39 protein-coding genes are annotated in these 42,105 nt (G+C 70.6%); 27 read left to right on the top strand and 12 right to left on the bottom strand.

The window, feature by feature from the left end; genetic code table 11:
• The 15 genes from AYO52_RS09465 to secG form a co-directional block, all read left to right on the top strand.
• Positions 1–642: alpha/beta fold hydrolase (locus AYO52_RS09465; RefSeq protein WP_067716380.1), on the top strand; the 642-nt coding region annotated here is incomplete at its 5' end.
• A gap of 66 nt (positions 643–708) precedes the next feature.
• On the top strand, positions 709–1,377 hold the full coding sequence (gene rpe, locus AYO52_RS09460; RefSeq protein ID WP_067716379.1) for a ribulose-phosphate 3-epimerase: 669 nt from the start codon (positions 709–711) through the stop codon (positions 1,375–1,377).
• A 119-nt stretch (positions 1,378–1,496) separates the two neighbouring features.
• Complete coding sequence (ribD, locus tag AYO52_RS09455; RefSeq protein ID WP_082923913.1) at positions 1,497–2,543, top strand: bifunctional diaminohydroxyphosphoribosylaminopyrimidine deaminase/5-amino-6-(5-phosphoribosylamino)uracil reductase RibD; 1,047 nt, start codon at positions 1,497–1,499, stop codon at positions 2,541–2,543.
• The gene (locus tag AYO52_RS09450; protein ID WP_067716372.1) at positions 2,543–3,166 is read left to right on the top strand and encodes a riboflavin synthase; all 624 of its coding nucleotides are present in this window, start codon (positions 2,543–2,545) and stop codon (positions 3,164–3,166) included. Before ribD ends, AYO52_RS09450 begins: the two co-directional genes overlap by 1 nt.
• Before the next feature lie 73 nt (positions 3,167–3,239).
• On the top strand, positions 3,240–4,526 hold the full coding sequence (locus AYO52_RS09445; RefSeq protein ID WP_067716370.1) for a bifunctional 3,4-dihydroxy-2-butanone-4-phosphate synthase/GTP cyclohydrolase II: 1,287 nt from the start codon (positions 3,240–3,242) through the stop codon (positions 4,524–4,526).
• Positions 4,523–4,999 carry a 6,7-dimethyl-8-ribityllumazine synthase gene (gene ribH / locus AYO52_RS09440; protein WP_067716367.1) on the top strand — a complete coding sequence of 159 codons (477 nt, stop codon included), beginning with the start codon at positions 4,523–4,525 and terminating at the stop codon, positions 4,997–4,999. Before AYO52_RS09445 ends, ribH begins: the two co-directional genes overlap by 4 nt.
• A complete protein-coding gene (locus AYO52_RS09435; protein WP_067716366.1) occupies positions 4,996–5,469 on the top strand; it encodes a PH domain-containing protein in 474 nt (157 codons plus the stop codon). Before ribH ends, AYO52_RS09435 begins: the two co-directional genes overlap by 4 nt.
• Positions 5,470–5,475: 6 nt before the next feature.
• Positions 5,476–7,557: an excinuclease ABC subunit UvrC gene (gene uvrC / locus AYO52_RS09430; protein WP_067716363.1), complete on the top strand. Its 2,082-nt coding sequence runs from the start codon at positions 5,476–5,478 to the stop codon at positions 7,555–7,557.
• A gap of 4 nt (positions 7,558–7,561) precedes the next feature.
• Complete coding sequence (rapZ, locus tag AYO52_RS09425; protein ID WP_067716361.1) at positions 7,562–8,452, top strand: RNase adapter RapZ; 891 nt, start codon at positions 7,562–7,564, stop codon at positions 8,450–8,452.
• An 8-nt stretch (positions 8,453–8,460) separates the two neighbouring features.
• Positions 8,461–9,429 (top strand): uridine diphosphate-N-acetylglucosamine-binding protein YvcK, encoded by a 969-nt coding sequence (gene yvcK / locus AYO52_RS09420; protein ID WP_067716358.1) that lies wholly within the window; start codon positions 8,461–8,463, stop codon positions 9,427–9,429.
• Positions 9,430–9,466: 37 nt separating this feature from the next.
• Complete coding sequence (gene whiA, locus AYO52_RS09415; protein ID WP_067716356.1) at positions 9,467–10,450, top strand: DNA-binding protein WhiA; 984 nt, start codon at positions 9,467–9,469, stop codon at positions 10,448–10,450.
• A gap of 120 nt (positions 10,451–10,570) precedes the next feature.
• Positions 10,571–11,587 (top strand): type I glyceraldehyde-3-phosphate dehydrogenase, encoded by a 1,017-nt coding sequence (gene gap, locus AYO52_RS09410; RefSeq protein ID WP_067716354.1) that lies wholly within the window; start codon positions 10,571–10,573, stop codon positions 11,585–11,587.
• A 141-nt stretch (positions 11,588–11,728) separates the two neighbouring features.
• The gene (gene pgk / locus AYO52_RS09405) at positions 11,729–12,946 is read left to right on the top strand and encodes a phosphoglycerate kinase (RefSeq protein WP_067716350.1); all 1,218 of its coding nucleotides are present in this window, start codon (positions 11,729–11,731) and stop codon (positions 12,944–12,946) included.
• 26 nt (positions 12,947–12,972) lie between these two features.
• On the top strand, positions 12,973–13,758 hold the full coding sequence (gene tpiA / locus AYO52_RS09400; protein WP_067716347.1) for a triose-phosphate isomerase: 786 nt from the start codon (positions 12,973–12,975) through the stop codon (positions 13,756–13,758).
• Positions 13,759–13,885: 127 nt separating this feature from the next.
• Complete coding sequence (secG, locus tag AYO52_RS09395; RefSeq protein WP_067716343.1) at positions 13,886–14,119, top strand: preprotein translocase subunit SecG; 234 nt, start codon at positions 13,886–13,888, stop codon at positions 14,117–14,119.
• 91 nt (positions 14,120–14,210) lie between these two features.
• On the opposite strand, the gene pgl is transcribed toward secG, so the two are convergent.
• Genes pgl through tkt form a run of 5 tightly spaced genes read right to left on the bottom strand, consistent with a single transcriptional unit; the run spans position 14,211 to position 20,699 of the window.
• A complete protein-coding gene (gene pgl / locus AYO52_RS09390; protein WP_067716341.1) occupies positions 14,211–14,933 on the bottom strand; it encodes a 6-phosphogluconolactonase in 723 nt (240 codons plus the stop codon).
• Between the two features lie 57 nt (positions 14,934–14,990).
• A complete protein-coding gene (locus AYO52_RS09385) occupies positions 14,991–15,923 on the bottom strand; it encodes a glucose-6-phosphate dehydrogenase assembly protein OpcA (RefSeq protein WP_067716337.1) in 933 nt (310 codons plus the stop codon).
• Positions 15,908–17,485 (bottom strand): glucose-6-phosphate dehydrogenase, encoded by a 1,578-nt coding sequence (gene zwf, locus AYO52_RS09380; protein WP_067716385.1) that lies wholly within the window; start codon positions 17,483–17,485, stop codon positions 15,908–15,910. Before zwf ends, AYO52_RS09385 begins: the two co-directional genes overlap by 16 nt.
• A complete protein-coding gene (gene tal, locus AYO52_RS09375; RefSeq protein WP_067716335.1) occupies positions 17,485–18,591 on the bottom strand; it encodes a transaldolase in 1,107 nt (368 codons plus the stop codon). Before tal ends, zwf begins: the two co-directional genes overlap by 1 nt.
• Entirely contained in the window at positions 18,588–20,699 is a 2,112-nt protein-coding gene (gene tkt, locus AYO52_RS09370) for a transketolase (protein ID WP_067716333.1), read from the bottom strand. Before tkt ends, tal begins: the two co-directional genes overlap by 4 nt.
• A 284-nt stretch (positions 20,700–20,983) precedes the next feature.
• Here tkt and AYO52_RS09365 point away from each other — a divergent pair, with 284 nt between their 5' ends.
• Positions 20,984–21,892 (top strand): heme o synthase, encoded by a 909-nt coding sequence (locus AYO52_RS09365; protein ID WP_067716330.1) that lies wholly within the window; start codon positions 20,984–20,986, stop codon positions 21,890–21,892.
• A gap of 65 nt (positions 21,893–21,957) precedes the next feature.
• Here the strand turns inward: AYO52_RS09365 and AYO52_RS09360 are convergent, their stop codons facing one another.
• Positions 21,958–22,926, bottom strand: coding sequence for a quinone oxidoreductase (locus AYO52_RS09360; RefSeq protein WP_067716328.1), 969 nt, complete (start codon positions 22,924–22,926; stop codon positions 21,958–21,960).
• A 113-nt stretch (positions 22,927–23,039) separates the two neighbouring features.
• On the opposite strand from AYO52_RS09360, the gene AYO52_RS19270 reads away from it, so the two are divergent.
• The gene (locus AYO52_RS19270; RefSeq protein ID WP_067716326.1) at positions 23,040–24,599 is read left to right on the top strand and encodes a hypothetical protein; all 1,560 of its coding nucleotides are present in this window, start codon (positions 23,040–23,042) and stop codon (positions 24,597–24,599) included.
• Between the two features lie 162 nt (positions 24,600–24,761).
• Here AYO52_RS19270 and AYO52_RS09350 read toward each other — a convergent pair whose 3' ends face one another.
• The 4 genes from AYO52_RS09350 to mptB are packed head-to-tail and all read right to left on the bottom strand — an operon-like array spanning position 24,762 to position 29,119.
• Positions 24,762–25,745, bottom strand: coding sequence for a heme A synthase (locus AYO52_RS09350; protein ID WP_082923909.1), 984 nt, complete (start codon positions 25,743–25,745; stop codon positions 24,762–24,764).
• 38 nt (positions 25,746–25,783) lie between these two features.
• Entirely contained in the window at positions 25,784–26,575 is a 792-nt protein-coding gene (locus AYO52_RS09345; protein ID WP_067716321.1) for an ABC transporter permease, read from the bottom strand.
• Positions 26,572–27,507, bottom strand: a complete 936-nt coding sequence (locus AYO52_RS09340) for an ABC transporter ATP-binding protein (RefSeq protein ID WP_067716318.1) — start codon at positions 27,505–27,507, stop codon at positions 26,572–26,574. The genes AYO52_RS09345 and AYO52_RS09340 overlap by 4 nt, the downstream gene beginning before the upstream one ends.
• Before the next feature lie 25 nt (positions 27,508–27,532).
• Positions 27,533–29,119 (bottom strand): polyprenol phosphomannose-dependent alpha 1,6 mannosyltransferase MptB, encoded by a 1,587-nt coding sequence (gene mptB, locus AYO52_RS09335; protein ID WP_067716315.1) that lies wholly within the window; start codon positions 29,117–29,119, stop codon positions 27,533–27,535.
• 156 nt (positions 29,120–29,275) lie between these two features.
• Here mptB and AYO52_RS09330 point away from each other — a divergent pair, with 156 nt between their 5' ends.
• The 8 genes from AYO52_RS09330 (at position 29,276) to AYO52_RS09295 (ending at position 36,696) form a co-directional block, all read left to right on the top strand.
• A complete protein-coding gene (locus AYO52_RS09330) occupies positions 29,276–30,013 on the top strand; it encodes a metalloregulator ArsR/SmtB family transcription factor (protein ID WP_067716313.1) in 738 nt (245 codons plus the stop codon).
• Positions 30,010–31,461, top strand: coding sequence for a Fe-S cluster assembly protein SufB (sufB, locus tag AYO52_RS09325; RefSeq protein WP_067716310.1), 1,452 nt, complete (start codon positions 30,010–30,012; stop codon positions 31,459–31,461). Before AYO52_RS09330 ends, sufB begins: the two co-directional genes overlap by 4 nt.
• 5 nt (positions 31,462–31,466) lie before the next feature.
• On the top strand, positions 31,467–32,675 hold the full coding sequence (gene sufD / locus AYO52_RS09320; protein ID WP_067716307.1) for a Fe-S cluster assembly protein SufD: 1,209 nt from the start codon (positions 31,467–31,469) through the stop codon (positions 32,673–32,675).
• 55 nt (positions 32,676–32,730) lie between these two features.
• Positions 32,731–33,501 (top strand): Fe-S cluster assembly ATPase SufC, encoded by a 771-nt coding sequence (gene sufC / locus AYO52_RS09315; protein ID WP_067716304.1) that lies wholly within the window; start codon positions 32,731–32,733, stop codon positions 33,499–33,501.
• Positions 33,502–33,519: 18 nt separating this feature from the next.
• Positions 33,520–34,779: a cysteine desulfurase gene (locus tag AYO52_RS09310; RefSeq protein ID WP_067716302.1), complete on the top strand. Its 1,260-nt coding sequence runs from the start codon at positions 33,520–33,522 to the stop codon at positions 34,777–34,779.
• On the top strand, positions 34,776–35,228 hold the full coding sequence (gene sufU, locus AYO52_RS09305; protein ID WP_067716299.1) for a Fe-S cluster assembly sulfur transfer protein SufU: 453 nt from the start codon (positions 34,776–34,778) through the stop codon (positions 35,226–35,228). The genes AYO52_RS09310 and sufU overlap by 4 nt, the downstream gene beginning before the upstream one ends.
• A gap of 17 nt (positions 35,229–35,245) precedes the next feature.
• Positions 35,246–35,704, top strand: a complete 459-nt coding sequence (locus AYO52_RS09300; protein WP_371517556.1) for a metal-sulfur cluster assembly factor — start codon at positions 35,246–35,248, stop codon at positions 35,702–35,704.
• Positions 35,705–35,841: 137 nt separating this feature from the next.
• Positions 35,842–36,696, top strand: a complete 855-nt coding sequence (locus tag AYO52_RS09295; protein ID WP_241261157.1) for a hypothetical protein — start codon at positions 35,842–35,844, stop codon at positions 36,694–36,696.
• On the opposite strand, the gene AYO52_RS09290 is transcribed toward AYO52_RS09295, so the two are convergent.
• Complete coding sequence (locus AYO52_RS09290) at positions 36,658–37,920, bottom strand: lycopene cyclase family protein (protein WP_082923911.1); 1,263 nt, start codon at positions 37,918–37,920, stop codon at positions 36,658–36,660. The genes AYO52_RS09295 and AYO52_RS09290 overlap by 39 nt on opposite strands.
• Before the next feature lie 36 nt (positions 37,921–37,956).
• Between AYO52_RS09290 and AYO52_RS09285 the strand changes: the two genes are divergently transcribed.
• Together AYO52_RS09285 and AYO52_RS09280 are read left to right on the top strand one after the other, a co-directional pair.
• A complete protein-coding gene (locus AYO52_RS09285) occupies positions 37,957–38,751 on the top strand; it encodes a thioesterase family protein (RefSeq protein WP_067716293.1) in 795 nt (264 codons plus the stop codon).
• Between the two features lie 432 nt (positions 38,752–39,183).
• Positions 39,184–40,815 (top strand): ABC-F family ATP-binding cassette domain-containing protein, encoded by a 1,632-nt coding sequence (locus AYO52_RS09280; protein ID WP_067716291.1) that lies wholly within the window; start codon positions 39,184–39,186, stop codon positions 40,813–40,815.
• Positions 40,816–40,879: 64 nt separating this feature from the next.
• Here AYO52_RS09280 and AYO52_RS09275 read toward each other — a convergent pair whose 3' ends face one another.
• Positions 40,880–41,968: a DUF1524 domain-containing protein gene (locus AYO52_RS09275; protein WP_067716288.1), complete on the bottom strand. Its 1,089-nt coding sequence runs from the start codon at positions 41,966–41,968 to the stop codon at positions 40,880–40,882.
• Between the last annotated feature and the right edge of the window lie 137 nt (positions 41,969–42,105).

The raw sequence follows: 42,105 nt of genomic DNA, 5'->3' as shown, positions 1-42,105 counted from the left end.
CTGTCAGCCCTGGCCTTCACCCGGTCGCTGCCCGGCGTCGATCCGGACCGCGTCATCGCGTGGGGCACGTCGTTCTCGGGAGGTCACGTCCTCACCCTCGCCGGCACGGGGGAGCGGCTGGCGGGAGTCATCGCCCAGGTCCCGCATGTGAGCGGTCCGGCCGCGGTCAGGGCGACGGGGCTCGCGGCGGCGCTCCGACTCGGCCCGGCCATCGTCGACGACCTGTGGCGCTCGCTCCGGCGTCGCGAGCCCCGGTACGTGCGTCTCGTCGGACGACCGGGGGACACGGCGGTCATGACGAGTCCGGACGCCGATCCCGCGGTGAATCGGCTCGCGGCCGACTCGGGACTGCGCCGCAGTGAATTCCGCGACGACGTCGCAGCACGGATCCTGGCACGGATCGGCTTCTACTCGCCGATGCGGCACACGCGGCGGATCACCTGCCCGACGCTGGTGCAGATCGCGACGGAGGACGCCATCACCCCCGCGGCGACCGCGCGTCGGGCGGCGCAGCGGATCCCGCGCGGCCGCTACCTGGAGTACCCGTGCGAGCACTTCGACCCCTACGTCGACCCGCACTTCGAGCGCATCATCGCCGACCAGCTCGAGTTCCTGACCTCGGTCACCGGCTCCGTCGACTGACCGGTCCGCGGGCCGCCGTCCCATGTCGGCGGAGCAGCCCGGACGGGCCCGCCTAGACTGGTCGTCATGTCGTACCAGCCGCTCATCGCGCCGTCGATCCTGTCCGCCGACTTCGCCCGTCTGGACCGCGAGATCGAGCGCATCCCGTCCGCCGACTGGATCCACGTGGACGTCATGGACGGTCACTTCGTGCCCAACCTGTCCTTCGGTGCGCCGGTCGCGAAGGCGGTCGGGAGGGTCACGGACAAGCCGATGGACTGCCATCTCATGATCACCGACCCGGCGCGCTGGGTCGGTGACTACGTGGACGCCGGCGCGTTCAACGTCACCTTCCACGTGGAGGCCACCGACGACCCGAAGGCCGTCGCCGACCTGCTGCACGCCAGGGGGTGCAAGGCGGGTATCTCCATCAAGCCCGGGACCGCCGTCGAGCCGTACCTCGACCTGCTCGACCACGTGGACCTGGTCCTGGTGATGAGCGTCGAGCCCGGCTTCGGCGGCCAGAAGTTCATGCCCGGGGTGTTGGACAAGGTCCGCACGCTGCGCGCCGAGATCGACCGCCGTGGCCTCGACGTGCACATCCAGATCGACGGTGGCATCGACGCGGGGACGATCGCCGAGTGCGCGGCGGCGGGGTGCGACGTGTTCGTGGCCGGTTCGGCCGTCTACGGTGCCCCGGATCCCGACGCGATGATCGGGACCCTGCGCTCCGGGGCCCTCGCCGCGCGGGCGTGACGGTGCCGGACGTGCCGGAAGTGCCACAGGGCCCGAACGGGCCCGGGGTGCCGAGCGGGCCCGGGGTATCAGCGACGGGCGGGGCCGACCCCGCCGACCGTCGTCGCGAGCGGGACGCCCTGGCCCGGGCTATCGCCGTGTCCGCCTCCGCGTTGGGGGTGTGCACCCCCAACCCGCCGGTCGGTGCGGTGGTGCTCGACGCCGCCGGAGAGGTCGTGGGCATCGGCGCGACCGAGGCCCCGGGCGGACGGCACGCCGAGGTGGTGGCGCTGGACTCCGCCGGGGACCGCGCGCGCGGTGGGACGATCGTGGTCACCCTCGAGCCGTGTGACCACCACGGGCGCACCGGTCCGTGCACCTCCCGCATCGTCGCCGCCGGGCTCGCCCGCGTGGTCTACGCGGTGTCCGACCCCAATCCGGTGGCGTCCGGCGGAGCCGGGACCCTGCGGCGCGAGGGGGTCGAGGTGGCACGAGCCGACGACGACGAGGTGGGCGCCGCCCGCAGCGGCCCGCTGAGGGCGTGGCTCCACCGTCAGGACCACGGCCGCCCCCTCGTCACCTGGAAGTACGCGGCGAGTCTGGACGGCAGGGTCGCGGCTGCGGACGGGTCGAGCAAGTGGATCACCGGGCCGGTTTCGCGCCGCCACGCCCACGCCAGACGACAGGAGATCGACGCCCTCGTCGTCGGTACCGGAACGCTGCGCGCCGACGACCCCGCGCTGACCGCCCGCACCGACGACGGCCGGCCCGCCCCCCGCCAGCCCCTCCGGGCGGTGATGGGGCTGAGCCCCGTGCCCGCGGACGCGACGGTGCGCGGCACCGACGGCCGGTTCCGACACCTGGCCACCCGCGATCCCGCCGAGGCGCTGGGACTTCTCGGCGAGGTCTCCCACGTCCTCGTCGAGGGCGGCCCCAGGCTGGCGGGGGCGTTCCTCGCCGCCGGACTCGTCGACGAGATCGACGCGTACCTCGCGCCCCTGGTGCTCGGCGCCGGGCGGTCGGCGGTCTCCGGAGCCGGGGTGGACACGCTCGCGGCCGCCCACGGTTTCCGGATCCGCGGGACCACCGTCCTGGGCGACGACGTCCACCTGCGCTTGACACGACCCGGCCTGACACGACCCGCCACCGCGACCACGCCGACCGCACCGACGAGAGGACCCCGCTGATGTTCACCGGAATCGTGGAGGAGCTCGGAACCCTCGACTCGGTCGAGACGACCGGCGACTCCGCGCGCCTGCGCATACGGGGGCCCCTGGTCACCTCGGACGCCCACCACGGTGACTCGATCGCCGTCAACGGGGTGTGCCTGACCGTCACCGGCTGGGAGCCGGGGGAGTACTTCGAGGTGGACGTGATGGCCGAGTCGCTCGACCGGACCGCACTCGGTGCACTGTCACCGGGCGACCCCGTCAACCTGGAACGCGCCATGCGCGCGGACGCCCGGTTCGGCGGTCACATCGTCCAGGGCCACGTCGACGGCACAGGCCACGTGATCAGCCGCGACGAGCACGAGCACTGGCACGTCGTGCGCATCTCGCTGCCGGGTGACCTCGCCCGGTACGTGGTCGAGAAGGGGTCGATCACCGTCTCCGGGACCTCGCTGACGGTCTCGGCGGTCAGTGCCGCGGACGAGCCGGAGCCGTGGTTCGAGGTGTCCCTCATCCCCACGACGCTCGCCGACACGATCCTCGGGGGACTGGGCGCGGGCGACCCCGTCAACCTGGAGGTCGACGTGCTGGCCAAGTACGTCGAGCGGCTGCTGGGCGGACGCGGTGGGGGGTCCCACTGACCCGATGCGCCATACTTGAACCCGCGCCCGCGGCCTCCGCCCGGGCCCGCCAGACCTAGGAGAGCCCGCAGCAGTGACCACCTTTGACGGCATCGAGCGAGCCATCGCCGACATCGCGGCGGGACGGGCCGTCGTGGTGGTGGACAGTGAGGACCGCGAGAACGAGGGCGACCTGATCTTCGCCGCCGAACTCGCGACGCCCGAGCTGATGGGCTTCCTCGTGCGGTACTCCTCCGGTTACGTGTGCGTCGCGCTCGAGGCGGAGGACTGCCTTCGGCTGGACCTGCCGCCCATGCGCGCCATCAACGAGGACCGCCACGACACCGCGTACACCGTGACGGTCGACGCGCGCACGGGGGTCTCCACCGGCATCTCGGCCGCCGACCGCGCCCGCACCGCGAGGCTGCTCGCCGCCGACGACACCGTGCCCGGCGACTTCACCCGGCCCGGCCACGTGGTGCCCCTGCGCGCCCGGCCCGGCGGCGTGCTCACCCGGCCCGGCCACACCGAGTCCGCCGTCGACCTCGCCCGGTTGGCCGGTCTGCGCCCGGCGGGCGTCATCTGCGAGATCGTCTCCGAGGACGACCCCGCGACCATGGCGCGCACCCCCGAGCTCCGGCGGTTCGCCGACGAGCACGGGCTGGCGATGATCACCATCGAGGCGCTCCAGGCGTGGCGCCGCGCGAACGAGGTCCAGGTGGTGCACGAGGTCGCCGCCCGGATCCCCACGCCGGCCGGGACCATGACCGCCCACGGGTACCGCGACATCCTCCAGGGAGTCGAACACGTCGCCATGGTGGCCGGCGACATAGCGGGGGACGATCCGGTCTCCGTCCGCATCCACTCCGAGTGCCTGACCGGCGACGTGTTCCACTCGCTGCGCTGTGACTGCGGCCCGCAACTCGACGCTGCCGTCGCCGCGGTGTGCGAGGAGGGGCGCGGGGTCGTGCTGTACATGCGTGGGCACGAGGGCCGGGGGATCGGCCTGGTGCAGAAACTGCGCGCCTACCAACTGCAGGACTCCGGACGCGACACCGTCGACGCCAATCTCGACCTGGGCCTGCCCGCCGACGCCCGCGACTTCAGCCTGGCCGCACAGATGCTGCGCGACCTCGGAGTGACCCGGGTACGACTGATGACCAACAACCCCGCCAAGGCCGACGCCCTGCGCGCCGGTGGCGTGGAGGTGGTGGCCCGGGTGCCCATGCCGACGGCGGTCACGCCCGAGAACCTGCGGTACCTGCGCACCAAGCGCGACCGGATGGGCCACCTGCTCGAGGGGCTCGACGAGGGACCCGCCGGCCCGGCCGGCGCCGACGTGGACGTGGACGTGGACGTGGACGGAGAGGATCAGCCATGAGCGGCAGCGGTAGACCGGAACTGGTGATCCCCGACGCCCGCGGGCTGCGGCTCGGGGTGGTGGCCTCCACCTGGCACCAGGAGATCTGCGCCCAACTGCTGGACCGGGCCCTGGCCGTCGCCGACGCCTCCGGCGCGGTGGTGACCCTGGCCCGCGTGACCGGAGCCGTGGAGCTACCGGTGGTGGCCCAGGAGCTCGCACGGACCCATGACGCCGTCGTGGCGCTCGGCGTGGTGATCCGGGGTGCGACCCCGCACTTCGACTACGTCTGTCGCTCGGTGACCGACGGGCTCACCCGGATCGCCCTCGACGAGGCCACCCCTGTCGCCCACGGGGTGCTCACCACCGAGAACGAGGGCCAGGCCCGAGACCGCGACGGCCACGAGGGTGCCTCCGAGGACAAGGGGGGAGAGGCCGTCGCCGCCGTGCTCGGCGCCGCCATCGCCCTGCGCGACCTGAGGACCGGTCGATGAACGAGAACTGGGAGTTCGAGCACCGGCCCCGTCGGATGCGCACCACCGCGATCGCCGTGGCGGTGCTCATCGTCATCGTCCACGTGGTGTGGGCGGTGATCCTCGTCCGCGGTGACACCGGGGTGACGATCGGGATCGCCGATCAGTTCGCCTTCGTAGTGATCGGGTTCATCTTCGCCGGGGTGCTGCTGACCCTCCTGCGGATCCGCGTCCGGGTCGGGCAGCAGGGCGTCGAGCTCCGCGGGCCGCTGCGCGTCCGGACCTGGGGCTGGGACGACGTCGTCGGGCTGACGTTCCCGCGCTCCAGCTACTGGCCCCGGCTCGAACTCCCGGCCTACGAGCACGCGGGGATCTGGGCTATCCAGTCCATCGACGGCCAGCACGGGATCGACGGAATGGCGCGCCTGCGCGAGGCCGTCCGCACCCACAAGCCCTCGGCCGCCGATCCCGAGACCGTCGCCGACCGCTGACCCGCCGTGGCCGATCCGCGAACCTACCGCCCGGCCCCCGGCTCGATCCCGACGGAGCCGGGGGTCTACCGCTTCCGTGACGAGCACGGGCGCGTCATCTACGTCGGCAAGGCGAAGAACCTGCGGAGCCGGCTGAGCTCGTACTTCGCGGACCTGTCCCTCCTCCACCCCCGTACCCGGCGAATGGTTCTCGCCGCGGCCGGCGTGCAGTGGACGGTCGTGTCCACCGAGGTCGAGGCGCTCCAGCTCGAGTACACGTGGATCAAGAAGTACGACCCCCGGTTCAACGTCCGGTACCGCGACGACAAGACGTATCCGATGCTGGCGGTCACCGTGGGGGAGGAGTTCCCCCGTGCCTTCGTCTACCGGGGACCCCGGCGCCCGGGGACCCGCTACTTCGGGCCCTACTCACACGCGTGGGCCATCCGCGACACCCTCGACACTCTGCAGCGGGTGTTCCCCGTCCGCTCGTGCTCCGCCGGGGTGTTCAAGCGGCAGGCGCAGCTCGGCAGGCCCTGTCTGCTGGGATACATCGACAAGTGCGCCGCCCCCTGCATCGGACGGGTGACCCCGGACGAGCACCGCGCGATTGTCAACGAGCTCATCGACTTCCTGGCCGGACGTACCGATGCGATCATGCGCCGCATCGAGAAGCGGATGCTCGAGGCCTCCGCGGACCTCGACTTCGAACGGGCCGCGCGGCTGCGTGACGACCTCGGCTCCATGCGGCGTGCGATGGAGAAGCAGGCCGTCGTGCTGGGTGACGGCACCGACGCCGACGTGGTGGGCGTCGAGGTCGACGAACTGCAGGTCTCCGTCCAGGTGTTCCACGTGCGCGGGGGCCGCATCCGCGGTCAGCGCGGCTGGGTGGTCGAACACGCCCACGGCGTCGACGCCGACGGCGAGTTCGACGCGGCCCGTGCCGTGCCCGGGGTCGTCTCCGACTATCTCGCGCAGTTCTACGGGGGAGAGGCCGACCTCGCCGAGGCGGCCGAATCCGGCGACATCTCGGCTGCCGTACCCCGCGAGGTGCTGGTGCCCGCCCTGCCCGAGGACTCGGACGAGCTCGCGGAGTGGCTCTCGGCACTGCGCGGCTCCCGTGTGTCGCTCCGGGTACCCCAGCGGGGTGACAAGCGGGCCCTGGCGGAGACGGTCCACCGCAACGCCGTCGAGGCCCTGACGCAGCACAAACTCCGGCGCAGCGGCGACCTCACCGCCCGCTCCGCGGCGCTCCAGGAGATCCAGGAGACCCTCGAGCTGGACTCAGCGCCCCTGCGCATCGAGTGCGTGGACATCTCCCACACCCAGGGCACCGACGTCATGGCCTCCCTCGTCGTCTTCGAGGACGGCATCCCGCGCAAGAGCGACTACCGGCTCTACCGCATCCGCGACGCCGCGGGTGGCGGCCACTCCGACGACGTCGGCAGCATCGCCGAGGTCACGCGTCGTCGCTTCCGGCGTCACCACGAGGACCCCTCCGTCACCCCGGACGAGGTCGACGGGCCGGTCGACGACGACGCGGGAACGGGGGACGCCGCCCCCGCGTCCCGCCGGTTCGCCTACCCGCCACAGCTCTTCGTCGTCGACGGTGGTCGGCCCCAGGTCGAGGCGGCCGCCGAGGTCCTCTCCGAGCTGGGGGTCACCGACGTACCGGTGGTCGGGATCGCCAAGCGACTCGAGGAGATCTGGCTCCCGGGAGAGGAGTACCCCGTGATCTTCCCGCGCCACGGGGAGGGGCTGTTCCTGCTCCAGCGGCTCCGCGACGAGGCCCACCGGTTCGCCATCCGTGCCCACCGGAGCGCGCGGTCCAGGCGGATGACGGCCTCCGTGCTCGACGACGTCCCCGGCCTCGGGCCCACCCGTCGGGCGGCGTTGGTGGAGACGTTCCCGACCGTGTCCGCACTGCGCGCCGCGAGCGCGGACGAGCTGTGCGCCGTGCCGGGGATCGGTCCGGGGGTCGCCGCCGCGATCCGGGCGACTCTCGGTGGTGCCGAGCCCGCGGACGCGGCCGCCGCCGACGTGGGAGACTCGGGCGGGCAGCCCGACCGGGGACAGACCGACCCGGGACTGACCGATGACACGAGGTGAGACGATGGACGCAGGTGACGACGACGGCCACGCCGCGCGGGGGCGCGAGCTCCTCCTGATCAGCGGCATGTCCGGGGCGGGCAAGGGGACCGCGTCCAAGGTCCTCGAGGAATTCGGCTGGTATGTCGTCGACAACCTCCCGTTGACCTTCGTTGGCGACCTGCTCGCCCGGTTCGAGGAGTCCGACGACGAGCCCCTCCGCCTGGCGATCGTCGCCGACACCCGCAGCCTCGGGTTCGACGAACACCTCGGCGACCTCCTCGACCTGTTCGACCGGCGCCCGCAGGCACGGATCCTGTTCCTCGAGGCCTCGGACGAGGCGCTGGTCAGCAGGTTCAACAACGTCCGTCGCTCCCATCCGCTGCAGTCGGGTGGCGGCCTGATCGACGGCATCACCCGGGAGCGCAGGATCCTCGAGGGGCTGCGGGGGCGTGCCGACGTCGTCGTGGACACCTCGGCGCTCAGTGTCCACGACCTCCGCCACCGGCTGGAGACCCCCTTCGGTGACCTCGGGTTCGACTTCCACCTCACCGTCGAGTCGTTCGGGTTCAAGTACGGCGTCCCCGTGGACGTCGACATGCTGATGGACATGCGGTTCCTGCCCAACCCGCACTGGATCCCCGAGCTCCAGCCGCACACGGGGCGCGACAAGCCCGTCCAGGACTACGTCCTCGCCGACGAATCCATCGAGGAGTACCTGCGCGCGGCGGTGTCCATGATCCGCCTGGCCATGACCGGCTACCGGCGCGAGGGCAAGCGCTACATGACGATCGCGGTCGGCTGCACCGGGGGCAAGCACCGGAGCGTGGCCATCTCCGAGTCGCTCGCCGGCAGACTGTCCGGCCTCGACTCGGTCGAGGTCCACGTACGCCACCGCGACCTCGGGCGGGAATGAGGCCGGCCATGACACACGACAGCGGTATCCCGTCCCTCGTCGCCCTCGGCGGCGGCCACGGCCTGTCGGCGACCCTCCGGGCCGCACGCCTCGTCGCCGACCACGTCACCGCGGTGGTGACGGTCGCCGACGACGGCGGCTCCTCGGGGCGACTGCGGCGCGAGCTGGGCATCCTCCCACCGGGCGACCTACGGATGGCCCTGTGCGCCCTCGCCGCCGAAGACGACGAGAAGGCGCTGCTCACCCGACTCTTCCAGCACCGCTACGGCGGCACCGGGGCGCTGGCCGGACACGCGGTGGGCAACCTCGTCTTCGCCGGCCTGTGGGAGCTGCTCGGAGACCCGGTCGACGCACTCGACGCGGTCGGGTCGATCCTCGGTGTCACCGGCCGTGTCCTGCCGATGTCCCCGGTCGCCCTCGACATCGCCGCAGAGGTCGTCGGTCTGGAAGCGGACCCCCGCGTCGTGCGGACCATCATCGGACAGGTCGCCGTCGCGACCACACCGGGCAGCGTTCGCCGGGTCACCCTCATCCCGGCCGCTCCGCCCGCCGCGGAGGGCGTGGTGGAGGCGATCACCGGAGCCGACCTCGTGGTCCTCGGACCCGGATCGTGGTTCACCAGCGTGATCCCCAACGTGCTCGTGCCCGAGATCGCGACCGCGCTCAAGAGGACGGCCGCGACCAAGGCCCTCGTGCTCAACCTCGCACCCCAGCCGGGGGAGACCGCCGGGTTCTCCGCCGAGCAACACCTCCACGTGTTGCGTCAACACGCTCCCGAGGTCGACATCGACGTCCTGCTCGTGGACCCGAGGATGCCGCTGAGCGCCACCGAACGCGAGCATCTCGAACGGGCCGCGGCGGGACTGGGGGCACGCGTGATGACCGCGGAGATAGCGAAGACCGCCGAAGATGGGACGATGAGGCCTGTCCACGACCCCGCACTGCTGGCCTCGGCGCTCGCCGACTCGGTGCGATGAGGGCCGGGTCGATGAGCCGAGAACGAAGGAGCAGGGCGTGTCGCTGACCGCACAGGTCAAGTCCGAACTGGTGAGGGTCCCCGTGGGGAACTCCGAGACCAGGAGGGCCGAGGTGTCCGCCCTGCTGAGGTTCGCCGGCACCCTCCAGGTCCTGTCCAACCGACTCGTGATCGAAGCGGAGGTGGACTCCGGCGAGATCGCGGACCGTCTCGCCGGCGAACTCGACGCCCTGTTCTCCGTCCCCTGTGAGATCCACCCGATCGGGGGTTCGGGCGGACGTCCCGCCCGCAAGTTCGTCCTGCGGGTCATCGACCGGGGTGCGGACCTGGCCCGTCAGCTCGGGCTGGTCGACAACGCCGGCCGGACGGTCCGAGGACTGCCGGCCGCGGTCGTCGGCGGCTCGGTCGCCGCCTCCGAGGCGGCGTGGCGGGGCGCGTTCCTCGCCCACGGTTCGCTCACCAAGCCCGGCCGCTCCTCGGCGTTGGAGGTCACCGCCCCGGGGGCGGAGGCGGCGATGGCGCTCGTGGGTGCGGCCCGCAGGTTGGGAGTGACGGCCAAGGCCCGCGAGGTCCGGGGAGGGGACCGCGTGGTGATCCGCGACGCCGAGGCGATCGGGGTCCTCCTCGCTCGACTGGGCGCGTCCTCCACCAGGGACATCTGGGAGGAGCGCCGCTCCCGCGGCGAGGTCCGCGCCACCGCCAACCGGCTGGCCAACTTCGACGACGCCAACCTGCGGCGCTCGGCCCGGGCCGCCGTGGCCGCGGCCGCCCGTGTCCAGCGCGCCCTCGAGATCCTCGCCGAGGACGTGCCGGACCATCTGCTCGCCGCCGGCGAACTGCGCGTCCAGCACCGCCAGTCGTCGCTGGAGGAGCTCGGGCAGCTCGCGGACCCGCCCATGACCAAGGACGCGGTCGCGGGGCGCATCCGGAGACTGCTGTCCATGGCGGACCGCAAAGCCGCCGAGCTCGGGATCCCCGACACCGAGTCCGTGGTGACCGAGGACATGCTCGACGAAGGCTGATCCACCCCGGCAGCACCCTGCGCGGGAGCGGTCCACGCCGGGTAGTCTGGGTCACGTCCCGGGCTCCACCCGGCCCCGGTGACATCAAGCGTTCTCGCACCACCAATAAGGAGACAACACGTGACCGTGCGCGTAGGCATCAACGGATTCGGACGTATCGGCCGCAACTTCTACCGCGCGGTGGAGGCTCTCAAGGCCGAGGGCAAGACGGACATCGAGATCGTGGCCGTCAACGACCTGACCACGAACGACATGCTCGCTCACCTGCTCAAGTACGACTCCATCCTGGGTCGCCTGGGCAAGGAGGTCACGTTCGACGACTCGTCAATCACGGTCGGTGGGACCAAGATCGGCGCCCTCGCGGTCAAGGAGGGCCCCGCGTCCGTGCCGTGGGGAGACTACGGTGTCGACGTCGTCGTCGAGTCCACCGGCATCTTCACCGACGCCGAGAAGGCCAAGGGCCACCTCGAGGGTGGTGCCAAGAAGGTCATCATCTCGGCGCCGGCCAAGAACGAGGACATCACCATCGTCATGGGGGTCAACGACCACGAGTACGACGGCTCGCAGACGATCATCTCCAACGCCTCCTGCACCACCAACTGCCTCGCGCCGGTCGCCAAGGTCCTCTCCGACGAGTTCGGGATCGTCAAGGGCCTCATGACCACGATCCACGCCTACACGCAGGACCAGAACCTCCAGGACGCGCCCCACAGCGACATGCGCCGCGCCCGCGCCGCCGGCATCAACATGGTGCCCACCTCCACCGGTGCGGCCAAGGCCGTCGCGCTGGTCCTGCCCGAGCTCAAGGGTAAGTTCGACGGCTACGCCGTGCGCGTCCCGCTGCCCACCGGCTCGCTCACCGACCTCACGGTCGAGCTCGAGAAGAAGGCCTCGGTCGACGAGGTCAACGCCGCGGTCAAGGCCGCCGCCGAGGGCGCGATGAAGGGCATCCTCAAGTACACCGAGGATCCCATCGTCTCCTCCGACATCGTCGGTGACCCGCACTCGTCCATCTTCGACGCGCCGCTGACCAAGGCGATCGACGGCCAGATCAAGATCGCCTCCTGGTACGACAACGAGTGGGGCTACTCCAACCGCCTCGCCGACATCATCGGCTTGGTCGGCAAGTCGCTCTAAGACCCCTCGGGACTGACATCCCCAGTACGACGATCCGGGCCCGGTCCGGGAACGCCCACAGCGTCCCGGCCGGGCCCGGAGCACATGGACCGGCAGCACCACCCACCATCACCACCGTTCTTCCGACAGGAGTCCCACCACATGGCCGTGAGCACGCTCAACGACCTGCTCGATGCCGGCGTAGAGGGTCGCAAGATCCTCGTCCGCTGCGACCTCAACGTCCCGCTCGACGGCTCGACCATCACCGATGCGGGCCGGATCACCGCCTCGCTGCCCACGCTCAACGCTCTTCTCGACGCCGGTGCAGCGCTGGTGATCACCGCGCATCTCGGCCGCCCGAAGGGTGAGCCCGGCCCCGAGTTCTCCCTCGCCCCCGTGGCGGAGAAGCTGGGTGACGAGCTCGGGCGCTACGTCCAGCTCGCCGGTGACGTGGTGGGGTCGGACGCCCGCGAGCGAGCCAACGGCCTGACCGACGGGGACGTGCTCCTGGTGGAGAACGTGCGGTTCGACCCGCGCGAGACGAGCAAGGACGAGGCGCAGCGGGCCGAGTTCGCGGCCGAGCTGGCGAGCCTGGTGGGCGAGGACGGGGCGTTCGTCTCCAACGGTTTCGGGGTGGTCCACCGCGCGCAGGCGTCGGTGTACGACGTCGCCAAGGTCCTCCCGGCCTACGCCGGCGACCTCGTCCAGAGCGAGGTCGAGGTCCTCGCGAACCTCAGCGGCGACCCGGAGCACCCCTACGCGGTCGTCTTGGGCGGCTCCAAGGTGTCCGACAAGCTCGCCGTGATCGAGGCCCTGGCGCCCAAGGTCGACACCCTGATCATCGGCGGCGGCATGTGCTTCACCTTCCTCGCCGCTCAGGGCCATGAGGTCGGCTCCTCACTGCTGCAGGAGGAGATGATCGACACCTGCAAGGACCTGCTCGCCAAGTTCGGCGACGTGATCAGCCTGCCCGTGGACGTGGTCGCCGCCGACGGCTTCGCCGCCGACGCCGCGCACTCCACGGTCTCCGCCGAGGCCATCCCGGAGGGGAAGATGGGCCTGGACATCGGCCCCGAGTCGGTGAAGGCGTTCAGCGAGAAGCTCTCCGCCGCCAAGACCGTCTTCTGGAACGGCCCCATGGGCGTGTTCGAGTTCGAGGCGTTCTCCGCCGGGACGCGCGGTGTCGCCGAGGCCATCATCACCGCGACGAAGAACGGCGCGTTCTCGGTGGTCGGCGGCGGCGACTCCGCCGCCGCCGTCCGCACCCTGGGTCTCGGGGAGGAGAACTTCTCCCACATCTCCACCGGGGGTGGCGCCTCGCTGGAGTACCTGGAGGGCAAGGAGCTGCCCGGCGTCACCGCCCTCGAGCGCAGCAACTGAAGACCGACGAGACCACAGGAGAGAACATGGCACGCACCCCGCTCATCGCCGGCAACTGGAAGATGAACCTCAACCACCTCGAGGCCATCGCACTCGTCCAGAAGGTCGCCTTCGCACTCCCGGACAAGTACCTGGAGAAGGTGGACGTGGCGTTCATCCCCCCGTTCACGGACATCCGTGGCGTCCAGATCGTCATCGAGGGCGACAAGCTGGGCTTCGCCTACGGCGCGCAGGACGTCTCGGTCCACGAGTCCGGTGCCTACACCGGCGAGATCTCGGCGGGGATGCTCGCCAAGCTCGGCTGCACCTATGTCGTCGTGGGCCATTCCGAGCGCCGTGACTACCACGCGGAGTCCGACGAACTCGTCGCGGCCAAGGCCGCCGCCTGCCACCGGCACGGGTTGACGCCGATCGTGTGTGTCGGCGAGAAGCTCGAGGTGCGGGAGGCAGGGGACCACGTCGACTTCGTCGTGAACCAGCTCTCCGAATCGCTCGCGGGACTGTCCACGGACCAGCTGGCCTCCACCGTGATCGCCTACGAGCCCGTGTGGGCGATCGGGACCGGCAAGACCGCGTCCGCCGCCGATGCCCAGGAGGTCTGCGCCGCCATCCGTTCCACGTTGGCCGATCTGGCCGATGACGCGACGGCCGAGCAGATGCGGGTCCTGTACGGCGGCAGCGTCAACGCCTCGACGATCGGCGAGCTGCTCGACCAGCCCGATGTCGACGGTGGTCTGGTCGGAGGCGCGTCGCTCAAGCCGGACGAGTTCGCCCAGCTGTCGGCGATCGCCGCCGGTGGCCCGTTGCCCTGACACCGCCCACACCGGCGCGCCCGGCCCCGCGGGGTCGGGCGTGCCGGGATTCGCCGCGGACACCCGACCGGGTAGTCTGTAGCGGTCGCACCCGACCGCCCGACCCGACGTGAGGCACGATCCCTACATGAAGCTCGCCCTGGACATCTTCCTCATCACCACCAGCCTGCTGCTGATGCTGTTCATCCTGCTGCACCGCGGCAAGGGAGGCGGCCTGTCGTCGCTCTTCGGTGGCGGTGTCCAGTCCAGTCTCTCCGGGTCCAGCGTGGTCGAGCGGAACCTCGACCGGGTCACCGTGGTCGTCGCGATCCTCTGGGTCATCGCCATCGTGGCGGTCGGCCTCATGGTCCGGTTCGGCTGACCGACCGGTCCCCGGCGCGGCCCCACCGCCCGGGCGGACGACGGGGCGCGTCTCTTCCACCGAGTGGAAGGGACGCGCCCCGTTCCTGTTCTCAGAGCACCATCGAGGCGGCCGGTCCGTCCAGGTGATACGTGGTCGACTCGGTGCCCACGGCACCGGCGACGGGCCAGTCCGCGGGGTCCGCCCCGCCCAGGCCCCTGGCCACCGCCTCCGCCTTCCCGTCCCCGGCGGCCACGACGAGCACGTGCCTCGACCTGCGCACCGCCGGGAGGGTGAAGGTCAGTCGCTCCGGTGGCGGCTTGGGGCAGTCACGCACGCCCACCGCGAGCCGCTCGGTCTCGGCGACCGCCGGAGTGTGCGGGAAGATCGAGTTCATGTGCCCCTCGGGTCCCATGCCCAGGAGGGTGACGTCGAACAGCGGCTCGTCGCCCTGGGGCAGGTCCACCGCGGCGAGGAACGCCTCGGCCGCGGCGTCGACGTCCTCGAACTCCGGTCCGCGGGCCGGCCAGCGGTGGACGGTGGCGCGGTCGCCCACGGTGCGGAGCAGGACGTCGTCGAGCTGCCCGTCGTTGCGCTCGGGGTCGTCTGCCGGGACGAAGCGTTCGTCCCCCAGGTAGAAGGTCACGCGTGACCAGTCGACATCGGCCCCGGCGAGTGCGGCGGCGGTCTTCACCCCCACCGAGCCGCCCGTCAGGGACAGCGTCGCGGTCCCGGCGGTGGCGATCCGTTCGTTGAGGTGCCCGACGACGGCGAGGGCTGCCGCTTCGGCGAGGGTGTCCGCATCCGGGTGTACGAGATGGCGTGTGACTGACATCGGCGCTCCTGTGGTGGTGGTCCGGTGGGGAAGTGACGTCGACCTCGGGCCCCCGGCTCAGCGAACCGAGGCAGAGGTGTAGATGACACGGTCATGATTGGCCAACGCATCGGCGTACACGCCGTCGGTGTCCATCCGCCGTAGCTCCTCTGAGAGACAGTCGGCGACGCTGCGGCCGACGAGCGCCACCCGTGTGGGCGCCTGACCCGTGATGCGGAGCTCGGCGGAGGTCGCGCTGATCTGCTCGAGGACGATGGAGCCCGAGGCCCGCTCCAGGACGACCATCCTCGGGCCGACGGCCCGCAGGACGTCGATCCCGAGCCGGGACGCCAGCCATCCACCGGCCAGGTCCACCGACGCCGCCCGCTCCGGGCCGCACACCGTCGCCCCGGTGATGCGCTCGAAGGGCGGACGGTCCAGGGTCGCCGCGAGCAGGGAACGCCAGTGGGTGATGCGCGCCCACGCCAGATCGGTGTCGCCCGGGGAGTAGCCGGCCGCCCGTTTCGCCAGCGCATCGGTGGGATGGCCCTCCGCGTCGGAGTCGACGATCCGGCGCTTCGCGAGCCTGCCCACCCTGTCCTCGGACAACAACGTGGGGGAGTGGCGGGGCCACCACACGGCGAGCGGGGTGTCCGGCAGCAGCAACGGCGTGACGAGGGAGGCCGACTGGGAGGCCATCGCACCGGAGGTGCGCAGCACGACGACCTCCGCCGCCCCGGCGTCACCGCCGACGCGGATCTGACCGTCGAGCCTGTCGGCGTCCGCTCGAGGTCCGCGGATCACCACGATGACCCGGCACGGATGCTCCCGGCTGGCCTCGTTGGCCGCCCCGATCGCGGACTCGCTGCCGCGGACGTGATCGGTGATCACGATCAGCGTGAGCACCCGTCCGATCGTGCTCAGCCCGGCCTCCTCGCGGATCTGCACGAGCTTCTTGGCGATCCCGCGGGTGGAGGTGTCGGGTAGGTCGATGATCACGGTCGCCTCCATGCGCGGCCACTCCGGGCCAGAATCTCGTCGGCGCCCTTCGGCCCCCAGGTCCCGGCCTGGTACTGCTCCGGCGTCCCGGCCGACTCCCATTCCTGCAGGACCGGGTCGAGGAGCTGCCAGCTCAGCTCGACCTCGCGGGAGACCGGGAAGAGCGAGGGCTCGCCCAGCAGGACGTCGAGGATGAGACGTTCGTAGGCCTCGGGGGAGGATTCCGTGAACGCCTCACCGTAGGCGAAGTCCATGTTGACGTCGCGGACCTCCATGGCGGTGCCCGGGACCTTGGAGCCGAAGCGCAACGTGACACCCTCGTCGGGCTGGACCCGGATGACCAGCGCGTTCTGCCCCAGCTCCTGGGTCATGGTCGCGTCGAACGGCAGGTGCGGAGCGCGCCGGAAGACCACCGCGATCTCGGTGACCCGTCGTCCCAACCGCTTGCCGGTGCGGAGATAGAAGGGGACCCCCGCCCATCGGCGGTTGTGGACCTCGAGGGTGATCGCAGCGTAGGTCTCGGTGGCCGAGGAGGGGTCGTACCCCTCCTCATCCTTCAGCCCCACGACCTGCTCGGACCCCTGCCAGCCACCCGCGTACTGACCACGCGCGGCCGTCTCGGCAATCGGCAGTGCCAACGAGGTCGACTCGAGGACCTTGGTTTTCTCCGCCCGCAACGCGGCAGCGGAGAAATCGGTCGGTTCCTCCATCGCGACCAACGCCATCAACTGGATGAGGTGGTTCTGTATGACGTCGCGGGCCGCGCCGATGCCGTCGTAGTAGCCGGCCCGACCACCCAGTCCGATGTCCTCGGCCATGGTGATCTGCACGTGATCCACGTGGTTGGCGTTCCACACCGGTTCGAAGAGCTGGTTGGCGAAACGCAATGCGAGGATGTTCTGGACGGTCTCCTTGCCCAGGTAATGATCGATCCGGAAGACCGAGTCCTCGGGGAAGACCGCACCCACCACCGCGTTGAGTTCGCGGGCGCTCGCCAGGTCGTGCCCGAAGGGCTTCTCGATGACCACCCGGCGCCAGGACCCCTCCGGGCCGCGGGTGCACCCCGTGCGATCGAGGTGCCGGCAGACGGTCGGGAAGTCATCCGGGGGGATGGACAGGTAGAACGCGTAGTTGCCGGCGGTCCCACGGTCGGCCTCGAGTGCCCCCAGCTGGTCCGCCAGATCGTCGAAGCCCTCGTCGTCGTCGAATGTCCCGGTGACGAACCGCAGTCCGGCGGCGAGCTGCTCCCACACGTCCTCGCGGAACGGGGTCCGGCACCGTTCGCGGGCCTGCTCGCGGGCGAACGCGGCGAACTCGTCGTGGGTCCACCGTCGGCGGCCGAAGCCGATCAGGGAGAACCCCGGCGGGAGCAGGCCACGGTTGGCCAGGTCGTAGATCGCGGGGATGAGCTTCTTCTTGGACAGGTCGCCCGTCACACCGAAGATCACGAGACCGGACGGTCCCGCGATGCGGGGGAGCCGACGATCCCGGGGATCACGGAGCGGGTTGGCCCACCCCTCCGGGGCGCCGCCGGGGACCTCGACGACCGGTGTCGCCCCGTCGTCCGGGCCGATCACGACCCCGTCGGGATCTCGTCGATCCGCGTCCTCACCGTGTCCACCAGGTCGTCCCAGGCGGTCACGAACTTCTGCACACCCTGCTTCTCGAGGAGGCTGAAGACGTCGTCCAGGTCGATCCCCTCGGCGCGCAGTGCGTCGAGGGTGGCCCGGGACTCCTCGGCGGTGCCCCGGACCGTGTCGCCCTCGACGACGCCGTGGTCCGCGAACGCCTCGATGGTGCCGAACGGCATGGTGTTGACCGTCCCGTGGGTCACCAGACCGGTCACGTACAGCGTGTCGGGGTACGCCGGTTCCTTGACCCCCGTCGAGGCCCACAGGAGACGCTGGGGACGGGCTCCGCGATCGGCGAGTGCCCCGAAGCGTCCCTCGGGGTCGAACAGTTCCTCGTAGACCTCCTGACAGAGGCGCGCATTGGCCAGACCGGCCTTGCCCCGCAGCTCTGACGACTCCGGGAGTCGCGAGTCGATCTCGGTGTCGAGCCGGGAGACGAACACGGACGCCACGGAGTGGATGGTGGACAGGTCGTGACCGGCGGCAGCGGCCTGCTCGAGTCCGGTCAGGTACGCCTCCGCCACCGTGCGGTACTGGTCCGCCGAGAAGATCAGCGTGACGTTGACGTCGATGCCCTTGCCGATGACATCGGTGATGGCCGGCAGCCCCGCCGACGTCGCGGGGATCTTGATCATGACGTTCGGGCGGTCCACCACCTCGGAGAGCTCCACCGCCTGCGTCACGGTCGCCGCTGTGTCGTGGGCCAGGCCGGGATCCACCTCGAGGGAGACGCGGCCGTCCACCCCGTCCGTCGCGCGGTGGACGTCGGCCAGGACGTCACACGCGTCGCGGACGTCGGACGTGGTCAGGGCCCGCACGACGGAATCCACGTCACGGTCGGCGCGGACCGCCTCGGTGAGCGCGCTCTCGTAGGCCGTCGAGTCGGCCAGCGCCGACTGGAAGATGGCCGGGTTGGTCGTCACGCCGACGATCGAATAGGCGGACATCCGCTTCTCGAGTTCGCCGGAGGACAGGAGCTGTCGGGACAGGTCGTCGAGCCACACGGAGACGCCGGCGGCGCTCAGGGCAGCGAGATTGGCGTTGGTCATGATGCCTCCCCGGCAGCGGCCGCGAGGGATTCGCGGGCCGCGGAGACCACCGCGTCGGCGGTGATCCCGAACTCGGTGAACAGGGTCTGGTAGGGCGCCGAGGCGCCGAAGTGCTCGAGCGAGACGGCTCGGCCGGCGTCGCCGAGGAACCGGTGCCACGGCATCGCGATGCCGGCCTCGACGCTGACCCGCGCGCGGACGGAGCGGGGGAGCACCGACTCGCGGTACCCGGCGTCCTGCTGATCGAAGAACTCGACACAGGGCATCGAGACCACACGGGTCGCCACGCCCTCCGCCTCGAGGACCTCGCGGGCCTGCACGGCCAGCTGCACCTCGGACCCGGTGCCCATGAGGATCACCTCGGGGGTCCCGGTCGAGGCCTCGGCGAGGACATAGCCCCCGCGCTCGACCCCCTCGCGGGCGAGCTCCTTGGTGCCCTCGAGCACCGGGACGTCCTGACGGGTCAGGCACAGGCCCTTGGGCCCGTCGAGTGCCTCGAGCATGGCGCGCCACGACGCCGCGGTCTCGTTGGCGTCGGCCGGACGCAGGATCGCCAGACCCGGGATGGCGCGCAGCGCCGCCAACTGTTCGACCGGCTGATGGGTGGGGCCGTCCTCGCCGAGCCCGATCGAGTCGTGGGTCCACACGTAGTACGCGTTGCTCCCCTGGAGCGCGGCGAGCCGGACGGCCGGACGCATGTACTCGCTGAAGATCAGGAACGTCCCGCCGTAGGGCCGGGTGGGACCGTGGAGGGCGATGCCGTTGAGGATCGCGCCCATGGCGTGCTCACGAACGCCGAAGTGCAGGTTGCGTCCGTACGGGGACGCGGTCCACGTGTCGGTCGAGATGGAGGACGGGCCGAAGGAGTCCGCGCCCTTGATGGGCGTGTTGTTGGAGCCGGCCAGGTCCGCGGAGCCGCCCCACAACTCGGGGAGGGTGGCACCCAGGGCCTGGATTGCCTCGGCGGACGCCTTACGCGTGGCGACTCCCTTGGAATCGGCGTCCCACGTGGGGAGCCCGGCATCCCATCCGTCGGGGAGCTCGCCCGAGTACAGGCGATCGAACAGGGTCTTGCGCTCCGGGTTCGCCTCTGCCCAGGCGTGGAACATGTCGCTCCACTGCGCGTGGACGCGGGCACCCCTGTCACGGGCGGCCCGGGTGTGGGAGATCACCTCGTCCTCCACCGTGAACGGCTCGGTGCCGCCCATGCCGAGCGCCTCCTTCACGGCGTCGACCTCGTCCTGGCCGAGCGCCGCGCCGTGCGAGGCCCCGGTGTTCATCATGGTGGGCGCCGGGAAGGCGATGACGGTGCGCAGGACGATCAGCGACGGCTTGTCGGTGACCGCACGCGCGTCGGCGATAGCCTCCTCGATGGCGGCCACGTCCTCACCACCGTTCACCGTCTGGACGTGCCAGCCGTACGCCTCGTAGCGCGCCGCGACGTCCTCGTTGAGGGCGATCCGGGTGTTGTCCTCGATCGAGATCTCGTTGTCGTCGTAGATCGCGATGAGATTGCCGAGCTGCTGGGTGCCCGCGAGCGAGGAGGCCTCGGCGGTGACACCCTCCTGCACGTCGCCGTCGGAGGCGATCACGTAGATGAAGTGGTCGAACGGACTCTTGCCCGACGGCGTCTCCGGATCGAACAGTCCGCGCTCGTAGCGCGCGGCCATCGCCATGCCCACCGCGGAGGCCAGCCCCTGACCCAGCGGGCCGGTGGTGATCTCCACGCCGTCGGTGTGCCGCCACTCCGGGTGTCCGGGGGTCTTGGATCCCCAGGTCCGGAGCGCCTTGAGGTCGTCCAGCTCCAGCCCGAAGCCGGCGAGGTACAGCTGGATGTACTGGGTGAGAGAGGTGTGTCCACAGGACAGCACGAAGCGGTCCCGTCCGACCCACGTGGGATCGGAGGGATCGTGTCGCATGATGCGCTGGTAGAGCGTGTAGGCGAGCGGCGCGAGGCTCATCGCGGTGCCCGGGTGGCCGCTACCGCAACGCTGCACGGCCTCGGCGGCGAGGACCCTCGCGGTGTCGACGGCGCGGGTGTCGAGTTCGGTCCAGTCGGACGGGTGGCGTGCAGTGGTGAGCTCGGTGATCTCCGACGCGCTGGTCACTTGTGGTTCTCCCGGGTCTGAGGGTGCGGCGCGGATCCGCGCGTATGTCGTGAACCACCTTAGTGGTCGCGGGGACAGCGGGGCGTGCGGTCCCCGCCCCCGCTCTTTCGCGGACCGTGCAGGGGGGACGTAGTATCGGCTCAGTAGTGCGTTGACGTCTGCTGCGAGGAGTTCCGGTGCACGATTCCACCCCGACCCGGAGTGGGGGGCCATCAGTCTCCCCTCCAGAGTCCACGGGGCGGCCGGCTCCGGCGAGCGGGCGAGCCCGCGCGGTCGACGTGGTGATGGCGTACATCGCCCTCACCAAGCCGCGCGTCATCGAGTTGCTGCTCGTCGCCGCCATCCCCGCCCTCCTCCAGGCCGACCGCGGCAACGTCCACCTCTCACTGGTTCTGCTCACCCTGGTGGGCGGTTGGCTGGGCGCGGCGAGCGCCAACTCGCTCAACATGGTCGTCGACGCCGACATCGACAAGGTCATGAAGCGGACCGAGCGTCGGCCGTTGGCGCGTCACGCGATCAGTACCCGGGCCGCACTGGTCTTCGGTCTGCTGCTCGGCGTCTCGAGCATGCTGTGGCTGGGTCTGCTGGCCGGGAGCTGGCTGGCCGCGTTCTTCATCCTGCTGACCATCTGTTTCTACGTGTTCGTCTACACGATGATCCTCAAGCGCCGCACGGCCCAGAACGTCGTATGGGGCGGGGCCGCGGGATGTATGCCGGTACTGGTGTCGTGGGCCGTGATCACCGATCATCTCCCCGAGGGGCAGGCGCACAACTGGTGGCAGGCGATCGTCCTGTTCCTCATCATCTTCTTCTGGACGCCACCGCACACCTGGGCGCTCGCGATGCGCTACAAGGAGGACTACGAGGCCGCCGGAGTGCCGATGCTGCCGGTCATCATGTCCGCCGAGGGGGTCACCCGGCGCATCACCATCTACACCTGGGTGACCGTCCTGTGCACCTTCGCCCTGATCCCCGCCGCCGGCTGGGTGTACGCGGCCGGCGCCCTCGGCTTCGGCGTGTGGTTCATCGTCATGGCACACCGCCTCGAGGCCGGTGTGCGGCGCGGGGTGGAGGTCAAGCCCCTCAAGTTGTTCATCCTGTCGAACAACTACCTGGCGGGGGTGTTCGTCGCACTGTCCGTCGACGCGGTCCTCGGACTCCAGACGATCGCGGAGATCCTCCCGATCGCCTGATCACCCACCCCCGCCCTCCTCAGCGGGCGGGGTCGAGGGCGCTCAGCGGGCGGGGTCGAGGGCGCTCAGCGGGCGGGGTCGAGGACGACCGAACCCGTGGTCTGCCGGGACTGCAGCGCCCGGTGCGCTTCCGCCGCCTCCGACAATCCGAACGTCGCGCCCACCGACAACCGGAGCGAGCCGTCGACTATCCCCTCGAGGACCTCGCCGGCCCGCTCACGGAACTCCCCGGTCCCGGCGATGAAGTCACCCAGGCTCGGGCGGGTGAGGAACACCGAGCCCGCGGCGTTGAGCCGTTGCGGGTCCACCGGCGGGACCGGGCCGCTCGCCGCGCCGAACAGCACCAGGGTCCCGCGGCGGGCCAGCGAGGCCAGGCTGTCGTCGAAGGTCTCCCGGCCCACGCCGTCGAACACCACGGAGACACCGCCGTCGGAGAGTTCCCTGATCCTCTCCGGGGTCGCGTCGGGATAGAGCAGCACGTGGTGCGCCCCCAGTTCGCGACACAGGCCCGCCTTCTCCTCGGTCGAGGTCGTGGTGATCACACGGTGGCCATGGGCGACTGCCAGTTGGATGAGCAGCTGCCCGACCCCGCCTGCACCCGCGGTGATCAGCACGGTATCGCCGGGGAGGGCCCGGTGGGTGTCGGTGATCAGGTAGTGCGCCGTGAGCCCCTGCAACAGCATCGAGGCCGCCACCTCGTCGTCGATACCCTCCGGCACCGTCACCAGCGACTCGGCGGGCGCGACGACGTACTGGGCGTACGACCCCGGCACCTGACACCACGCCACCCGATCGCCGACCATCAGGTCGGGCGTCCCCTCGCCGAGTACCTCGACCACTCCCGTCCCCTCGCTGCCGGGGACGAACGGCAGGTCCCGGGCGTAGGTGCCCTCGCGGAAGTAGGTGTCGATGTAGTTGACCCCGATCGCGGTGGTGCGGACGACCACGTCGCCCGGCCCGGGTGAGGGGACACCCGCCTCGACCGGTGTGAGCACCTCGGGTCCGCCGTGCCTGGAGATCTCTATGGCTCTCATGGCGCCCAGTATCCGGAAGTGTGTCGTCCGCCGCAGCCGGTGCCCGGACTCCGGTTCGCCGGTTCGCGGGACTCCCGGCGGAAGCGGGGCGGGGGAGGCGATAGGCTACCCCCATGAGCCTGCAGATCCTTTCCCAGTACGCCGGGGGGCCGCGAGTCCGGGCGACCGGCTGGCCCGAGATCACCACCAGTGGGTCCGGGGCGGCGGCCGCACCCGCCCGAGCCGATGCGGTCACCGAGGAGGCGCCGGCGCCGTCCGCGCCTGACACGGAGGCGCAGGCGCCGGCGGGGGCTCCCGGGTCGGCGCAGGAGGCGCCTGCCGCGACGCAGGAGGCGCCTGCCGAGGTGCGGCAGACCCCGGCCCCGGCGGCCGCCGGCGGCGCGGGCGGGGGGATCACCCTGGGTCGGCGCGCCCCGCGCGCCCCGGGCGGAGGGGCCTCCACGTTGCACGGTTCCCGGATCACGGAGGTCGACGGTGGCGCTCCCGCGGCGCACGCATCGACGGCGCCGGCCGCGGAGGTTCCCGCTTCGCCCGAGGCCCCGTCCGAGCCCGCTGCGGATCCGGCGCCCTCCGCCCAGGCCGATGCCACCAAGCCGAGCACGGCCGCGAAGTCGTCGGACGAGCCGGTGGCCGCTCCGGCAGGGTCCGCCCCGACGGCGTCCGCCCCGGCGACCACGTCCGGCGGGGGACTGAAGCTCGGCGGTGGGTCCAAGGCCAAGGCTCCCGGCGGGGGGTCGGCGGGCAAGCTCGTCCTGGGTGGCGCAGCCGGTGCCGCGGCAGCCGCAGGTGCGGCTGCCGCCTCCGCTGGTGACCAGAAGGACGAGAAGGACGATGCCCCGTCCACCGCCACGCCCGACGCAGCACCCGTAGCTCAGGCGGACCCCGTCACCCCGACCGAGGCGGGGTCCGAGCCCGGGGCCGACTCCACGTCCGACGCCGACTCCACCTCCGCCGCCGATGCGTCCGCCGTGTCGACGGAGAAGAAGTCCGGTGGCCTGACGCTCGGCGGCGGGAGCAAGGCCAAGGCGCCCGGTGGCGGTAAGTCGGGTGGCCTGACCCTCGGCGGCGGGAGCAAGGCCAAGGCGCCGGGCGGGGGCAAGAGCGGTGGCCTGGCGCTGGGCGGCGCCGCCGCCACCACGGACTCCGCCACCACGGACTCCGCGGCCGAGTCGAAGAGCGACGAGCCGACGGCGGGGAAGGCCGCTCCGGCGCCGTCCGCGACCGATCGCCCGGCGGATGCGCCGGCCGCGTCGCAGCCGGCGGCGGTGCCCCCGGCCGACGAGCCCGCGGCGCAGGAGTCGGAGAAGCCGGCCGCCGCGGAGGTCCAGCCGACCGAGAAGGCACCCGCCGAGAAGATCGACGCGGCGCCGGTGCCGGCGGGACCCACCCCACCGGCCAAGACGGTGAAGTTCGTCGAGAAGTTCCTGTCCCGGCACGGCGGCGCGGCGGACGTCGTCCTCCAGCCTGTGGGCCGCTGCGGGGTCCGCGTCACCCTGGTCGGCGCCGACGGCGTGCTGGGGGACACGATGGTCGACAGCCTGTCGCAGGCCGAGGCGGTCCGCGACGGGATCTCCGGCCTCACCGGATCGGACTGGACGCGCGAGCTGGTCTCGCGTACCGATGTCCCCGCCGGACACTGGAAGCGCATGGCTGGATCGGGCTCCCTGGTCTGACCTCCCGCGCGACAACAGCGGCCCCGCCGATCGGCGGGGCCGCTGTTATTTCTTCGGTCGGCCGGGTGCGCGCCCCGAAGGGACCGGAGAGGACGCGCACCGGGCCGTCACCCGTACAGAGGCGACGCGTACCCCGCGACCCTACCGGGGTCGGCGACCCTGTCAGGCCGGCACGCGGTCCCTGATGACGCCCGCCGCCCACAGGGCGCCGGTGACGGCGGTGATCGCACCCGCCAGGGTCACGTGCGCCACGACCAGCAGCTCGGGCACCCCGAGCTGGTACTGGGTGATCCCGATGACCGCCTGCGCCGCGATGAGTCCGATGAGGATCGCGCTCCGCCGGATCGCGGGGCCCTCCGTCCGCAGCGCGACGAGCCCGGCCAGCAACCCGATGAGCAGGCAGACGTAACCCACCATGAGTTCGGCGTGGAAGTGGACGAGCCACTGGATGGGCATCTGGAGTCGATCTGCCGCGGTGATGCGCGCGTCGCCGGCATGGGGTCCGGCCCCTGTCACCATCGTCCCGGTGGTGAGGACGCCGGTGAGCAGGACGGCCGACAGCACGGTCAGCCACGTCATCGGCTTGGGCATGACCCGCCGGGGCGGCGCGGTGTCGGCCTCGCCGATGCGGACGAAGAGGACGGCGGCGAGCCAGGCGAGGATCATCGAGGGCAGCAGGTGCAGCGCGACGGTCCACCACGCGAGGCCGGCCAGGACGGTGATCCCGCCGATCACGGCCTGGGCGAGGATGCCCGCCGGCATGGCCCAGGCGAGTGCCTTGAGGCCGCGGCGGCGCCCGGCGCGGTACACCGCGAGGAGCAGCGCCACGGCGACCGCCGCCAGGACGAAGGTGAGCAGGCGGTTGCCGAACTCGACCGCCTGGTGCAGCGCCGGTGCGGCGCCGGGGACGGGCACGAAACTGGCCTCGTTGCACTGCGGCCAGGTCTCGCAACCCAGACCGGAGGCGGTCACGCGCACGGTGACGCCGGTGGTCATGATGCCGATCTGGGCGATGACGTTGGCGAGCGCGACACCCTTCTGGACCCGGATCGACGGAACGGGAAGGCGGGACAACGGTCCGGTCGATCGCCCGGGGTCGCTCGCGGCCGGGGTTCCGGATGTCGGGGCGTGCGATGTCGAGGTCACGGCCCCGATTCTAGGCCGCGGCGCGCCGGGGTCTGCTATCAGGTGAACGAGAAGTGACGCACGGCAAATCCGCCACACACGGCCGTCCAGAGGACCAGGGACAGCGCGGCCAGGGCGGGGACGCCGCCGGCGAGCGCCGTGCCCAGCGCGGAGGTCAGCGCGTAGGAGGGGACGACGACGAGGAGGTCGGCCACCGCGGAGGGGAGGTCGACCACCCCGATCGCGAGTCCGGCGCCCCCGATGAGGACGAACCAGATGAGGTTGGCCAGGGCCAGGACGATCTCCGCACGCAGGGTGCCCCCGAGTAGGAGCCCCACGGCGGAGAACGCCACCGATCCCAGGGCGATCACGAGCGCCCCCAGCGCCAGCCCCGGGAGCTCGGGCCGCCATCCCAGCAGCGCCGCGATGACGCCGAGGACGACCGCCTGGCCGGCCACCAGCACGAGCGTCGCGAGGATCTTGCCGAGGATGATGACCGCCGGCGGCAGGGGGGTGCCCCCGAGACGTTTGAGGGCGCCGTACCGGCGGTCGAAGCCCACGGCGATCGCCTGGCCGGTGAAGGCTGTCCCCATGACGGAGATGGTCAGTACCGCGGTGATCGCGTGATCGACCCGCGGATCCGGTACCGCACCGAAGTCGATCGCGGTGAGGCCGAAGAGGATGGCGACGGGGATGACCAGGGCCACGAGGAGCTGTTCACCGTTGCGCAGGAACAGGGCCAGCTCCATACGGGTCTGGGCGGCGGTCATCCGGGCCGGGGACGCCGGCGCCGACGGGCGGGCGAAGGTGCCGGGGGCGAAGCGATTGCCGCCGGTCTGGGTGTGGGTCATCGCAGTTCCCGTCCGGTCAGGTCGAGGAAGACCTCCTCGAGACTCCTGGTGCGGGTGGCCAGGGAGGTGAGTTGGACGCCGGCCCGCTCGAGGGCTGCACACATGGCGGTCATGAGTTCGGGGGAGACCGGGCCATGGACCTCGAGGACGCCGGCGGCGGTCCCCGCCGCGACCGTGTGCTCCCCACCGAAAACGCCGGCGAGCAGCGACGGGGACACCTCGCCGTCGACGACGAGGGTGACGCCCTCCGCGGTCCCGGCGCGTTCGAGTTCGGCGGGCGTCCCGGAGGCGACGCGCCGGCCGTGGTCGACGATCACGACCTCGTCGGCGAGCGAGGCCGCCTCGTCCATGAGGTGGGTGGTGAGCAGCACCGCGGCGCCGTCGCGACGCAGCGCGTGAACGAGGTCCCACACGGCCCGGCGCGACTGGGCGTCGAGACCGGCGGTCGGCTCGTCGAGGAAGACCAGCTCCGGCCGGCCGATGACCGCGATCGCCAGGGACAGCCGCTGCTGTTGGCCGCCGGACAGGCGCCGGTACGGGGTCCGGACGTGCTCGGTGAGTCCGAGTTCCCCCAGCAACCAGTCCGGATCGAGGGGATCGGCGTAGTAGGACGCCACCAGCCGGAGCATCTCGCCCACCCTGGCGGCGGGGTAGGAGCCGCCGCCCTGGAGCATCATCCCGATGCGGCTGCGGACCCGCTGACGATCGATGACCGGGTCCAGGCCCAGCACCCGCACGGTGCCCGCGTCGGGACGGGAGAATCCCTCGCAGATCTCGACCGTGGTGGTCTTGCCCGCCCCGTTGGGCCCCAGAAGTGCCATGACCTGCCCGCGCTCGAGTCGCAGGTCCAGGCCGGCGACGGCGGTGGTCGCCCCGAACCTCTTGACGAGCCCCTCGACGTGCAGCGCGGGCGTATCCGTCGGAGAGGTCACGGGATCCGAGTGTAGGCCGGTCCGGCTAGCGGAAGCGCAACAGCCCCGGCCACCGGAACAGTGCGACCAGCAGGACGGCGACCACCGCCACGGTCGCCGCCCAGGCCTGGACGGTCACGAACGGGGGCAGTCCCGCACCCGGCGGAAGGGTGAAGCAGGCCAGCACCGCGCTCACGGCCACCACCGGGAGGCGGAATTCCACCCGTGAGGCCCACGCGGCCAACGGGACCAGCGCCCACAGGACGTACCAGGGCTGCACGACGGGGAAACACAGGACGATCGCGGCCATGGACACCCCCAGCCCGCCGACCGGGTTGATCCGACCCGCCTGGACCGCGAACAGCATGCGGACGGTGAACGCGCCGGCCGCGACCAGCGCGGTGGTCTGCACCATGACGAGGATCTGTTCGGTGTGGTCCCCGAGCCCGAGATACTGTCCGATCCCGCCGACGATCACACCGAGCGCGGTGGGCGGAGAGAGCCAGCTGCGCAGCGAGGTGGCCGCCCCGAGCTTGGTGATCCAGCCGAGGCCGGACGAGGTGACAACCATCGCCACCCCGGTGGTCACCCCGCTCACCGCCACCATGACCGACGCCGCGCGCAGGGTGGCGGACCAGCTCGCACCCCACCGGCGCGCCAGGGCCATGCCGATGAACCCCAACGCCACCACGGTGGGGAGTTTGACCAAGGCCGAGCCGGTGACCAGGACGGTGCCCAGGATGAACAGCGAGGTGGTGCGCCACCCGGATCCGGGGGCGTCCACCGCGCGGAGCGCCAGCACCAGTCCGACCGCCAGCAGGCCCATCATCAGCGCCTCGGAGTGGATGCCGGAGACGAGGTGGAACAGGACCAGGGGGTTGGCCACGGCCAGCCAGAGGGCGGCGACGTCGGACACGCCGCAGTACTCGGCGAGCCGTGGGACGGCCCAGCCCAGCATGAGGATCCCGATCACGGCCACGACCCGGTGCAGGATGGTCCCGGCCACCACGTCGTCGCCGGTGAGCCCGTGGATGACCTTCTGCACCCCCAGGAACAACGGTCCGTACTGGTTGGGCGTATCGCGCCAGATGTCCGGGACGTTGATGGTGAGCGCGTGGGAGGTCCCCAGTGCAGGGACCGGTCCGAGTTCATAGGGATCGTCGAGCTCGTTGCCGATCGCTCCCTGTGCCAGGTAGCTGTAGACGTCCCGGCTGAACATCGGCGGAGCCAGCGCGAGGGGGAGCGCCCACGACGCGATCACCCGGTCGAGCGTCGCGCGGTCGATCCGACCACTGATCCGGCCCCGCCGATCCCGACCGAGCACGTACGGGGCCAGCAGCAGCCAACACAGGGTCACCGTGACCATCCCCGCCATGACGACCGTCATCGAGGACTGCTGCAGGCGCAGCCACAGGCCGAACAGTCGCTCGCCGGCGATCGGGTTCTGCAGGACGGGCAACGCGCCGGCCCCGAGCGCCCCGATCGCCATCGCCACGGCGGCGGTGGTGCCGATCAGACGGATGCGGCGCAGGCGGGCCATCTCCGCGGACAACGGGGACCCGGTGGACAGTTCCTGCGCGTGGAGGCGGGAGGTGACCGACCCGGCACCACGCCTGGGGTAATCGCGTGCCACAGTCCCGACCCTTCCTCCACCGCCGCTGTCGTCGCACACCTCACCCCGGCGGCGCGCCCGGGGGTGGGGGGAATATTTCCGAAACAGAAGTGTTGCGTAATATCAGGAGGTGCGTCCCGACCGGGCGCACCGAGCATAACCGGAAGGGAGTGGCGTATGAGCGTGCAGCACGTGTTCGAGAGCAGCACGCGGCCCGACACCCGCTCGTCGATCCGGGAACTCCTGTTGGAGCGCGGAGCACTCACCGCCGTCGAGATCGGACACGAGCTGGGGCTCACCGCCGCCGGTGTCCGGCGACACCTGGACCATCTGGTCGAGGCCGGCGAGGTGGAGGCCGTGCGTTCGCGGCCGGCGGGAACCCGCGGTCGCCCGGCCAAGGCGTTCCAGATGACCGTCTCCGGTCGCAGCACCGCCCGCCACGGGTACGACCACCTGGCGGTCGAGGCGCTGACCGCCCTGCGTCGAATCGGCGGCACGGCCGCGGTCACGGAGTTCGCCCGCGAGCGGGTGCGCTCGGTGATCGGTCACGTCCGTCCGGCCGAGGGCCCGCACGACGTCGAGCGCGCCGCCACGGACATCGCCACCGCGCTGTCCGGCGCCGGGTACGCGTCCTCCGTGGAGGAGGCCGGCAGCGGCCTGCAGATCTGCCAGCACCACTGCCCGGTGTGGAACGTCGCCTCCCGGTTCCCCGAACTGTGCGCTGCCGAGCAGGAGGTGGTGTCCGAGATAGTGGGCACCCACGTCCAGCGGCTCGCCACCATCGCGGGCGGCAACTGCGCCTGCACCACCAACATCCCGACCGGGACCGTGACCGTGAGTGACCTCGCGGCCACGATCCCTGCACCGGCCGACGCGTCCGCGTCGGCACCGACCGCCGAAAGGACAGTGCGATGACCATCACCCCCGATCAGGTGACGGCCGACGTCACGGAGCCGACCACCGATGAGGAACGAATCGCCTCCATCGGCCAGTACAACTACGGCTGGCACGACTCGGACGACGCCGGTGCCACCGCGCAGCGCGGCCTGTCCGAGGCGGTCGTGCGTGACATCTCCGCCAAGAAGAGCGAATCCGACTGGATGCTCTCCAAGCGGCTCAAGGCCCTGAAGATCTTCGACAAGAAGCCGATGCCCACCTGGGGTTCGGATCTGTCCGGTATCGAGTTCGACAACATCAAGTACTTCGTCCGTTCCACGGAGAAGCAGGCCACCAGCTGGGAGGACCTGCCCGAGGACATCAAGAACACCTACGACAAGCTCGGCATCCCCGAGGCGGAGAAGCAGCGGCTCGTGGCCGGCGTCGCCGCGCAGTACGAGTCCGAGGTGGTCTACCACCAGATCCGTGAGGACCTGGAGAGCCAGGGTGTCATCTTCATGGACACCGACACGGCGCTCAAGGAGCATCCCGAGTACTTCGAGGAGTACTTCGGCTCGGTCATCCCCTCCGGTGACAACAAGTTCTCCGCCCTCAACACGGCCGTCTGGTCCGGTGGCTCGTTCATCTACGTCCCGCCGGGCGTGCAGGTGGACATCCCGCTGCAGGCGTACTTCCGGATCAACACCGAGAACATGGGCCAGTTCGAGCGGACGCTGATCATCGTCGACGAGGGCGCCTACGTCCACTACGTCGAGGGCTGCACCGCGCCGATCTACAAGTCGGATTCCCTGCACTCGGCGGTCGTCGAGATCGTCGTCAAGAAGGGCGGCCGGTGCCGCTACACGACCATCCAGAACTGGTCGAACAACGTCTACAACCTCGTCACCAAGCGTGCCCGTGCCGAAGAGGGCGCCACCATGGAGTGGATCGACGGCAACATCGGCTCCAAGGTGACGATGAAGTACCCGGCGGTCTGGCTGACCGGTGAGCACGCCAAGGGCGAGGTCCTCTCCGTGGCGTTCGCCGGTGAGGGCCAGCACCAGGACACCGGTTCCAAGATGCTGCACCTGGCGCCCAACACGTCCTCGAACATCGTCTCCAAGTCGGTGGCTCGTGGCGGCGGGCGGTCCGCCTACCGCGGCCTGGTCCAGATCAACGCCGGTGCGAAGGGCTCGAAGTCCAACGTCGAGTGCGACGCGTTGCTGGTCGACAACATCAGCCGGTCCGACACCTACCCCTACATCGACATCCGAGAGGATGACGTCACGCTGGGGCACGAGGCCACGGTCTCGAAGGTGAGCCAGGACCAGCTGTTCTACCTCATGAGCCGCGGCCTGGCCGAGGACGAGGCGATGGCCATGATCGTGCGTGGTTTCGTCGAGCCGATCGCCAAGGAACTCCCGATGGAGTACGCACTCGAGCTCAACCGCCTGATCGAACTGCAGATGGAAGGATCGGTGGGCTGACCACCATGACCGACACCACCACACCCGAGACCGGGTCCACCCCGGCACCCCTGACGGACCGCTACGGCGTCCCCGTCGACGCCACCAAGGGCGACCAGTTCTCGTCGTTCGACGTGGGCGCCTTCGAGGTACCCAGCCACAAGGACGAGATCTGGCGGTTCACCCCGCTGCGTCGTCTGCGCGGTATCCACGACGGCTCCAACATCACTGCGACCGGTCGCCTGCTGGCGTCCGTCGCCGAGCACGACGGTCTGACCGTCGAGACGGTCGCCATGGACGACAAGCGCGTCGGCGAGGCCGGGGCCCCCCGCGACCGCGTCGCCGCGCAGGCGTTCAGCTCCGCCGCCGAGGCCACCGTCATCACGGTCGCCAAGGAGACCGTGATCGACGAGCCCGTCTACGTCACCGTCGACGGCCCGGGCGAGGGCGAACTGGCCTACGGCCACACCCAGGTCCGGCTCGAGGCGTTCGCCAACGCCACGTTCGTCGTGGACCAGCGCGGCGGCGGAACGATCGCCGAGAACGTCGAGTTCATCGTCGGCGACTCCGCCCACCTCGAGATCGTGCTCATCCAGGACTGGGACGACGACGCCCTGCACCTCGCGGGTCACCACCTGCAGGTCGGCCGCGACGCGACACTGACCTACACGACGGTGACGTTCGGTGGCGAACTCGTCCGCGTCTCCCCGTTCGCACGGTTCACCGCCCCCGGTGGCACGGTCACCCTCAACGGCCTGTACTACGCCGACGACGGGCAGCACCTCGAGCACCGTCTTCTCGTGGACCACTCGGAGCCCAACTGCACCTCGCGGATCCTCTACAAGGGCGCGCTGCAGGGCGACGCCAAGTCGAACCTGCCGGACGCACACACCGTCTGGATCGGTGACGTGCTGATCCGCGCCCGGGCCGTGGGCACCGACACCTACGAGATGAACCGCAACCTGGTGCTCACCGACGGTGCCCGCGCCGACTCGGTTCCGAACCTGGAGATCGAGACCGGCGAGATCGCCGGTGCGGGCCACGCCAGCGCCGTGGGACGGTTCGACGAGGAGCAGTTGTTCTACCTCATGTCCCGGGGCATTCCCGAGGACGTCGCACGGCGACTCGTGATCCGCGGGTTCTTCGGCGAGGTGATCAACCGCATCGGCGTGCCGGAGGTGCGCGAGCGGATCACCGAGGCCGTCGAGTCGGAGCTGGAGTCCTCCGGCATCTGACGAGCCCCGCCAGTACATCCCCCACGACTTCTCACACAGATTGCGAGCACTACCCATGACCACTCTCGAGATCAAGGGCCTCACGGCCCGCGTCGCCGCGACCGAGGACTCACCCGAGACCGTCGAGATCCTCAAGGGGGTCGACCTGACCATCGAGTCGGGACAGACCCACGCCATCATGGGGCCGAACGGCTCCGGCAAGTCCACCCTCGCCTACGTCATCGCCGGCCACCCCAAGTACGAGGTCACCGGCGGCACCGTGACGCTCGACGGCGAGGACGTCCTGTCGATGGAGGTCGACGAGCGGGCGCGCGCCGGCCTGTTCCTGGCCATGCAGTACCCCACCGAGATCCCCGGTGTCTCCACCGCGAACTTCCTGCGTTCCGCGGCCACCGCCGTCCGCGGTGAGGCACCCAAGCTCCGTCACTGGGTCAAGGAGGTCAAGGAGGCCATGTCCGACCTCGACTTCGACCCGGCGTTCTCCGAGCGCAGCGTCAACGAGGGATTCTCCGGCGGCGAGAAGAAGCGCCACGAGATCCTGCAGCTTGACCTGCTCAAGCCGAAGATCGCCGTGCTCGACGAGACCGACTCCGGCCTCGACGTGGACGCGCTGCGCGTGGTCTCCGAGGGTGTCAACCGCTACAAGGCGGAGGAGAACGGCGGCATCCTGCTGATCACGCACTACACCCGCATCCTGAAGTACATCACCCCCGACAAGGTCCACGTGTTCGTCGACGGCCGCGTCGCCGCCTCCGGTGGCGCAGAACTGGCCGACGAGCTCGAGGCGAACGGGTACGAGAAGTACCTGACGCCGGCGAACGCCTGACCGGACAGCTGGGAGAACATGACCTCGACCCTCGATCTCACCGCCGTGCGCTCGGATTTCCCGATCCTGCAGCGCACGGTCCGTGACGGAAAGCCCCTGGTCTACCTCGACTCCGGGGCGACCTCGCAGCGCCCGACACAGGTGTTGGACGCCGAGCGGGACTTCCTGCTGCACTCCAACGCGGCCGTCCACCGCGGTGCGCACCAACTCGCCGAGGAGGCGACGGACGCCTACGAGGGCGCCCGTGCCGACATCGCGCGGTTCGTGGGTGCCGACGTCGACGAGCTGGTCTTCACCAAGAACGCCACCGAGGCGCTCAACCTCGTGGCCTTCGCCCTGGGTGACCAGCGCTTCGGCGAGTACGCGGTGGGCCCCGGGGACGAGGTCGTCATCAGCGAGCTCGAGCACCACGCGAACCTGGTGCCGTGGCAGGAGCTGTGCCGACGCACCGGCGCCACGCTGCGCTGGTACGGCGTGACCGACGACGGTCGGATCGACCTCGACTCGCTCGTGCTCACCGACGCGGTCAAGGTCGTCGCCCTGACCCACCAGTCCAACGTCACCGGCGCGGTGACGGACGTCGCCCGCGTGGTGGAGTCCGCCCGGGCCGTCGGCGCGCTCGTCGTGCTGGACGCCTGCCAGTCGGTGCCGCACATGGCGGTGGACTTCCACGCCCTCGGCGTCGACTTCGCGGCGTTCTCCGGCCACAAGATGCTCGGGCCCACGGGCATCGGTGTCCTCTACGGCCGGCGCGAGTTGCTGCGGGCCATGCCACCGGTCCTCACCGGCGGGTCGATGATCTCCACCGTCACCATGGAGGAGACGACCTACGCAGACCCGCCCCAGCGATTCGAGGCCGGGGTGCCCATGGTGTCCCAGGCGGTCGGGCTCGCCGCGGCGGTGCGCTACCTCGAACAGGTCGGGATGGAGACCATCGCCCGCCACGAGGAGTCCCTCACCGTGGCCGCGCTCGACGCCCTCGGCCAGATCCCGGGGATCCGGATCGTCGGCCCGACGGACATGATCTCGCGCGGCGGCGCCGTCTCCTTCGTCGTGGACGGAATCCACGCCCACGACGTGAGCCAGGTGCTCGACGACGACGGTGTGGCCGTCAGAGTGGGGCACCACTGCGCATGGCCGCTGCACCGGCGTCTCGGCGTGCAGTCCACCGTGCGGGCCTCGTTCGCGCTGTACAACACCCTCGACGAGGTCGAGGCGCTCGCGAGGTCCCTGCGCCGGGCCCAGCAGTTCTTCGGAGTGGAAGGGGCGCTCACGTGAAACTCGAGCAGATGTACCAGGAGGTCATCCTCGACCACTACCGCCGTCCGCAGCACAGCGGACTGCGGGAGCCCTTCGGCGCCGAGGTGCACCACGTCAATCCCACCTGTGGCGACGAGCTGACACTGCGGTTGCAGTTGTCCGACGATCTCGCCACCGTGGAGGACGTGTCCTACGACGCGCAGGGATGTTCCATCAGCCAGGCCTCGACCTCGATGATGGCCGAGCTACTGGTCGGCCGTCCCGTGACGGAGTCGCTGGAGGTGGTCGACGCCTTCCAGGCGATGATCTCCTCCCGCGGACAGGACGAGGGCGACGAGGAGATCCTCGACGACGCCGTGGCGCTGGCCGGGGTGTCGAGGTACCCCGCGCGCGTCAAGTGCGCACTGCTGGGCTGGATGGCGTTCAAGGACGCCCTCGGCCGACAGACCGAACACCATCAGGAGTGAGTGACATGACCGAGCAGATGACCCCTGCCAACGATCCGTCGGTCGACGAGTCCGCGTCGACCGAGGAGAACGCCACCCCGGCCGGAACCGTCTACAACGGCGAGTTCCGCCCCGACCCCAACCGGCCGGAGCAGTCCGAGGAGGACCTGGCCCTCGTCGCCGACCTCGAGGAGGCCATGCGCGACGTGGTCGACCCCGAGCTCGGGATCAACGTGGTCGACCTCGGACTGGTCTACGACATCTGGGTTCGCCCGGGTGAGACCGAGGGCTCGACGATCGCCCGCGTCGACATGACGCTGACCTCCGCGGCCTGCCCCCTGACGGACGTCATCGAGGATCAGGCCCGCAGCGCGACGATCGGCGCCGATCTCGTCAACGACCTCGAGCTCAACTGGGTCTGGATGCCGCCGTGGGGACCGCAGATGATCACCGACGACGGCCGCGAGCAGCTCCGCGCCATCGGCTTCACGGTGTAGCCGCGCCCCGGTCACGCGACAGAGCGCCCGCCCCCTCTCGATGAGGGCGGGCGCTCTTCGTGTCCGGGTCGTTCTTCCGGCCGGGGGCCAGACGACCTGATTGGCTGTTCCGTTCACCGGCCGTTTACGCTGAATACATGTCTCGCCCCGCTGACCGACCGTCAGACCGTCCGGTCGGCGGACCCTCCGGTGGCCCGATCGACACCCCGTCGGATGAGGACCGCGGCGCGGCGGACGCCGCGGCCGGTTCTCAGGACCGGGCCCGGGCCCGGGCCCGGACGATGAGTCTCACCAAGGCGACCGCGTGGGTGGTGCTGCCCCCGTCGATCCTGCTCGCGCCGCTGTCCGGCTTCCTGCTCCTCATGGTCCACCGCACGGGCAGCGACCAGCCCTGGCACACCTGGAACCTCCTGTGGACGGCCTTCGACATCGGCGCCGAGGGCAACATCGCGGTGTGGTTCGCCTCGACGATCTGGCTCCTCGTCGGTATCTTCGCCGCCCTCGCCGCTCTCACCGCCGACAGGTTCCGGAAGTCGTGGTGGCTCTTCGCCGCGGTCGGCGTCACCGCCTCGGTGGACGAGGCCTCCGCCCTGCACGAGCGATTGTTCGTGGTGGGGGACAGGATGGCCCCGTACCTGCCGTTCGACACCTTCTACAACTGGGTGATCCCCGGCGCGATCATCGCGCTGATCGTCGGCGCACTACTCATCCGCCTCGTGCTGGCCCTGAAGCGCCGCGTCTCTCTCACCCTGCTCCTGGCGGCCGTCGTCTTCCTGACCGGCGCGATCGTCATCGAGAGCCTGACCGGTCTCGTCCACCGCGCAGACGCGGGCATGTCGACGGCCTATCTCGTCCTGATGTACATCGAGGAGACCTTCGAACTCGTGGCCGTGGCCGTCGCGGCCGTGGCGCTGTCCACCATGTTCCGCCTCTCGCGGCGTCCGGGCGGCCTGTCACTCACCTTCGACGGGTACCGTCCGCGTTCCGGCTGAGGTGATCGGTACACCCCCGCCCGACGTACGAGTCGACGGGCGCAGCACCGCCGCGACCATCCCGGCCTTGTTCCGGGCGGGCATGGAGAACCACATGCCCCACATGGCGGCGGCCACCTGGTAGGAGGGGCTGGCGGCGTCGAGGAACCAGCGCTGACGGCGACCGTCGAGTCGACCGAAGGCGTTGAACAGCGCCCGCAGGGTCCCGTCATCGGCCCGCAGGAGGACACGCAGTCCGACACCGTGGAGGGCCGTGCTCAGCGGCGACCGGGGGGCCGGCAGCGGGTATCCCGCCTCGATCGCGTGCACCGCCGCCGGCACCGCCGCCAACATCGCCGCCACCGAGTATCCCGTTGCCGCGTGCCCGTGGCCACCGGCGGTGCCGAACGCCTCGACCCGCGGGTCCTCCGTTAGCCCGGGGCGGGGCAGGAGCGGGATCCGTACGCGCTCGACGGACAGCGGCGACGCGATCGCCGCGGGGGAGACCCCCCGGCCCGCCAGTCTCGAGCGGAGCCGGCTCGCCAGGACGGCGGGAACCGGAGCGGGCAGGCCCGCCAGACACGTCTCCTCCAGAAGGACCCGGTCCGGCCCCACGGGGATCGCGTACAGGAAGCTGGGCCCGACCTCGTCGTCGTCGCTGTTGTCGTCGTGGCTGTTGTCGTCGTCGTGGTCGTCGGCGTTCCGGCCGCGGAGATAGTCGGTACGCCAGTCCATGAACAGGGCGTTCTCCCCGCCCAGCGCCGGCGCCGCGTCGGCCGCGTCCACGACGATCCCGTAGGCGGTCTGGAGGGGCCCCCGGTTGAGCCGGCCGCCGGCGCCGCGGCAGTCCACCACGCGGTGCGCGCGGGCGGTGAGGGCCCGGACCCCGGTGTCGTCGACCTCCGCGAGTTCGACGGTGACGCCGGGGCCGAGCGGAAGCGCGCGGCGCAGGGCCTCGTTGTCCAGCACGGCGTACTCACGGTGCAGCACGGCTCTGTCGGGCGCGTACAGGGCGGCGGCCGGCACGGTGTGGGCGAGCACGTCCACCCCGCACGCCTCGGGCCGGAGCCACATCGGGACCTGGTCGGCCCACACCGAGAGCGTCTGGCGCCACGGTGCGTCCGGGCGCGGGTCCAGCGCCAACACGGTGAGACCGGATGCGGCACAGCGGGAGGCGAGCGCGCGGCCGGCGGGACCGAGCCCGACGACAGCGACGTCGTACAGACCGCCACCCGTAGCATTCATCAGGATCGACACTACCGCCCGCACGAGAGGGGACCCATGTCCGACGCGTTCTACCAGCAGGTCGACGAGGCCCGCTTCGAGTCCACGGCGCTCACCGCCGGGCCGTGGTCCGCCGAGGCCCAGCACGCCGGCCCGCCGAGTGCGCTACTGGTGCGGGCCATGGAGCGGGCCGGCTCCGGCTCCGGCTCCGGCTCCGACATGAGACTGGCGAGGGTGTCCGTCGACGTCCTGGGCCCCGTGCCGGTGGCGCCCCTGGACATCGAGGTGCGCACGATCCGCCCCGGGCGCAGCGTGGAGCTGCTCGAGGCGACCGCGTCCGTGGGCGGCCGGTCGACGTTGGTCGCGCGCGGCTGGCTGATGCGGCGCACGCCCGAGGACTATCCCGTGGTGGGCGATCATGCGGCGCCGCCAGTGCCCGAGAGGCGCGAGCGCGATCCCATGATGAGTTTCGCCCACGCCGGCGGGTACCTCTCCGTGGTCGACTTCTCCTACGAATCCGGCGGCGGGGACGAACTGGGTCCGGCCCGGGCGTGGGGGCGGTCGCGGGTCGACCTGGTCGCCGGGGAGCGGATGACCGGGTGGCAGCACACCGTGGTGGTGGCCGACTCCGCGAGCGGCGTCTCCCTGGCCACCGACCCGGTCGACCACCCGACGATCAACTGCGACCTGGTGGTCTCCCTGCACCGCGAGCCCGCGCCCGGCTGGGTGCGCCTGGATTCGGAGACGATCGGCGGCCCCGGCCACGGGGTGCTCACCGACACCCTTCTCTCGGACGACCACGGCCCGATCGGCCGCAGCGTGCAGAACCTGTACGGGCGCAGCGGGGGTTGAAGGCGGGCCGGGCGGGGTGGCCAGGCTTTTGCAGCCGCCCCTCACGATGGCGCCTGGCCTGCCCCGATGCGCAGGCGAGACGCCATCGTGAGGGGCGAGGAGGGCTGTCGTGGACATCTGCAGAAGCGAGACGCCAGGGCCAGGAGCGGCTGCACACAGCGGACGGGCCGCGGCCAGCAGGACGCGACGCCGCCAAGGCGCCGACCTTATCCGACGTACGCCAATCAGGCCGCCCACAGGTCGCAGCGACCGACGCGCGGCAAGAGAATCCGCCGGAAGGCGAACTCGGCGCACGCTCTCTGGTCGCGGAGACCCACGTCACCGGACTCGTCGGCGCACTCGCGCCGCAGGTAGAGTGGCAGGTCGGCCCGGACTCGCCAGCGGGCGGGCCGCCGACTCTTCCCCGAACGCTACAGCGAGGTACCCGCGCACGTGATCACCATCGACGACCTTGAGGTGCGCGCCGGCGTGCGCACCCTGCTCCACATGGACGGGTCCTCGCTGCGGGTCCAGCCCGGCGACCGGATCGGCCTGGTGGGACGGAACGGCGCGGGTAAGACGACGACGATGAGGATCCTCGCCGGCGAAGGTGAACCCTACGCCGGGAAGGTCGTCCGGACCGGTGACCTGGGATATCTGCCGCAGGACCCGCGTGAGGGCAACATGGACCAGCTCGCGCGCAGCCGGGTCCTCTCCGCCCGCGGGCTGGACGTGATCATGGCCGACATGACCGCCGCCCAGGAGCAGATGGTCTCCGCACCGGACGACAAGGCCATGGACAAGGCCGTGCGTAAGTACGGGCGCCTCGAGGACGAGTTCTCCGCCCGCGGCGGTTACGAGGCCGAGAGCGAGGCCGCACGCATCTGCAACAGCCTGGGGCTGGAGGACCGGATCCTCACCCAGAATCTGGGCACCTTGTCCGGCGGTCAGCGCCGCCGCGTGGAGTTGGCGCGGATCCTGTTCGCCGCCTCCGACGGTGCCGGCAAATCGCAGACCATGCTGCTGCTCGACGAGCCCACCAACCACCTCGACGCCGACTCCATCACCTGGCTGCGCCAGTTCCTCGAGAAGCACGAGGGCGGGCTGATCATCATCTCCCACGATGTCGAGCTGCTCGAGGCCGTGGTGAACAAGGTGTGGTTCCTCGACGCCGTGCGCGGGGAGATCGACGCCTACAACATGGGGTGGAAGAAGTACCTCGACGCCCGCGCCACGGACGAGGCCCGGCGCCGACGTGAGAAGGCGAATGCGGAGAAGAAGGCCTCGCAGCTCAAGATGCAGGCCGCCAAGCTGGGCGCCAAGGCCACCAAGGCGGCCGCCGCCAAGCAGATGATCCGGCGCGCTGAGGCCATGATCGACAACCTCGACGAGGTCCGCGTGGCCGACAAGGCCGCGCGGATCAAGTTCCCCACCCCGGCCGCGTGCGGCAAGACCCCGATGTTCGCCAAGGGCCTGACCAAGATGTACGGCTCCCTGGAGGTCTTCGCCGGGGTGGACCTGGCGATCGACAAGGGCAGCCGGGTGGTGGTGCTCGGGTACAACGGCGCCGGCAAGACCACCCTGCTCAAGCTCCTCGCGGGTGTCGAGCGCACCGACGGTGAGGGTGGCGTCGTCTCCGGCCACGGCCTGAAGGTGGGCTACTTCGCCCAGGAGCACGACACCCTCGATATGGACGCCAGCGTGTGGGACAACATCCGCCACGCCGCCCCCGACGCCGGGGAACAGGACCTGCGGAGCCTGCTGGGCGCGTTCATGTTCACCGGACCCCAGCTCGAGCAGCCCGCCGGCACCCTGTCCGGTGGTGAGCGCACGCGTCTGGCGCTGGCGGGACTGGTGTCCTCGGCGGCCAACGTGCTGCTGCTCGACGAGCCCACCAACAACCTCGACCCGATCTCGCGCGAGCAGGTCCTCGACGCCCTGCGCAGCTACGAGGGCGCGGTCGTCCTGGTCACCCACGACCCCGGCGCGGTGGAGGCCCTGGAGCCCGAGCGGGTCATCATCCTGCCCGACGGGACCGAAGACCTGTGGAGCCAGGAATACATGGAGATCGTCGAGCTGGCGTAATTCTGTATCTTGATGCGAATCCTGCGGAGTCTGGCGGTGTCTACATCTCGTGAGACTGTGCTATTCAGTAGGTTCCTTCCAGCGCGAGGTCGTCTTCGAGCAGCGCCCGCATGGCTTCGCCGTGCTCACGTATTTGAGCATCCTTCCACTCGCGATTCGACCGTTCAAGAAGAGCGCACATCGCCTCGAGTTTCGGACTCTGTCGGCGCGCGTCGGGATGGTAATCCGCCTTATCCGCAGGTGATCGGTTGCTGAATCTCGAGTTGGCGGAGACCGTGACCAGGGCAAGGTTTCCGAACAACTCTAAAGACGTCGCGTCGGACAGACCCACCAGGCGCTGATCGATGTCTTTCTCGGGGCGCTGGGGCCGGAAGTGCTCAACGGAGGTCCGATACCCGAATTGATAATCCGCGAAGAGCGTCGAGTGTTCTGGGCCTATCACCAGCAGGTAGTCGGTATAGGTGAATACGATGCGCGGCACCTTGGTCCCCGCGTCTAGCCCCGGCCAGCCCATCGCCTCTCGCACCTTGGAGCGTGCGTAGTTGGTGAGTGCCACCAGGTACAGCTCGGCGAAAGAGCGGTCGAAGGTTCCCTCAACCTTCTCTGGAAAGCTAGCGAGAGCAGTCCGCAACACCAAGGTGATCCAGTGCATTGTTCTGGGTCCGGTGTAGGTGACACGCAACATGGATTCGAGGAGGACTAGACGCCTCTGGAGGTCGGTTCGGTCCGTCGACCCGACCGACTCACGGTTGAAGGTGTCACGGTAGTAGCCAGAGGTCTTGTCCTCACTGGAACGGCGGAACGACATGAGCGACCAACCCCCGGAATCGTCCGACGGGTCTATCCGACCAGTGCCCTTTGTGGCGTCACGCTTGAGGACGAGTCGGTCGAAAAGGTACCTGCACTTGAGAAGGGTGTATGCGAACCTGCGGGACCATTCGCCGACGGAATCCGGTGGCAAGGTCTCGAGCACCTCGGTGAACCTGGCGACGAGCTTCCTGTCGTCCAAACGCTTGTCGTTCGGGTCATGATCGGACATCACCGTAAGCACGTGTAGGAGCAGTGACTCGAACGTGATCTGAGAACGGAATCTCTCCCCGTCGGACTTGGGCTCTTCTCCCTCATCCGCTCCAGCGCTCGCGTAGTAAGCCAATGCTTCGTTCAGACTCCGTCCCGGCACACGATGGTCGGTAGAGGGACCGACTGACGAATAATGAGTATCTGGCAACAGGTCGCGAAGTGAAACGAAGTCACGAGGCCTAAAAGAGGCTCTTCTGCTGCATCCGTGGG

This window comes from Dietzia sp. 111N12-1 (assembly GCF_001658045.1).
Lineage (GTDB): Bacteria > Actinomycetota > Actinomycetes > Mycobacteriales > Mycobacteriaceae > Dietzia > Dietzia kunjamensis.
Note: the sequence above shows the minus strand (reverse complement) of the source record. Positions and strands in the feature narration are given on the sequence as shown.

Excerpts from the sequence above, each read along its gene's own strand:
- rpe (WP_067716379.1), top strand. The coding sequence starts at position 709 with ATGTCGTACCAGCCGCTCATCGCGCCGTCGATCCTGTCCGCCGACTTC.
- AYO52_RS09450 (WP_067716372.1), top strand. The coding sequence starts at position 2,543 with ATGTTCACCGGAATCGTGGAGGAGCTCGGAACCCTCGACTCGGTCGAG.
- ribH (WP_067716367.1), top strand. The coding sequence starts at position 4,523 with ATGAGCGGCAGCGGTAGACCGGAACTGGTGATCCCCGACGCCCGCGGG.
- AYO52_RS09435 (WP_067716366.1), top strand. The coding sequence starts at position 4,996 with ATGAACGAGAACTGGGAGTTCGAGCACCGGCCCCGTCGGATGCGCACC.
- rapZ (WP_067716361.1), top strand. The coding sequence starts at position 7,562 with ATGGACGCAGGTGACGACGACGGCCACGCCGCGCGGGGGCGCGAGCTC.
- yvcK (WP_067716358.1), top strand. The coding sequence starts at position 8,461 with ATGACACACGACAGCGGTATCCCGTCCCTCGTCGCCCTCGGCGGCGGC.
- pgk (WP_067716350.1), top strand. The coding sequence starts at position 11,729 with ATGGCCGTGAGCACGCTCAACGACCTGCTCGATGCCGGCGTAGAGGGT.
- tpiA (WP_067716347.1), top strand. The coding sequence starts at position 12,973 with ATGGCACGCACCCCGCTCATCGCCGGCAACTGGAAGATGAACCTCAAC.
- secG (WP_067716343.1), top strand. The coding sequence starts at position 13,886 with ATGAAGCTCGCCCTGGACATCTTCCTCATCACCACCAGCCTGCTGCTG.
- pgl (WP_067716341.1), bottom strand. The coding sequence starts at position 14,933 with ATGTCAGTCACACGCCATCTCGTACACCCGGATGCGGACACCCTCGCC.
- AYO52_RS09385 (WP_067716337.1), bottom strand. The coding sequence starts at position 15,923 with ATGGAGGCGACCGTGATCATCGACCTACCCGACACCTCCACCCGCGGG.
- tal (WP_067716335.1), bottom strand. The coding sequence starts at position 18,591 with ATGACCAACGCCAATCTCGCTGCCCTGAGCGCCGCCGGCGTCTCCGTG.
- AYO52_RS09365 (WP_067716330.1), top strand. The coding sequence starts at position 20,984 with ATGGCGTACATCGCCCTCACCAAGCCGCGCGTCATCGAGTTGCTGCTC.
- AYO52_RS09360 (WP_067716328.1), bottom strand. The coding sequence starts at position 22,926 with ATGAGAGCCATAGAGATCTCCAGGCACGGCGGACCCGAGGTGCTCACA.
- AYO52_RS19270 (WP_067716326.1), top strand. The coding sequence starts at position 23,040 with ATGAGCCTGCAGATCCTTTCCCAGTACGCCGGGGGGCCGCGAGTCCGG.
- AYO52_RS09345 (WP_067716321.1), bottom strand. The coding sequence starts at position 26,575 with ATGACCCACACCCAGACCGGCGGCAATCGCTTCGCCCCCGGCACCTTC.
- AYO52_RS09330 (WP_067716313.1), top strand. The coding sequence starts at position 29,276 with ATGAGCGTGCAGCACGTGTTCGAGAGCAGCACGCGGCCCGACACCCGC.
- sufB (WP_067716310.1), top strand. The coding sequence starts at position 30,010 with ATGACCATCACCCCCGATCAGGTGACGGCCGACGTCACGGAGCCGACC.
- sufD (WP_067716307.1), top strand. The coding sequence starts at position 31,467 with ATGACCGACACCACCACACCCGAGACCGGGTCCACCCCGGCACCCCTG.
- sufC (WP_067716304.1), top strand. The coding sequence starts at position 32,731 with ATGACCACTCTCGAGATCAAGGGCCTCACGGCCCGCGTCGCCGCGACC.
- AYO52_RS09310 (WP_067716302.1), top strand. The coding sequence starts at position 33,520 with ATGACCTCGACCCTCGATCTCACCGCCGTGCGCTCGGATTTCCCGATC.
- AYO52_RS09300 (WP_371517556.1), top strand. The coding sequence starts at position 35,246 with ATGACCCCTGCCAACGATCCGTCGGTCGACGAGTCCGCGTCGACCGAG.
- AYO52_RS09295 (WP_241261157.1), top strand. The coding sequence starts at position 35,842 with ATGTCTCGCCCCGCTGACCGACCGTCAGACCGTCCGGTCGGCGGACCC.
- AYO52_RS09290 (WP_082923911.1), bottom strand. The coding sequence starts at position 37,920 with ATGAATGCTACGGGTGGCGGTCTGTACGACGTCGCTGTCGTCGGGCTC.
- AYO52_RS09285 (WP_067716293.1), top strand. The coding sequence starts at position 37,957 with ATGTCCGACGCGTTCTACCAGCAGGTCGACGAGGCCCGCTTCGAGTCC.